The sequence below is a fragment of the Streptomyces sp. NPDC088910 genome (assembly GCF_044749865.1).
Lineage (GTDB): Bacteria > Actinomycetota > Actinomycetes > Streptomycetales > Streptomycetaceae > Actinacidiphila.
This window is the reverse complement of the sequence record NZ_JBIVIV010000014.1, coordinates 55,068-112,738: the sequence shown is the minus strand read 5'-3', so window position 1 is coordinate 112,738 and position 57,671 is coordinate 55,068. Positions and strand designations below refer to the sequence as shown.

Genomic DNA, 57,671 nt, shown 5'->3' with positions numbered 1-57,671 from the left:
CGTCGTCCTGGCCCGTACCGAAGAGGGGCGCGAGCGCCTGGTGCGGCACATGAGCGAGGGCAACAAGGCGAAGACGTCGACCGCGCCGCTGGTGGCGATCCTGGCCGCGGACAACGAGTTCCACGAGGAGCTGCCCACCCTGCTCCCGGTCTTCCCGCAGGCCAAGGACGTGATCTTCGCCGAGCGCCCGGTCCGCGAGCAGTCCGCCGCGCTGAACGCCGCGCTCCAGGTCGGCTACTTCATCATCGGCGTCCGCGCCGCCGGTCTGGCCGCCGGCCCGATGACCGGCTTCGACGCCGACGGAATCAACAAGGAGTTCTTCGCGGACGGCGAGCACTCGGTGCTGGCCGTGGTCAACATAGGCAAGCCGGGCGAGGCCGCCTGGTACGACCGCAACCCGCGCCTGTCGTACGAGCAGGTCGTGACGACCGTCTGATCCGTACGACGGACCGACGTATGTCCGTATGACCGGGCACCTGGTCACACGTACGTCCGTACGACCGGCTACCGGTGGGACGTATGTCCGTACGACCGGCTACCGATTACTGGCCGCCGCGCTCCTTCAGCGCGGCGGCCATCGTCGTCAGCTCCGCGTCCTTGCCGGTGCCCAGCACCACCGTGGTGACGCCCTGCTCCTTACGGACCAGCGCGTTGTACTTCGGCCCCGCGTAGCGCTCCCAGACCAGGCCGCCCGCGGTGACCGTACGGCCGCCGTCGCGGTGCGCGCCGAAGGTGACGTCCTTGATGTACGGCTCGGCCGCGGCGTTGCTCTGCTCGACGGCGACGTACTGGTCCTCGGGGTCGACGAAGCCGATGTGCCAGGTCACCGCCTGCGGGTCGGCCGCGCTGTAGGTGACCGAGGTGGCCCGCCAGGTCGCGGGCAGCCCCTCGGGCCCCGCCACCTTGTACGGCGCGTCGCGCCGCGCCTGGCCGAGCTCCACCGAGAAGGTGACCGGCTTGGTCGGGTCGGCCTTCGAGTCGTGCGGGATGAACACGTAGATGAGGGCGGCGACGGCGCCGATCACCGCCATCGACAGCACCAGGTCCCGCACGGTCTTGTTGCCACGTTTGTCTGCTGCCACCCGACCATCGTCCCCCATGCCGGGAACGGCCCCGGACGCCGGGGTCCGCACCCTCCACGGGTCCCGGCCCGCACCGGGCCCCAGGCGCTCATGTGACGTGCACCCTGCTCATATTCGCGCCGAACCGATAGGGTCGGAACACCCTCATATTCCGGCCGTCCTCGTACAGAAAGGTGCGCGTGATGACCGAACAGCATTTGCCGCCCCAGCTCGAAGTGAGCCCGGAGGCCCCCGACCGCAACCTGGCACTCGAACTCGTACGCGTCACCGAGGCCGCCGCGATGGCGGCCGGACGCTGGGTCGGCAGGGGCGACAAGAACGGGGCCGACGGCGCCGCGGTGAACGCGATGCGCACCCTCGTCCACACCGTCTCGATGAACGGCGTCGTCGTCATCGGCGAGGGCGAGAAGGACGAGGCGCCGATGCTCTACAACGGCGAGCGGATCGGTGACGGCACCGGGCCCGAGTGCGATGTCGCCGTCGACCCGGTGGACGGCACCACGCTGACCGCCAAGGGCATGCCGAACGCAGTGGCGGTGCTCGCCGTCGCCGACCGCGGCACCATGTTCGACCCCTCGGCCGTCTTCTACATGGACAAGCTGGTGGTCGGCCCCGAGGCCGCCGAGTACGTCGACATCACCGCGCCGCCCGCGGTCAATGTGCGCCGGGTCGCCAAGGCCAAGGGCAGCGCGCCCGAGGACGTCACCGTCGTGGTGCTCGACCGGCCGCGGCACGACGGCATCGTGAAGGAGATCCGCGAGACCGGCGCCCGGATCAAGTTCATCGCCGACGGCGACGTGGCGGGCGCGATCATGGCGGTGCGCGAGGGCACCGGCGTGGACATGCTGCTGGGCATCGGGGGCACGCCCGAGGGCATCATCGCGGCCTGCGCGATCACCTGCCTCGGCGGCACGATCCAGGGCAGGCTGTGGCCCAAGGACGACGCCGAGCGGCGCCGGGCGCTGGACGCCGGGCACGACCTGGACCGGATTCTGCACACCAAGGACCTGGTCAGCGGCGAGAACGTCTTCTTCGTCGCCACCGGGATCACCGACGGCGAACTGCTGCGCGGGGTGCGGTACCGCGCGGAGACCGCCACCACCTCGTCGCTGGTGATGCGCTCCAAGTCCGGCACGATCCGGCAGATCGACTCCACGCACCGGCTGTCCAAGCTGCGGGCGTACAGCGCGATCGACTTCGACCGGGCGCGCTGAGGCCCGCTCCCCGTCTTCGGTACGTCCTTCGGTATGTCGGCTGCCGCCTGCCGCGGCGCACTCGGGCCCCGTATTCCCGGATGCGGCGCGGCGGGCGGCGCCCGGCCGACGAAACTCCTGAGCCGCTGAGCCGTACGGTCAGCCCGCGGCGGCGATCTGCGGGTCGGGGCGCTGGAGTTCGACCTCGCGACGGCGGCGGCGGGCCAGCACCACGCGGCGCTCGGCGGCGGTCATGCCGCCCCACACCCCGTACGGTTCCGGTTGGAGCAGGGCGTGTTCGCGGCATTCGAGCATCACCGGGCAGCGCGCGCACACGCGTTTGGCCGCCTCTTCCCGGGACAGACGAGCGGCAGTGGGCTCCTTCGACGGGGCGAAGAACAGCCCCGCCTCGTCACTGCGGCAGGCGGCCTCCGAGTGCCAGGGCCCGCCCAGATCCCGCGGATGACCGGGCGGGTAGGCGGTGTCCGTGACGGGCTCGATCGGTTGAAGCACGGGATACTCCTGACGACGGCTCGGCGATTGCCACCCTGGCGCGTCACCGACCACTCCCCCGGCGGGCGCGGATCTCAACGGCGGCAGTGCGGCGGCGTGCTCGAACCCCTACCCGCTGTACGCGACTTCATGCGCACCGTGTTCGCCCGGCGCGAGAGCCCCGCAAGCCTGTGACCTGCGGATGGCGGAAACACGCACGATGCTTGGCGCACTTACGCACCATCAATCACAGCCGTTACGGAGTCGGGGGGCGTGAAACCGCCGCTGCCCGCTCACCCGTGCGCGAGGCCGCCTCACCCCGGCGCCGGAGGCTCCCCCGACCGGTCCCGCGCCTCAGCTCTCGAGGTTCTTCTTCGTCCAGTCCTTGACCTTCTTGCCGCGCTTGGCCTTCGCCTCGACGCCGCCCCAGAAGGCGAAGCCGTCGATGCGGACCACCGGCGCGTCGGCGTCCGGCGCCTCGAACGCCTTGACGTCGGAGCCGCCCATGATGCCGACGACCCCGCCGCCGCGCAGCGTCACGTTCTCCGGCAGCTTGACGCTGATGCCGCCCATGATCGCGGTGCAGTGGATGACCAGTTCGGGCGAGGTGAAGGTGGCCTCGGTGAGGTCGATCTCGACGCCGCCCATGATCGCGACCGCGGTGATCCGGTGGCCGACGCGCCAGCGGCCCTTGCGCTCGGCCCCGCCGAGGATGCCGACCAGGTTCGGGTTCTCGCCGCTGGGGTCGGGGGCGTAGTGGTAACCGCCGCGCGCCGCGGGGGCGGGCGCCGGGGCGCTGGTCCTGCCCACCGGCAGATCCCTTACCAGCGGCTCCAGTTCGCCCATCGTCTTGGCCGCGTAGACCTGGTCGAGCCGCTCGGAGTGCTCCGACGAGTCCAGACGGCCCTCGGCCAGGGCCTCGCGCAGGATGTCGGCGATCCGGTCCCGGTCCGCGTCCGACGCCCGCAGGTCCGCTTCCGCGGTGGGCTTGCCCGTACGCACCGGCTGGGGCTGCTCTTGCGCGCGTTTCTGGAGCTGCGATTCGTCCACGTCCCTACGGTACACAGACGCGATAGATCGCGACTACCCCGAAGTACCCCCTAGGGGTCCGGCCCGCCCGGCCGTTCGGGGGCGTTCTAGAATCGGGAGGCCGCAGCGCCGCCGCCGAGTGAGGAATGCCCCATGCCTGAGTTCGCCTACACGGATCTGCTTCCCCTCGGCGAGGACCCCACCACGTACCGCCTGCTCACCGCCGAGGGTGTCAGCACCTTCGAGGCGGACGGGCGTACGTTCCTCACGGTCGATCCGGAGGCGCTGCGGCTGCTCGCGGCCGAGGCGATGCACGACATCTCCCACTACCTGCGCCCGACCCACCTCGCGCAGCTCCGCCGCATCCTGGACGACCCGCAGGCGAGCCCCAACGACAAATTCGTCGCGCTCGACCTGCTGAAGAACGCGAACATCGCGGCGGCCGGCGTGCTCCCGATGTGCCAGGACACCGGTACGGCGATCGTCATGGGCAAGCGCGGCCAGCAGGTCCTCACCGCGGGCGGCGACGAGGAGGCGCTGTCGCGCGGGATCTACGACGCGTACACCAAGCTCAATCTGCGCTACTCGCAGATGGCCCCGCTGACGATGTGGGACGAGAAGAACACCGGCTCCAACCTGCCCGCGCAGATCGAGCTGTACGCGACGGACGGCGGCGCGTACAAGTTCCTCTTCATGGCCAAGGGCGGTGGCAGCGCCAACAAGTCCTTCCTCTACCAGGAGACGAAGGCGGTGCTGAACGAGGCGTCGATGATGAAGTTCCTTGAGGAGAAGATCCGTTCGCTGGGTACGGCGGCCTGTCCGCCGTACCACCTGGCGATCGTGGTGGGCGGGACCAGCGCCGAATTCGCCCTGAAGACGGCCAAGTACGCGTCCGCGCACTACCTGGACGAGCTGCCCGCCGAGGGCTCGGCGGCCGGACACGGCTTCCGGGACAAGGAGTTGGAGCAGAAGGTCTTCGAGCTGACGCAGAGGATCGGGATCGGGGCGCAGTTCGGCGGGAAGTACTTCTGCCACGACGTGCGGGTGGTGCGGCTGCCGCGGCACGGCGCGTCGTGCCCGGTCGCCATCGCGGTGTCCTGCTCGGCGGACCGGCAGGCGCTGGCGAAGATCACCGCCGAGGGCGTCTTCCTGGAGCAGTTGGAGACGGACCCGGCGCGTTTCCTGCCGGAGACCACCGACGAGCACCTGGACGACGACGTCGTCCGCGTCGACCTCAACCGGCCGATGGACGAGATCCGCGCCGAGCTGACCAAGTACCCCGTGAAGACCCGGCTTTCGCTGTCCGGGCCGCTGGTCGTGGCCCGCGACATCGCGCACGCCAAGATCAAGGAGCGGCTGGACGCGGGCGAGGAGATGCCGCGGTACCTGCGCGACCACGCCGTCTACTACGCGGGCCCGGCCAAGACGCCCGAGGGGTACGCCTCGGGCTCCTTCGGGCCGACCACCGCGGGCCGGATGGACGCCTACGTCGAGCAGTTCCAGGCCGCGGGCGGCTCCTTCGTGATGCTCGCCAAGGGCAACCGCAGCAAGCAGGTCACCGACGCGTGCGCCGCCCACGGCGGCTTCTACCTCGGCTCCATCGGCGGCCCCGCCGCCCGCCTCGCCCAGGACTGCATCAAGCGGGTCGACGTCCTCGAATACGCCGAACTCGGCATGGAAGCCGTCTGGAAGATCGAGGTCGAGGACTTCCCCGCCTTCGTCGTCGTCGACGACAAGGGCAACGACTTCTTCCAAGACCCTTCCCCCTCCCCCACCTTCACCACCATCCCCCGCCGCCAAGGCGCCTGACCCCTGCGGGAAGCTCGCCGCCTACGGCTCTGCCGCCCCGCCGGGGGGCCGCGCCGCGGGGGGGCGGTAGCCGCGGGCGCGCACGGCACGGGCACGAGCGGGTACCGCCCTGCGGGGCGGTGGCTTGCACGGGTGCGCGCTGTCGCCGCCGCGGGGGGCGGGCGTGCGCCACTGGAAAGCCGCGGCGGCGGCAGGCGCGGACGCGCACGGCACAGGCACGGGCGGGTATCGCCCTGCGGGGCGGTGGCGGCACGAGAGCCGCGACGGCACCAGCGCGGCACGGGTGCGTGCAGACCCGCGGGGCGGCAACGACCGCATGCTCGCGCACGGTAGTGGGCACGCGCTTGCCCTGCGGGGTGGGGCCGCAACTCCGCAGACTCGGGAGCGGCGACGGCGACATACGCGGGCGCGAGCGCGCACTGCACGCGGGCTGGGCGATGGTGCCCGCAGGAGCAGCGGCAGACGCGGACGCGGCAGCAGGTAGCGCGGGCAGCGCGCAAGGCGAGTCGAAGCAGGGCCCGGCGGCAACGGGCCATAAGTCGGTGCACCTGATGCGGCGGGGCGTGGCAGCGCCCGCGTTACGGGGCCGGCCCGGCGGCTGATCGCCGACGCCCGTCACCCGGCATGCGTCGCGACGCGGCGCTGAACCGGGCGAAGGCCCCGCCGGAGGGGGCGCGGCACCGCGCCGGAGCCCTGCCGGTTACCCAACGGCCGGGGGTGACACCCCAGCGTCCACGCCGCAGGCCCGGCGGGGCGACCGCCGCGTATGCCAGCGCACGGCGCCGGGGCGGCGGGGCGGGCCGAAAACCGCGTGGGGTGGGGGCCGCTGATTACGCCAGCACGCAGTGCCCGGGCGGCGGGGCCGGCCGAGAACCGCACGGCGGCGGGGCACCACCCGCCCGTGCCCAAGGGGCGACCCAGCGGGGGGACCGCTGACTACGCCAGCGCGTGGCGCCGGGGGTTGGTATAGGCCAAGGGCAGGGGGTGGACCTTCACGAAATCCGCAAGAAGTGGAGGGCTTGCAGGCCAGGGTGGTCGGGGGGTGGCGGAATGCCCGGCTCGCGCAGCGGGGCCGATTCATCAACCGTTGACATGTCCTTAGCGGGAGCGGAACATTCCGTACCTGGGAGAGCGCTCTCCCAACTGACGGCCCGTCATGACGCCTGCCGCCACGTCGTGCCGTCAGCCCCCCATGCGCACCATCAAGCAGGAGGTCTCCATGGCACGGAGGACCAGAAGGATCCCGGGGCTGCTCATAGCCCTGTCACTCGCCGCTACCGGCCTCGGTATCGGCGGGGTCGCGATGACGACCGGAAACGCTTCCGCCAGCACACCGGCCGCCGCGGACCACGCGGCCGACCACGCCGGGATGCCCGGCATGGCGATGCCGCTGACCGGCAACGGACTGGCGTCCGGCGACGACCCGGACGGCGACGGTTACATCATGGCGAACCCGCCGGTCACCGGCGTGACACCGTCGACGTACGAGCCGCCGCACGCGTACTTCCACGAGTTCCAGGCCCAGTGTGCCCCCACGCACACGGCGCCGGACGACCCGATCGTCTTCCCCGGCCAGCCGGGGGCTTCGCACGACCACACCTTCATGGGCAACACCAGCACGAACGGCAACTCCACGACGGCCTCGCTGGAGACCGGTAACACGGTGTGTCTGGCGCCCGGCGACAAGTCGGCGTACTGGATGCCGAGTCTGTTCAAGGGCACCCAGAAGATCCTGCCGGTCGGCACGCAGACGATCTACTACAAGTCGTCTGTGAACGACTACACCAGCGTCCGCCCCTTCCCCAAGGGCCTGCGCTTCGTGGTCGGCAGCCCGAGCCAGACGCAGGACGAGTTCCAGCACCTCAAGGGCACCGTCGAGGGCTGGGAGTGCGGGACCAGTTACCACAACTGGAACATCCCGGTGAGCTGCCCCAACACGCCTGACACGCAGCTCAACATCCGTCTCCAGGCCCCGAGTTGCTGGGACGGCATCCACCTGGACGTGCCGGACCACAAGAGTCACATGGCCTACCCGGTCGCCGGCGGCGCCAACCAGAACGTCTGCCCGGCCGACCACCCGGTCGCCCTGCCGATGATCGAGTTCAAGATGGCCTGGCCGGTGAACGGCGACATGTCGCAGGTCCACCTCTCCAGCGGCCAGGGCTTCTCCTTCCACTACGACTTCTTCAACGACTGGGACGCCCCGACCCTCAACGCCCTGGTCACCCACTGCATCAACGGTGGACTCCAGTGCGACGCCCGCGGTTACGACCAGTCGCAGCCCCAGAAGGGCGCGGCTCTGAACCAGAACTACCAACTGCCGTAAGCCCGGACACCGCGCTCTCCCACGCGGGCCGGGCTTTACGCGACCCCGTGGGAGAGCGCTCTCCGGAAACCTGTCCCCCCAACACACAGGTGATCTATGAACAGCCCCGCACTTCCCCCCTCTCAACCCCCCACAAGCAGCACAGGCAGCACGACCGGCACACCCGGCTCACCGGTGACATCCGTCTTCTCCCGGCGCGCGGCCCTCGGCGCGCTGGCGGCCCTCGCGGCCACCCCGGTACTGGCGGGCCGCGCCTCGGCGGCCACCGCGGCCACCGCGTCCGGCGCGAACGGTACGAAGGCCGGTTCGACGGCCGGTACGAAGGCCGGTCCGCGCGCCGCCGCCGCGGACCCCGACTTCGGCCCCAACGTCCTGGTCTTCGACCCCTCGATGCCGATCGCCGACATCCAGGCGAAGGTCTCGGACGTCTTCCGCCGCCAGGAGTCCAACCAGTTCGGCACCGACCGCTTCGCGCTCTTCTTCAAGCCGGGCACGTACGAAGGACTCGACGTCAACGTCGGCTTCTACACCCACGTCGCCGGGCTCGGCCTGTCCCCCGACGACGTCGACATCCACGGCCTGGTGCACGTCGAGGCCGACTGGATGCAGGGCAACGCCACCCAGAACTTCTGGCGCAGCGCCGAGAATCTGTCGGTCACCCCGACCGGCGGCTCCAACCGCTGGGCGGTCTCGCAGGCCGCCCCGCTGCGCCGCGTGCACATCCGCGGCGAGGTCCCGCTGTGGAACGGCTACGACGGCTGGTCCAGCGGCGGCTTCATGGCCGACTGCAAGGTGGACGGCCGGGTCGTGTCCGGCTCCCAGCAGCAGTGGCTGACCCGGAACAGCGCGCTCGGCGAATGGGCCGGTTCCGTATGGAACATGGTCTTCGTCGGCGTGGACGGCGCGCCGCCGCAGAACTTCCCCGACCCCTCCCACACGGTGGTCGACAGCGCCCCGGTGATCCGGGAGAAGCCCTTCTTGTACGTGGACGGGTCCGGCGCGTACCAGGTGTTCGTGCCCGCGCTGCACAGCAACGCCCGCGGGGTGACCTGGAACGGCGGCGCGCAGGGCGAGTCGATCCCGCTGACCGACTTCTACGTCACGAAGCCGGGCGACTCGGCGGCCACGATCAACTCCGCGCTGGCGCAGGGCAAGCACCTGCTGGTCACGCCGGGCGTGTACGCCCTCGACCAGACCGTGGAGGTGACGCGGGCGGGCACGGTCGTGCTGGGCCTGGGCATCGCCACGCTGCTGCCGGACAACGGCATCACCGCGCTGTCCGTCGCCGACGTCGACGGTGTGAAGATCTCCGGGCTGCTGATCGACGCGGGCGCCACGAATTCCGCGGTGCTGGTCCGCGTCGGACCGCGGGGCGCCGGCGGCGGCCACGCGGGCGACCCGACGCTCCTCCAGGACGTGTTCGTGCGCATCGGCGGCGCGCAGGCCGGCAAGGCCACCGTCAGCGTCGAGATCAACAGCTCCGACGTGATCGGCGACAATTTGTGGCTGTGGCGGGCCGACCACGGCAGCGGTGTCGGCTGGGACGTCAACACCAGCGACACCGGCCTGGTCGTCAACGGCGCGCGCGTCACGATGTACGGCCTGTTCGTGGAGCACCACCAGAAGACCGAGGTGCTCTGGAACGGCGACGCCGGACGGACGTACTTCTTCCAGAACGAGATGCCGTACGACCCGCCCAACCAGGCGGCCTGGATGGACGGTTCGCGGCACGGCTACGCCGCCTACCAGGTGGCGGACTCGGTCTCCTCGCACGAGGCGTGGGGGCTGGGCAGCTACTGCCTGTTCCTCGCGGACCCGAGCGTCGTCGCCGACAGCGCCCTGCTGGTGCCGAACACGTCCGGGGTGCGGCTGCACGACATGGTCACCGTCTCGCTCGGCAACGACGGGACGATCAGCCATGTCGTCAACGAGACCGGTGACCCGGTGAACAACACCAACTCCGGTATCTCCTACCTGGTGAGCTACCCGTGACCCCCTCGGAGGACGAGATGCGCGCACATGTGATCAGGAGGACGGCCAGGCGCGGCCTGGCGCCCCTCGCGGTGGCGGCACTGGTCGCGGCGGGTCTCGCCGTCGTGCAGGCCCCGGCCGCGCAGGCGGCGGGCAGCGTGGTCAAGGTGACCGGCTCGCAGGGCAATTGGCAGCTCACCGTGGACGGCGCCCCGTACACCGTGAAGGGTCTGACGTGGGGTCCGCAGCCCTCGCAGGCGGCGGCGGACCTGCCGGACGTGGCACGGATGGGCGTCAACACGATCCGTACGTGGGGTACGGACGCGAGCAGCGCGCCGCTGTTCGACGCGGCGGCGGCCAACGGCATCAAGGTGATCGCCGGTTTCTGGCTCCAGCCGGGCGGCGGTCCCGGCTCGGGCGGCTGTGTCGACTACCTGACGGACACCACGTACAAGAACAACATGCTCGCGGAGTTCCCGAAGTGGGTGAACACCTACAAGGACAACCCGGGCGTGCTGATGTGGGACGTCGGCAACGAGTCGGTGCTGGGGCTCCAGAACTGCTACAGCGGTGACCAGTTGGAGCAGGAGCGCAACGCGTACACCTCCTTCGTCAACGACCTGTCGAAGGCGGTGCACGCGGCGGACCCGAACCACCCGGTGACGTCGACCGACGCGTGGACCGGCGCGTGGCCGTACTACAAGCGCAACACCCCGGACCTGGACCTGCTGGCGGTCAACTCCTACAAGGACGTCTGCAACGTCAAGTCGGCGTGGGAGAGCGGCGGTTACGACAAGCCGTACATCATCACCGAGGGCGGCCCGGCCGGTTCGTGGGAGGTGCCGAACGACGCGAACGGTGTGGCGGACGAGCCCACCGACCAGCAGAAGGCGGACGGTTACACCAACGCGTGGAACTGCGTGGCCGGCCACCCCGGTGTGGCGCTGGGCGCCACGCTCTTCCACTACGGCAACGAGGACGACTTCGGCGGCATCTGGTTCAACCTGGTGCCCGACGGCCTGAAGCGGCCCTCGTACTACGCGGTCAAGCGCGCGTACGGCGGGAACACCTCGGGTGACAACCAGCCGCCGCTGGTGACCGACATGACCGTGGACAACGCCACTTCGGGCGTGCCCGCGGGCGGCACGGTGACGATCACCACCTCGACCTCCGACCCGGAGAACGATCCGATCACGTACCAGGTGCTGTTCAGCAGCATCTACATCGACAACAACGGCTCGCTCACTCCGGCCGCGACCACGCAGAACGGCGGCACGCTGACGGCGAAGGCGCCGGAGAAGGTCGGCGTGTACGAGGCGTACGTCCGCGCCACCGACAACCACGGCAACGTCAGCTACGGCTCCAAGTCGGTGCGGATCGTGCCGCCGAAGCCGAACGGTACGAATGTCGCGCTCAACAAGCCCGCGACGGCCTCCACGTACCAGACCGACCCGACCGGCGGCTGCCCGTGCACCCCGTCGAACGCGGTGGACGGCAACGCCGGGACCCGCTGGGCGAGCGACTGGAGCGACCCGCAGTGGATCCAGGTCGACCTGGGCGCCACCACCGCCTTCCACCACGTCCAGCTCTCCTGGGAGTCGGCGTACGCCAAGGCGTACGACATCCAGACCTCCGACGACGGGCAGAACTGGACGACGGTGAAGTCCGTGACCGACGGCAACGGTGACATCGACGACCTCGACGTCTCCGGCACCGGTCGCTATGTGCGCCTGACGGGCACGCAGCGCGGCACGGCCTACGGGTACTCGCTCTACGAATTCGGCGTCTACAACTAAGCGGAGAGGAGGTGCGCTCATGTCGGACACCGTTACCGGTACGGGTTCGGACTCCCGCATCGACCGGGCCCAGCCGTACGCGCTCAGCCTGTTCCGTATCGTCGTCGGGCTCCTGTTCACCTGCCACGGTGTGGCGTCGCTCTTCGGCGTGCTCGGCACGGCCGAGCTGTCGGCGGGCCGGTGGCCGGGGTGGTACGCGGCGCTGATCCAGCTCGTCGGCGGTGTGCTGGTGCTGTTCGGGCTGGCGACCCGGCCGGCCGCGCTGATCGGCTCGGGGTCGATGGCGTTCGCGTACTTCGACGTCCATCAGCACCGGGGGCTGCTGCCGATCGAGAACGGCGGTGAGGCGGCGGTCTTCTTCTGCTGGACGCTGCTGCTGATCGTCTTCTCGGGGCCGGGCGCCCTGGCGCTGGACCGGCTGCTCGCGGACCGCAGGTCGGCCGCGCGGGCGGCGCTCGACGCGCAGGAGGCGCAGGACGGGGGGAACGGCCGGCTGGCCATGCCCGCCTGAGGCTCCGCGCGGATCTCACGCGGCCTCGCCCGGCTCCACGCGGCCTCGCCCGGCTCCACGCGGGCTCGCGCGGCTGCGCGCGGATTCGGCCGATCTCACCACGGGGAGACAGTGCCCGGGAACACCCTGGTGTTCCCGGGCACTGTTATAGGCATGAGCGAATACCGGATCGAGCACGACTCGATGGGCGAGGTACGGGTGCCCGCCGAGGCGAAGTGGCGGGCGCAGACGCAGCGCGCGGTGGAGAACTTCCCGATCTCGGGGCAGCGGATCGAGCGGGCGCACATCGCGGCGCTGGCCCGGATCAAGGCCGCCGCCGCGAAGGTCAACGCGGAGCTGGGCGTCCTGGACAAGGACACCGCCGAGGCGATCCAGGAGGCCGCGGCCGAGGTCGCCGAGGGCCGCTGGGACGAGCACTTCCCGGTGGACGTCTTCCAGACCGGTTCCGGCACCTCGTCCAACATGAACGCCAACGAGGTGATCGCCACCCTGGCCACCGAGCGCCTGGGCCGCGACGTCCACCCCAACGACCACGTCAACGCCTCGCAGTCGTCCAACGACGTCTTCCCGTCCTCCATCCACATCGCGGCGACGGCGGCGGTGACCGGCGACCTGATTCCGGCGCTCACCCGTCTGGCGGAGTCCCTGGAGGCGAAGGCGGCGGAGTTCGCGACCGTCGTGAAGGCGGGTCGCACGCACCTGATGGACGCCACGCCGGTCACGCTGGGCCAGGAGTTCGGCGGCTACGCGGCGCAGGTGCGGTACGGGATCGAGCGGCTGCGGTCCTCGCTGCCGCGGCTGGCGGAGCTGCCGCTGGGCGGCACGGCGGTGGGCACCGGCATCAACACCCCGGCGGGCTTCCCGGCCGCGGTGATCGCGGAGGTGGCGCGCGCGACCGGACTGCCGCTGACCGAGGCCCGCGACCACTTCGAGGCGCAGGGCGCCAGGGACGGCATCGTGGAGACCTCGGGGCAGCTGCGGACGATCGCGGTCGGCCTCACCAAGATCGCCAACGACCTGCGGTGGATGTCCTCGGGGCCGCGTACAGGGCTGTCCGAGATCGCGCTGCCCGACCTTCAGCCCGGCTCGTCGATCATGCCGGGCAAGGTCAATCCGGTCATCCCGGAGGCGGTGCTGATGGTGGCGGCGCAGGTGACGGGCAATGACACGGCCATCTCGGTGGCGGGCGCGGCGGGCAACTTCGAGCTGAACGTGATGCTGCCGGTGATCGCCCGCAACGTCCTGGAGTCGGTCCGGCTGCTCGCCAACGTCACGCGGCTGCTGGCGGACCGCACGGTGGACGGGATCACGGCGAATGTCGAGCGGGCCCGCGAGTACGCCGAGTCCTCGCCTTCGGTCGTCACTCCGCTGAACCGTTACATCGGGTACGAGGAGGCCGCGAAGGTCGCGAAGAAGGCGCTGGCGCAGCGGAAGACGATCCGCGAGGTGGTGATCGAGTCCGGTTACGTCGAACGCGGTCTGCTGTCCGAAACGCAGCTCGACGAGGCGCTGGACGTTCTGCGTATGACGCATCCGTAACAGTGCTTCCGTAAACTCTGTTCATGACAGCCGAAGCCGATCTCTCGACCCGCACCGGGGAGCGCCACTTCTGGACGCCCGGCGCGCAGGTGCTGTGGCGTTACCGGGGGAACGGCACGGACGCGGTGCACATCTGCCGTCCGGTGACCGTGGTGCGCGACGACGCGGAGCTGCTCGCGGTGTGGATGGCGCCCGGTACGGCGTGCGTGAAGCCGGTGCTGGCGGACGGGACGCCGGTGCACCGGGAGCCGCTGGCGAGCCGGTACGTGAAGCCGCGGGTGGCGCGGGTCGAGCCGTGGTGGGGCGCCGGGGTGCTGAAGCTGGCGCGGCCGGGCGAGCCGTGGTCGGTGTGGCTGTTCTGGGAGCCCGGGTGGCGGTTCAAATGCTGGTATGTGAACCTTGAGGAACCTCGTCGGCGCTGGTCGGGAGGGGTGGACTCGGAGGATCACTTCCTCGACATCTCGGTCCACCCGGACCGCTCCTGGCGCTGGCTGGACGAGGACGAGTTCGCGCAGGCGCAGGCGGACGGGCTGATGCCGGCGGAGCTGGCGGCGCGTGTGCGGCGGGCCGGTGAGCGCGCGGCGGGGGTGGTCAGGGCCTGGGGTCCGCCGTTCCGTGACGGCTGGGAGGACTGGCGGCCCGACCCGGCGTGGCCGGTGCCCGCGCTGCCGCCGGACTGGGACCGGCCGCCGTCGTAGAAGCGGCGGGCCGGGCCGGGGGTACGGCCGCGGTGCGTACGGTAGGGGGCGTAAGCGGGCGTAAGCCGTGGGGGGGCGGGAGTGAACCTCCGAGCCCCTTGTTGCGTCCCTGACCCCCAACCGTAGGATCGTGCTCCGGAACACTGCGCAATTGCCGATCGCGGCCTAGAGTTTGACGCTACGTCACAGCGACGCGAACACAGCCATTCGTACAGCCATTCAGCAGCAGCCATCCAGCAGCAGTCAGGGAGGCCCGGAACGGTGGGAACCGGCGGCTACGAGCACATGGGGATCCCCCCTGCCGACGATCACGAGGATCAGGGCAGGGACCGTACCGGCCAGGCCGAGGCGTTCGACGCGATCGGCGACCGGTACGACGAAGCGTTCCCGCACAAGGACGGGCAGGTCAGGGCCGGTGAATGGCTCGTCGAGACCCTGCCCGCCGGTGCCCGTGTGCTGGACCTCGGCTGCGGTACGGGACTGCCGACCGCGCGCCAGTTCACCGACGCGGGGCTGCGGGTGACGGGCGTGGACCTGTCCGCCGGAATGCTCGCGCAGGCACGGGTGAACGTGCCCGCGGCCGACTTCGTCCAGGCCGACTTCGCCGACCTCACCGAGGGCGGGCCGCTGGCGCCGGGAAGTTTCGCGGCGGTCGCCGCGTTCTTCTCGCTGCTCATGCTGCCCAAGGACGAGATCCCCGGCACCTTGCGGGCGCTCCACGGCCTGTTGGAGCCCGGCGGCCTGCTCGCCGTGTCGATGGTGGAAGCCGATCTGGACAATGTGCCGATTCCGTTCCTCGGTCACACCATCCGGGTATCCGGTTATCTAAGGGATGAACTGCGCCATGTCGTGGTGGACGCGGGCTTCGAGGTGATCAAGGAGGATTCGTACGCCTACGCACCGGCGAGCACCGACGTGCCGCCGGAGGAGCAGATCTTCCTCTCCTGCCGACGCGCCTGACCAGGCCCGACCCGCCGCGGCCAGCGCGTGGCGCACAGACGGATGGAACGACTCGCGTGACCACGGACCCGCCCCGTACGCCCAGGAACCACGCCGCGACCCCACCGGACCCGCGTGGCGGCTTCGCCGTACCCGAGACGCCTTCGGGGCCGAGTACCGCTGCGGGCCTCGGCTCGGCCACGGGCCACCACGAGCTGCCCCGCGCCGCCCGCGACTTCGAGTCGGCGCGCGGCCTGGCCTCGGCGGCCTCCGCCACACCCCCGCGCCCCGGTGGGGCCCGCCCGCACGACGAGAACGAGCCGGAGGGCAGGCCGGCCGAGCGCCCCGGCGCCGACCACCCGGCGGCCGAGCGCCCCGCCACCGACCGCCCCGGCGCGGACCGGCCCTCGGCCATACCCGGCGGATCCGCCCCCGAGACCCCGCGCGGACCCTCGCGCGCCGTGGAGCCGCACCTGCCGCCGCTGCCGCCCATCCCGACGCACGGCTCCGGCTGGACGGCGCCGCCCGAGGGCGAGTCGCTGGCGTCGTTCGTCAGCACTCCGCCGCGCGGCACACCGCTGGAAGCGGCGGGACACCCCGGCGACGAGGATTCTGTGGGGATGCGCATCCCGATGCCCGTGCAGACCGGTCCCGAGGCCGACCGGCTGCGATACGTGGGCGCCGCGACCCGGCGGATCGCCCGCGGGCTCGACCTCGACGAGATCCTGCTCGGCCTGTGCCGCTCGGCGGTGCCCGCCTTCGCCGACGCGATCCTGGTCTATCTGCGCGACCCGCTGCCGGTCGGCGACGAGCGGCCGTCCGGGCCGCTGCGGCTGCGGCTGCGGCGCGCCGACGGCGGCCTGGAGGAGCCCGCGGACCCGCTGGCGACCGCGACCGCCCCGGTCGGCGCGGCGCCGCTGCTGCCCGCCCTGGAGTCGTCGTACGGCGGCGCCGCCGAGTCCATCGCGGTGCTGCTCGACGGGCCGCTGGCGGAAGTGCTGCGCGGCGTACGGCCGGTCTTCGCCGACTCCCCGCGCGCCGCCGACGCGCTCGCCGAACTCCTCGGCCGCCCCGACCACAGCGATGCGCCGCTGCCGGGCATGCCGACCGGGCGCCGCGCCCTGCTGGCACCGCTGCGCGGCCGTCGCCGGGTGATCGGCGCCGCGGTGCTGCTGCGGCGCGCGGACCGTACGCCCTTCGAGGCGGACGACCTGCTGGTGGCCGCCCAGCTCGCCACGCACACCGCGCTCGGCGTCGACAAGGCCGTGCTGTACGGCCGCGAGGCGTACATCGCGGACGCCCTCCAGCGCGAGATGCTGCCGGACTCGCTGCCGCAGCCGACCGGCGTCCAGCTCGCCAGCAGATACCTTCCGGCGGCCGAGTCCGCGCGCGTCGGCGGCGACTGGTACGACGCGATCCCGCTGCCCGGCAGCCGGGTGGCGCTCGTCGTCGGCGACGTCATGGGCCACTCCATGACCTCCGCGGCGATCATGGGCCAGCTCCGTACCACCGTCCAGACCCTGGCCGGGCTCGACCTGGCGCCCCAGGAAGTCCTCTACCACCTGGACGAACAGGCCCAGCGGCTCGGCCAGGACCGCATGGCGACCTGCGTCTACGCCGTCTACGACCCGATCGCCCACCGGCTGGTGGTCGCCAACGCGGGCCACCCGCCGCCGGTGCTGCTGCACGCCGACGGTCTCGCCGAGGTGCTGCGCGTGCCGCCCGGCGCGCCCATCGGCGTCGGCGGGGTGCCCTTCGAGGCCGTGGAGCTGCCCGCGCCCGCCGGGGCGACCCTGCTGCTCTACACCGACGGCCTGGTCGAGTCCCGCAGCCGTGACGTGTGGGGCGGCATCGAGCTGCTGCGCGAACGGCTGCACGACGCCGCCAGCGTGGTCTCGCCGCCGCCGCTGGAGCCGCTGTGCGACGAGGTGCTGGAGATCCTCGGCCCCGGCGACCGCGACGACGACATCGCCCTGCTCGCCGCGCGCTTCGACGGCATCTCGCCCAGCGACGTCGCCTACTGGTTCCTGGAGCCGCACCCCCAGACGCCCGGCCGCGCCCGCCGCCTGATCCGCCAGGCCCTGCGCCGCTGGGACCTCGAGGACCAGTCCGACGCCGCCGAACTCCTGGTCAGCGAGATCGTCACCAACGCCGTGCGCTACGCCGAGCGCCCCATCACCCTGCGCCTCCTGCGCACCGACGTCCTGCGCTGCGAAGTCGGCGACGACGCGCCTCTTCTGCCGCGCATGCGCCACGCCGCCCCGGAGGAGGAAGGTGGCCGCGGCCTCTACCTCGTCAACCGCATGGCCCAACGCTGGGGCGCCACCCGCTTGGGCGCGGGCAAGGTGGTGTGGTTCGAGCTCCCGATCTAGGGCCGTACGGGGGTGGGGGTGCCGTCTTGGGTGGGGTTGCCGTGGGGGGGTGAACGCCCGCGGCACCCTCTTGCGTCAGCTCAGCGTCACGGCGGACCGTGGGTGGGAGCCGTCTTTCCCATGCTCACCGCGATCCCCTTTTTTTGCCGCCCTCTCGCCTCCGGCGGCTTAGATCCGGTGTCGACGCTCCTCTTCGACGGTCGCTCGTTCCTCGCTCCCTGCTCATCGTCGCTTTCGACACCGGCGCCGCCTTCGGCTCGCTGGCTACCGGCGAACCCCACCGCGCAGCGGTGCCGTAGGGGCGCAGCCCCTCGGGCGAACGCACCCCGCCGACTCGGCCACCAGCGTGACCGAGGGTCACCGCAAGGTGGCTCAGCGTGCCGACAGGCATATTCGGTGGGAAGGTGGGGAGCAGCGAGGTCATACGACTCCCGAGCGTGAGGACACTCTCGATGAGCACCCCGTACACCACCAACAACGCCGGTATCCCGGTCGAGAGCGACGAGCACTCGCTGACCGTGGGGGCCGACGGGCCGATCCTGCTGCAGGATCACTACCTGATCGAGAAGATGGCCCAGTTCAACCGGGAGCGGGTCCCCGAGCGGGTGGTGCACGCCAAGGGCAGCGGGGCGTACGGCCGGTTCGAAGTGACCAACGACGTCAGCCAGTTCACCCGCGCCGACCTGTTCCAGCCGGGCAAGCGCACGCAGATGCTGGCGCGGTTCTCGACGGTCGCGGGTGAGCAGGGCAGCCCGGACACGTGGCGGGACCCGCGCGGCTTCGCGCTGAAGTTCTACACCGAGCACGGCAATTACGACCTGGTCGGCAACAACACCCCGGTGTTCTTCGTGCGCGACACGATCAAGTTCCAGGACTTCATCAGGTCGCAGAAGCGCCGCCCGGACAACGGGCTGCGCGACAACGACATGCAGTGGGACTTCTGGACGCTCTCGCCGGAGTCCGCGCACCAGGTGACGTGGCTGATGGGCGACCGCGGCATCCCCAAGTCGTACCGGCACATGAACGGCTACGGCTCGCACACGTACATGTGGGTCAACGGCGGCGGCACGAAGTTCTGGGTGAAGTACCACTTCAAGACCGACCAGGGCATCGACTTCCTCACCCAGGCGGACGCCGACACCCTCGCGGGCCAGAACGCCGACTACCACCGGCAGGACCTGTGGGAGTCCATCGACCGCGGCGACCACCCGTCGTGGACGCTGTATGTGCAGGTCATGCCGTTCGAGGACGCGGCGGACTACCGCTTCAACCCGTTCGACCTGACGAAGGTGTGGCCGCACGGCGACTACCCGCTGATCGAGGTCGGCCGGATGACGCTGGACCACAACCCCGAGGACTACTTCGTCCACATCGAGCAGGCGGCGTTCGAGCCCTCGAACATGGTGCCGGGCATCGGCCCGTCCCCGGACAAGATGCTGCTCGGCCGCCTGTTCTCGTACCCGGACACGCACCGGTACCGGATCGGCCCCAACTACGCCCAGCTCCCGCCGAACCGCCCGCACTCGCCGGTCAACTCCTATGCCAAGGACGGCCCGATGCGGTACGAGCCGTCGAACGCGGGGGCGCCGTACGCGCCCAACTCGTACGGCGGACCGGCCGCTTCGCCGCAGGCGTACGGGGAGGTCACCGGCTGGCGGGCGGCGGGCGAGATGGTGCGCGAGGCGTACGCGCTGCACGCGGAGGACGACGACTTCGGGCAGGCGGGCACGATGGTGCGCGAGGTGCTGGACGACGCGGCGCGCGCCCGGCTGGTGTCGAACGTGGCGGGCCACCTCAGCGACGGGGTGAGCGCGCCGGTGCTGGAGCGGGCGCTGACGTACTGGCGCAATGTCGACCAGTCGCTCGGCGACCGGATCACCGGTGAGGTCAAGACCGGCTGACGCCCACCGAAGCGCAGCCCCGAGGCACGTGATCATGTCCCGTGCCCCGGGGCTGCATCGTGTCCGGGGGCGGGTCAGGTGCGGGTTCGAGGCTTTGCCAAGGTTTGGGTTTCCCGAAAATGTGATATCTCTTTGATAGACACTTTTTCGGAGGAACGGGGACCCGCCATGTCGGACCAGAAACCACAGCTCGCCGTCGACGCACCGGACATGCCCGCGCCGCGGGTGCAGGAGCGACGGGCGGTGGGCATGCCCGGTCTGCCCTTTCTGCTGCTCGCGCTGGTGGTGGTGGCCGGTGGTGTGGCGCTGATCGTCGCGGGCGCGGTGCACGCCAAGGACCACCCCGGCGCCCTCGCGACCACGCTGATCGTCGCGGGCGCGGTGGTCGTCCTCTGCGCGTTCATCACCCTGTTCGGCCTCACCCAGGTCGCACCGGGCTCGGCGCGGGTGTGCCAGCTCTTCGGGCGCTACCAGGGCACCATCCGGCAGGACGGCCTGCGCTGGGTGAACCCCTTCACCAGCCGCCGCAAGATCTCCACCCGGCTGCGCAACCACGAGACCTCGACGCTGAAGGTCAACGACGCGTACGGCAACCCGATCGAACTGGCCGCGGTCGTGGTCTGGCAGGTCAGGGACACCGCGCAGGCGACCTTCGAGGTCGACAACTACGTCCAGTTCGTGAGCATCCAGACCGACACCGCCGTCCGGCACATCGCGACCAACTACCCGTACGACGCCCACGACGGCCAGTCGATCTCGCTGCGCGGCAACTCCGAGGACATCACCGAGCGGCTGTCCGCCGAGATCGCCGCCCGCGTCGAGTCGGCCGGTGTGAAGATCATCGAATCCCGCTTCACACACCTCGCCTACGCGCCCGAGATCGCCTCCGCGATGCTTCAGCGGCAGCAGGCCGGGGCCATCGTGGCCGCCCGGCAGACGATCGTGGACGGCGCGGTCGGCATGGTCGAGTCGGCGCTGTCCCGGATCGCCGAGCAGGGGATCGTCGAACTGGACGAGGAGCGCAAGGCGTCCATGGTCAGCAATCTGCTGGTCGTGCTCTGCGGTGACCGCGCCGCGCAGCCGGTCCTGAACACGGGCACCCTCTACCAGTGACCTCCTCCGCGCCCGACGACGGGCCCGACGGGGCGGGCGGCGGGGAGACCGCCGCCCGCCCCGTACGCAAGCAGGTGCTGCTGCGGCTCGACCCCGCCGTTCACGACGCCCTCGCGTCCTGGGCGGCGGCGGAGCTGCGCAGCACCAACGCGCAGATCGAGTTCCTGCTGCGCCGCGCCCTCGCCGAGGCGGGCCGCCTGCCCAGCGCGACCCGCCCCCTCCCCCGCCGCGGCCGGCCCCCGAAGCCGTCGGCCGGTACGTAGGCCCCGCCCGCCACCGGCCTCCTCCCGACACCACCGCACGGCGGCGGAAGGCAGCGCTCCGGTGCGTATACATGGTGTGTATACCCGTGGTGTACAGTGCTCCGCATGTCAATTGGGCACACCCTGCTCGGACTCCTGGAGTCCGGCCCGCGCCACGGCTACGACCTCAAGCGCGCATTCGACGAACGGTTCGGACACGACCGCCCGCTGGCCTATGGGCAGGTCTACTCGACGATGGCCAGGCTGCTGAAGAACGGCCTGGTCGAGGTGGACGGCATAGAGCCGGGCGGCGGCCCCGAGCGCAAGCGGTACGCGATCACCGAAGCGGGGATCACGGACGTCGAGACGTGGCTGACGCAGCCGGAGAAGCCGGAGCCGTACCTCCAGACCACGCTGTACACGAAGGTCGTGCTGGCGCTGCTGACCGGCCGCCCGGCCGCCGACCTGCTCGACACCCAGCGCGCCGAGCACCTGCGGCTGATGCGCGACCTCACCCGCCGCAAGTCGGCGGGCGACCTGGCGGACCAGCTCATCTGCGACCACGCCCTGTTCCATCTGGAGGCGGATCTGCGGTGGCTGGAGCTGACCGCCGCCCGTCTCGACCAGCTCGCCGCGGAGGTGGCCAAATGAACGCGTCGACCGAGCCCCGACCCGAGCCGCTGCTGGTGGCCGCGGGACTGCGCAAGGCGTACGGCCCGACCCCGGCGCTGGACGGCGCCGACTTCAGCATCAGGCCCGGCGAGGTCGTCGCGGTCATGGGCCCCTCGGGGTCGGGCAAGTCGACCCTGCTGCACTGCCTGGCCGGCATCGTGAAGGCCGACTCCGGCCAGGTGCGCTACCGGGGACGCGACCTGTCGGCCATGTCGGACGGCGAGCGCAGCGCGCTGCGCCGCGCCGACTTCGGCTTCGTCTTCCAGTTCGGCCAGCTCGTACCCGAGCTGACCTGCCTGGAGAACGTGGCGATGCCGATGCGGCTCGGCGGCGCCAAGCGCAGGCCGGCCGAGCAGCAGGCGGCGCAGTGGCTGGAGCGCCTAGAGGTCGCCGACATCGCCGACAAGCGGCCCGGCGAGGTCTCCGGCGGCCAGGGCCAGCGCGTCGCGGTGGCGCGCGCGCTGGTCGGCGGCCCGCGGGTCGTCTTCGCCGACGAGCCGACCGGCGCGCTGGACTCGCTCAACGGCGAGCGGGTGATGCGGCTGCTGACCGACGCCGCGCACGACACCCGCGCCGCCGTCGTCCTGGTCACCCACGAAGCGCGGGTGGCCGCCTACTCCGACCGGGAGATCGTCGTGCGGGACGGGAAGTCGCGCGACATGGAGCGGGTGTCATGAACAGCCGCGAACCTCACGGCGCCGAGGCACCGGACCAGCCGGCCGGCGTGCGGACCTGGGCGCGCGACCTCGCGCTCGGCGCGCGTTTCGCGGCGGGCGGCGGACGCGAGGGCTGGACCCGTACGGTGCTGACCGCCGTCGGCGTCGGGCTCGGCGTGGCGCTGCTGCTGCTCGCCGCCGCCGTACCGGCCATGCTGGACACGCGGGAGCAGAAGCGGGTGGCCCGCGACACCTCCTCCGCCACGTTCATCGCCAAGCCGTCCGACCGCTCGCTCCTGGTGGCCGACGTCAGGACCGTCTACCGGGACTCGCAGATCGGCGGCTCGCTGCTCCAGGCCGAGGGGGCCAAGGCGCCCTCGCCGCCCGGCGTCGCCCATCTGCCGGGCGCCGGGGAGATGGTGGTCTCCCCCGCGCTGCGCAAGCTGCTGAACTCCACGCCGCTGCTGCGCGAGCGCATCCCGTACAAGATCACCGGCACCGTCGGGGAAGCCGGGCTGATGGGCCCGAGCGAGCTGCTGTACTACGCGGGCAGCGATCAGCTCACCGCCCGTGACGAGAACTACGGGCACGGCAACGCCACGCGGGTCACCTCGTACGGCTACCACGCCCCGTCCGAGGCGATGAGCCCGGTGCTGACGCTGCTGCTGGTCGTCATGCTGGTGGTGCTGCTGCTGCCGGTCGCGGTCTTCGTCGGCGCGGCGGTACGGCTGGGCGGCGAGCGGCGGGACCGGCGGCTGGCGGCGATGCGGCTGGTCGGCGCGGACATCCGGATGACCCGCAGAATCGCCGCGGGGGAAGCCCTGTTGGGGTCGCTGTTCGGGCTGGTGCTGGGCGCGGTGTTCTTCTTCACCGGTCGGCAGCTGGCCTCGCACTTCACGATCCACGACATCAGCGCCTTCCCCGCCGACATGACGCCGAACGCGGCGCTCACCACGCTGATCGTGCTGGCGGTCCCGGTGGCGGCCGTCGCCGTGACCCTGGTCAGCCTGCGCGGCACGGCGATCGAACCGCTCGGCGTGGTCCGCCAGGGGCTCGGCCGGCGCCGCACCCTGTGGTGGCGGCTGCTGGTGCCGCTGGTCGGCATCGGCCTGCTGGTCCCGCTGTTCGGTTCGGTCAACGGCAGCGACGCGCATGTCAACGAGTACCAGACCGCGGCGGGCGCGGTGCTGCTGCTGTTCGGTGTCACCACGGTGCTGCCCTGGGTCGTGGAGGCCGTCGTCGGACGGCTGCGCGGCGGGCCGGTCGCCTGGCAACTGGCCACCCGCAGGCTCCAGTTGAACAGCAACGGATCGGCGCGGATGGTCAGCGGCGTCACGGTCGCGGTCGCCGGGGCCATCGCGCTCCAGATGCTCTTCGCGGGCGTCAACGACACCTTCGTGCACTCCACGGGCGCCGACACGTCCCGTATCCAGGCCACCGTCAGCGCGCCGACCGCCGACGCGCGGCAGGCGGTCGACTACACCGCGAAGGTCCGGGCGACGCCCGGCGTGGCGCGGGCGTACGGCTTCATCGACACGCGGGCCACGCAGCCGGACGCCAGCAAGCTCGGCCCCGACGCCGAGACCGCCTACATCCCGCTGCTGGTCGCCGACTGCGACACGCTGCGGCAGATGGCGGACATCGGCTCCTGCGGGGCGGGCAGCGTCTACATCGTGCCCAACAACGAGCAGTGGGGCGCGTCGTCCAACGCGGACCTGGCCAAGTACGCCAAGCCCGGCAAGCGCCTCGACCTCAACACCGGCGCCCTGCCGTACACCGGCGCTCCGCGGCTGTGGACGGTCCCGTCCGACGCCCGTTCGGTCACGGCGCGGACCGACCCGCGCGGTCAGACCAACTGGGGCGTCCTGCTGACCCCCGAGGCCGTCGACCAGTCGAAGCTGGCCGATCCCACGGCCGTCGTCATGGTCAACCTCGACGCGGGCAAGCGGGACGCGGTGGAGTACCTGCGCAACACCGGGGCCGCGCTCGGCCCGACGGTCACCGTCTCGGCCGTGAGCGACAGCACCACGCAGACGCAGTACGGCCAGTTGCGGCGCGGCCTGTTCGTGGGCGCGGCCATCACCATGGCGCTGATCGGCGCCAGCCTGCTGGTCACGATGCTGGAGCAGCTCCGCGACCGCAAGAAGCTGCTCGCCGTCCTGGTCGCCTTCGGCACCCGGCGCACCGCCCTGGCCTGGTCGGTGCTGTGGCAGACGGCCATTCCGATGGCGCTCGGCCTGGTCCTCGCCTGTGTCGGGGGGCTCGGGCTCGGCGCCGCGCTCCTGGCGATGGTCGGCCGTACGTTCCACGTCGACTGGGCGATCGTCGCCCAGATGTCGGCGATCGGCGCGTCCGTCGTCCTGGCCGTCACCCTCCTCAGCCTGCCGCCGCTGTGGCGGCTGATGCGGCCGGACGGTCTGCGGACCGAATAGGCCGAAGGGCGAAGGGCGAAGGCCGAAGGGCGAACGACGCGACCGCCCCCGCGTCCGGAGGGGGGACGCGGGGGCGGTCGGAGGCGGGGGCGCGGGGGGGCGCGGGTTAGGCGGACGCGCCCTCGTGAGTGTGGTCGTCCTCGTGGGAGGGGTCCCGGTCGTCCGGGCCGGGACCGTTCGGGCCGGGGCCCTCAGGACCGGAACCCTCAGGGCCGGGGCCCTCAGGACCGGAACCCTCAGGACCGGGGCCCTCGGGGCCGGGGCCGTCCGGTGTCGGGCCGCCCGAGGCCGGGGCCTCCGGGTCCGCCGGGGGCTGACGGGTGGTGACCGGGGCGATCTCGTAGGCCGTCGCGCCGTGCGGACCGGCTGCGGCCGCCGCCCGCTCCTTGGTGTGGGCCCTGAGGTAGCCGACCACCGTGTTGCCGACCGCGACCAGTGGCACGGCGACGACGGCGCCGCCGATGCCCGCGATCATCGAACCGGCGGCGACGGACAGGACGACGGCCAGCGGGTGGACGCGGACGGCGCGGCCGAGGATGAAGGGCTGGAGGATGTGCCCCTCGATCTGCTGGACGGCGAGCACGACGACCAGCACCATCAGCGCGGTGAACGGCCCCTGGGTGACCAGGGCCACGACGACCGCGATGAAGCCGGAGGCGACGGCGCCGACCAGCGGCACGAAGGACGACAGGAAGATGACCACGGCCAGCGGCACGGCCATCGGCACGCCGAGGAAGAAGATGCCGACGCCGATGAAGATGGCGTCGATGAGGGCGACTATCACCGTGCCGCGCACGTACAGGGTGAGGGTGCGCCAGGCGCGCGGACCGGCGCCGGCCAGCCCGTCCCTGGCCGCGTCGGGGAACAGCTTGAGGAACCAGTTCCAGATGTTCGGCCCGTCGTAGAGCAGGAACAGCGTGCTGAACATCGCCAGCAGTATGCCGGTGAGCAGTTCGACGATGACGGTGACGCCCTGGAGCCCGGCGTCGGTCAGCGCCTTGGTGTTGGAGCCGATCGCTTCCTGGAGGTTCTTGGCGACCTGGTTGATCTGGTCGTCGGTGACGTGGAAGGGGCTGTTGAGCAGCCACTTCTTCACCTCGTTGACGCCGTCCTGGAGGCTGGTCGACAGATTGCTGATGTTGTCCATCACCTGCCAGACCACGAACCAGCCGACCAGGCCCATGATGACGAAGCCGCCGACGAAGACCATGGCCGTCGCCACCCCGCGCGGCACACCGCGCCGCTTGAGGCGGGCGACGAACGGCTGGAGCAGCGCGGTGATCAGCAGGCCGGCGGTGAAGGCCAGCACCACGAGCTGTACGGCGCCGATCACCCGCATCAGCACCCAGACGGTGCCCGCGAGCACCAGCAGCCGCCAGCCGACCTCGGCGCCGACGCGCATGCTCCACGGCACGGCCGACACCGGATCGGGCTGCGGCGCGCGCGGCGCGGGCACGACGACGACGGGCGGGGGCGCGACGGCCCCGCCTCCCGCACCGGCGGCCTTCGCCGTACGCTTTCCGCCGCCCGGTTCGGAGGCCGCGTCGGGCGTGTCGGCCTCCCGGTCCGTACCGGCGGAGGGGTCGGTGGCGGGAGCGGCGTCCGAGGAGTCGCGGCGCGGGTCCTCGATCGCGGCGCCGACGCCGCGGCTCGCGTTCACCGCCGCCTGGCGTTCGTCGATCCGTCCGGCGATATTGGCCAGCCCGGAGGCCAGTACGGCGCTCCAGTGGCGCTTGTCCGGCATTGCTCTCCCCTGACCCCGTCGACCATCTGTGGAACTGCTGAGAATGACGATGTTATTCGCGAGGAGGGTTGCCTCCCACATCCTCCCCGCGCCTACCCCGTTCCGGGACACGCACAAGCCCCCGGCCCTGAGGGCTCGGGGGCTTGCGGAGAGATACCGCGCACTGCCGCCTGACGGCTGGGCGCCGTCGGCTCAGTAGTAGTTGTGACTCTGCCAGAACGACCAGGCGCCGCAGGGGCTGCCGTACCGGCTGTTCATGTAGTTGAGGCCCCACTTTATCTGCGTGGCCGGATTGGTCCGCCAGTCCGAGGCGACCGAGGCCATCTTCGAACCGGGGTTGGACTGAACCAGGCCGTACGCCCCGGAGGAGGGGTTGGTCGCCGTGTAGTTCCAGCCGCTCTCGCGGGAGACGATGTTGGAGAAGCACGCGAACTGGTCGCCGCCGACGATGGTCTGCGCCATCGCCTTGACCTGCGCCACCGTGTACGAGGCCGTGACGGGGAACGTGGCACGTGAGTCGCCACCGCCCCGGCTGGCGGCCTCTTCGAGCTTGCGCTGCTTCTCCTTGGCAGCCGCCTCGTCCGCCGCCTTCTTCTTGGCGGCGGCGTCCTTGGCCGCCTGGACGCGGGCGGTCTGCTCAGCGGACTGCCGGGCCGTGGCATCGGCGGCGTCCGACTGCGCCTGCACCTGCTCGGTCAGCGAAGCCTGCTGAATCTGCTGCCCAGCGGGAATGTCCGCAAGGAGGGTCGTCGTGCCGGCTGCTTCGACAGGCTCGGAAGAGCCCTGGTCGGCGCCCGACGCGACGCCTACGACGGCGCCCACAGTGGTGACCGCAGTGGCCGAAGCCACCGCGAGTCCCCGGACCGAGATCCGGCTCACACGGTTTCCTTCCAGCATCGCCCGATGGGTGACCTCACGGACGAAATCGTGCCCCTGGCACGGTCCCCTTCCTGCCGGTCCGCCAATACGGGCCGGTCGGTCACGGGGGCACTGGCCCGGTGCGAACTCCCGGAGGAGTCCCGCGTGGTGCTCGGGCGGCTCATGGCGGTCGATGTGGATTTGTGTGGAGCTGCTGTTCCCACACCCCTGAGGGTGTAGGAGTGCCATAAGCGGGGCCTGACAGCCTCACACCCTGCCGTACGCGGACGCCGCGCGGCAATTTCCGGTTGAGTGGCAAAGCTCACACGCTGCGGAGGAGGGTAAATCCGAGCGGCGGACCCCGTAAAACGCTAGGCTGCTGCGCCCTTCACGCCGGGCGCAGCAGCCTCAACTCACGCTATCACTCAGTAAATCCGGACACTTCAGGCCCCCCGCCATTCGGGGGCCGTGCCCCGGTCAGGCCCCGCCGTCCTCCAGCATCTCGGTGACGAGAGCGGCGATCGGCGACCGCTCGGAGCGGTTGAGGGTGATGTGGGCGAACAGCGGATGGCCCTTCAGCTTCTCCACCACCGCCACGACACCGTCGTAACGGCCCACCCGGAGGTTGTCGCGCTGCGCCACGTCGTGGGTGAGGACCACCCGCGATCCGGCGCCGATCCGCGACAGGACGGTCAGCAGGACGTTCCGCTCCAGCGACTGGGCCTCGTCGACGATCACGAAGGCGTCGTGCAGCGAACGGCCCCTGATGTGGGTCAGCGGCAGCACTTCCAGCATGCCGCGCGCCACGACCTCCTCGATGACCTCCTTGGACGTCACGGCCGACAGCGTGTCGAAGACGGCCTGAGCCCAGGGGCTCATCTTCTCCGCCTCGCTGCCGGGCAGATAGCCCAGCTCCTGGCCACCGACCGCGTACAGCGGCCGGAAGACCATCACCTTGCGGTGCTGACGGCGCTCCAGGACGGCTTCGAGGCCCGCGCACAGGGCCAGCGCGGACTTGCCGGTACCCGCGCGCCCGCCCATCGACACGATGCCGACGTCGGGGTCGAGCAGCAGATCGAGCGCGATCCGCTGTTCCGCGCTGCGGCCGTGGATGCCGAACGCCTCGCGGTCGCCGCGCACCAGCCGCACCCGGCCGTCCTCGGTGACCCGGCCCAGCGCCTTGCCGCGCTCTGACTGGAGCACCAGTCCGGTGTGCACCGGCAGCTCGGCCGCTTCGGGCAGCGCGATGGACTCCTCCGCGAAGAGGGTGTCCACCTCGTCCGCCCCGACCAGCAGTTCCTCCATTCCCGTCCAGCCCGAGGTGATCGCCAGCTCGGCCCGGTACTCCTCGGCCAGCAGGCCGACGGAGGACGCCTTCACCCGCAGCGGCAGATCCTTGGAGACGACGGTGACGTCGTACCCCTCGGCCTGCAGATTGCGGGCGACCGCCAGAATGCGCGAGTCGTTGTCACCGAGCCGGAATCCGGCGGGGAGCACCCCGGGATCCGAGTGGTTGAGCTCGACACGCAGCGTGCCACCGACGTCACCGATCGGAATCGGTGCGTCCAGACGGCCGTAGCGGATCCGGAACTCATCCAGCAGCCGCAACGCCTGGCGGGCGAAGTAGCCGAGTTCCGGGTGGTGGCGCTTGGCTTCCAACTCCGTCACCACGACGACCGGCAGCACAACCTCGTGCTCGTCGAAGCGGGCGATGGCATTGGGGTCTGCGAGCAGCACGCTGGTGTCGAGTACGTACGTGCGCCGGTCGTTGTCACGGCGATTCTTGCTGGTCACCACGTGTGGACGAACCCCCTCGGGAGAGGTCGAACTGCGGTACCGGCAACCATGGGCCGGATGCCGGTCTCCCAGTGATATGCCCTGGAAAACCGTTGCCCATGCGAATGCATATGACAGTCATCCGACGGTCATCGCCCGGTCACCGACCGCTCACCGGCCATTACGCGGGAGAAACCGGCCTCCGCACGCCGTCGTCGAGCCCTCCCGGCACCGGATTCAGGCCGCCCCCACGCCCCCCGTACGGCCCACACCGCGCCCCGCGCGGCAGGGGCTCCACGGGGTCTTCCGTACCGGCGCGCCGGTACGGAAGTCGTCAGGTGCCGTAGCGCCGGTGCCTGGCCGCGTAGTCGCGCAGCGCCCGCAGGAAGTCCACCTTGCGGAAGGCGGGCCAGAAGACCTCGCAGAAGTAGTACTCCGAGTGGGCGCTCTGCCAGAGCATGAAGCCGGACAGCCGCTGCTCCCCCGAGGTGCGGATCACCAGATCCGGGTCGGGCTGGCCGCGCGTGTAGAGGTGCTCCGAGATGTGCTCGACGTCCAGGATCTCGGCCAGGTCCTCGATGGTGGTGCCGCGCCCCGCGTGCTCGTGCAGCAGCGACCGTACGGCGTCGGCGATCTCCTGCCGGCCGCCGTAGCCCACCGCCACGTTCACCAGCAGGCCGCCGAGCGCGTGCGTCTCCTGCTCGGCCTCCTTGAGCACCGACTGGGTGTGCGCGGGCAGCAGGTCCATGGTGCCCACGTGGTGCACGCGCCAGCGGCCGGTCGCGGCCAGTTCACGCACCGCGTCCTCGATGATGCCCAGCAGCGGCACCAACTGGTCGGCGGGGCGGTCCAGATTGTCGGTGGACAGCAGCCACAGCGTGACCACCTCGACACCGGTCTCCTCGCACCAGCCGAGCATTTCGGAGATCTTGTCGGCCCCGGCCCTGTGCCCCTGTTCGGGGCTGCCGCCGGACGCCTTGGCCCAGCGCCGGTTGCCGTCCAGGATCACGCCGATGTGCTTGGGGCCCTGCGCCACGTCCAGCCGGCGTTCCACCCTGCGGGAGTACAGCCCGTACACCAGGTCGCGCAGATTCATCGCACACCAGCCCCTCCTGGGCCTGTCGCCCGGCGGCCACACTACTGCGCACAAGGGCTCGCGGACGAACCGGGGAGGCGGGGCCGACACCCCCGCGTGATAAGCAGAGACCGTGAATATTCGTTCCCTCTACCGCGCCTCCGACGAGCGCTACGACTCGATGGAGTACCGCAGGACCGGCCGCAGCGGCCTCAAGCTCCCCGCCGTCTCCCTGGGTCTGTGGCACAACTTCGGCGACGACCGCACCCTGGACTCCCAGCGCGCCATCCTGCGCCGCGCGTTCGACCTCGGCGTCACGCACTTCGACCTCGCCAACAACTACGGGCCGCCGTACGGCGCCGCCGAGGCCAACTTCGGCACCCTCTTCGCCCAGGACTTCCGGCCCTACCGCGACGAACTGGTCATCTCCACCAAGGCGGGCTACGACATGTGGCCCGGACCGTACGGGGAATGGGGCTCGCGCAAGTACCTGCTGTCCTCCCTCGACCAGTCCCTGTCCCGCATGGGCCTCGACTACGTCGACATCTTCTACTCCCACCGCTTCGACCCCGACACGCCCCTCGAAGAGACGATGGGCGCGCTGGCGACCGCCGTCCAGCAGGGCAAGGCGCTCTACGTCGGCATCTCCTCGTACGGTCCCGACCGTACGCGCGAGGCCGCGCGCATCCTGCGCGAGCTGGGGGTGCCCGCCCTGATCCACCAGCCCTCGTACTCCATGATCAACCGGTGGATCGAGGACGAGGGTCTGCTGGACGTCCTGGAGGAGGAGGGCATGGGCTGCATCGGCTTCGTGCCGCTCGCCCAGGGGCTGCTGACCGACCGTTACCTCGGCGGCATCCCCGAGGGGTCGCGGGCCGCCCAGGGCAAGTCCCTCAACCCCGGCCTCGTCAACGACGAGACCATCGGCCGGCTGCGCGCCCTCAACGACATCGCCGCCGCGCGCGGCCAGTCGCTCGCCCAGCTCGCCCTGTCCTGGGTCCTGCGCGACCCCCGCGTCACCTCCGCCCTCATCGGCGCCTCCTCCGTCGCCCAGCTCGAGGCCAACGTCGCCGCCGTCGGCGCCGCCCCCCTCACCGCCGAGGAGCTCTCCTCCATCGACGCGCACGCGGTGGAGCCGGAGGGGGTCAACCTCTGGTCGGTCAGCAGCGAGGCCTAGCCTGCGGCTCGCTTCCGTTTAAAGGGGGTGCCCCCTTTCGCCCCTCACCGGGCGGAGGGGGGCACCCCCCTTTCTTTCGGGGCTCGGGCCCCGGGCCTGCGGCTGCGCCGGGCGGTACGCCGCGTTTTTCAGGGGCGCGGGGAACTGCGCGACCGGCCACGGCGATGGCTGCGCGTCACCACCGGGCCCGGAGGGGCAGTTCGGTGGTCTCCCGACCACCGGGCCGGTGGGGGCTGAGCGCGCAGTTCCCCGCGCCCCCGGGGGGGCATCGTCTTGCGGAGGGCGGGCGGACAGGGGGCGGGGGCCTGAGGGGGGCTCAGGGGGTGAGCAGGAGGGCGGTGAGGGTGCCGAGGAGCATGAAGGGCCCGAACGGCAGTGGGGTCTTGCGGGTGGCGCGCCGAGTGGCGATGAGGGCGAGGCCGATGAGGGCACCGAGGGCGAAGCCGAGAAACGTGCCGGTGAAGACGGTGGGCCAGCCGTACCAGCCGAGGGCGAGGCCGAGAGTGGGGGCGAGTTTGACGTCGCCGAAGCCCATGCCGGCGGGGTTGACGAGGAAGAGGAGCAGGTAGACGAAGCCGACGGCGAGGGCGCCGAACAGGGCGCGCGGCCAGGAGCCCCGGTGATCGGGGAACAGGGCGGCGAGACCGAGCAGCGCGGCGGTGCCGAAGAAGGCGGGGAAGGTGAGGACGTCCGGGAGCCGGAAGACCTTGAGGTCGACGCGGCCGAGGACGAGGCCGAGCGGCACCAGCAGGAGCCAGACGACGAGTTCGGGGTGGGCGCCCACCCTGGCGGCCAGTCCGGCGCAGGCGAGCGCGCACGCGAGGGCGAGGACGACGGCGGGCCCGTAGGAGCCGTAGGAGCCGCGCTCGGCGCAGCGCGGGCAGCGCGCCGGTCCGAGCCAGCCGCGTATGCCCTCGGGCAGCGGGTGACCCTCGGGGCAGTGCGCCGCCCACGGCTCACCTGAGGGGACGGCCAACCGGTAGGCGGCGCGCGGCAGCGACAGGCCGCTGACGATTCCCCACACGGCGGCGGCCACGATCGGATAGACATGCACCGGGCCGACCGTACACGGCCGCCGCGGACCCGTAACGGGGCCCGTACCGCGTCACCTGCCGTCTGATCGAGCACCCCGGGGAGTGGCCATGCGCCGACGTTGGCGAGACGGTGACGGCACGCTGCGGACGCCCGACGCCGAAGTGCCGCTGCGGGTCGCCGCGTCGTACCGGGCGCGGACCCGCGGGCTGCTCGGCCTGGACGGGATCGAGGGCGCCCTGCTGCTGACCCCGGCCTCCAGCGTGCACACCGTACGGATGCGGTTTCCGATCGACGTCGCCTATCTGGACCGCCGGCTGCGCGTCCTGGCCGTGCGTACGATGCCGCCCGGCCGCGTCGGCCGCCCCCGGCTGCTGGCCCGGCACGTCCTGGAGGCGGAGGCGGGCGCACTGGCGCGGTGGGGGGTGCGCAAGGGGGTCCGGCTGGAGGCGGACGTGGGAGGCGGGCCGGACAGGCCCTAGCGGTTCGGGTCGGTGGCGAATTCGATGCTGTCGATGATCCGGCGCAGCAGCATCGGGTCGGCCGCGCCGTCGGCCGTCCAGGCGCGGACGGTGACCGGGTGGCCCTCGTAGTCGTGCAGGCGGACCTCGACGCGGGCGGCGGGGCGGCCGTCGGGGGCGGCCTGGGCGTAGCTGAGGACCTGGCCGGGCTGGCCGTCGAAGTCCAGCGACTCCTTGCGGGCGGTGGCGAGGGCGGTGGCCGTCGCCTTGTCGGGGGGACCGCCGGCGCCCGGATTGGCGCTGACGGCGACCTCGGCGTCCGTACGGCCGTCAGGGCCGCGCAGCACCGCCCCGCCGCGCACGTCCTGCCAGGTCTTGGGGACCGCGACCGCCAGCGGGTCGGCCCGCAGATAGCGCCAGCCGTCCGGGGCTCCGGCGCCGACCGAGCAGGCGGAGAGGGTGGCCAGGACCAGGCAGGTCAGGGCGGCGCCGGTGAGCGAATACCGGCGGCTTTTCGCCGTTTTGTTCCGCATGCGGGCAATCTACGATGCGGCGGCCCGCATCTCCTTGATAGGCATGCGGAATGCCCGCGACCTCTTCCGCCCGGTCCACCCACGAGATCGGCCGCCTCCGCGACCTGCCCACCGACGACTCGCTGTGCCGCTGGGCGGCGCAGGACCTGAGCGCGGGCCGGGCCTTCGTCCGCGGCGCGGCGGTCGCAGTGGCGGCGCCGAATCTGTCGCTGCTCGACCGGCTCGCGGGCCGTTCACGGCACCGCCGCGCTGATCGTCGACGACTCCAACGCCCTGGCGCTGCGGCTCTACCGCGGCCTGGGGCTGGCCTATCGGCCGCTGCGGGCGGCGGGGGTGGAGACGGGCTGAGGGTGGCGTTCGCGGGGGCCCTGCGGGGGCGGCCTATGGGGGCCGCGCGCGTGCGGTGCCAGGTGCGGTGCGGGCGCGGGAAAAGAAAAACGGGCCGGTTCGCAGGAGGGGGAGAGCGAACCGGCCCGAGGGGGGGAGTTACACCGTACCGCGTCAGAGCGACCGCTCAGCACGTTACGCGGCAGGTGGCGTGAAAGTGATCTCGACGCGGCGATTCTGACTCCGTCCGGTTTCGGACGAATTGTCGGCAATCGGGTAGTCCTCGCCGTACCCACGGACCTGAAACGTGTGGGACGGGTCACCGGCGCTGCCCATTTCCGTTGCCAGGACTTGGTAAACGGCGTCGGCGCGTTGCTTCGAGAGCACCATGCCGTGCTCGGAGCTGCCGAGATTGTCCGTGAACCCGAACACCCGGATGGGTGACGTCACATGGCGTGCGGTGATGTCGTCCGCGATGGCCTGGATCCGCGAGGTCGCCGTGGGCGACAGCACGGCGCTGTCCTTCTTGAACAGCACCTCCGACTGGAGCGCGTAGGTGACCGTCGAGTTCGACGTCTCCTGCCGCTGCTCCGGCTGGCTCGCCTTCGTCGACGACTCGTCCGTCACGGACACGATGTCCAGCACCTTCGCCGGCGCCAGCGTCGAGCCCTCCGGCAGCCTGAGTCCTGGCGACGTCGGGTCGATCCGCACGGGGGCCGTCGGCGTGCTGTCACCGGCCGTGGGCGGCGGATTCGTGTCGGCCACGGCCGCGGTCCCCCCGGCCACCGTCCCGGCGGCCAGCACCAGCACGATCACCACACCCGCGGACAGGGCGGCCCGCTGCCCTCCGGCGCGGGATGCCGCCCCGGGCGGCGACGCGTTGCGCTTCATCGTCCTCACCCCTCCGAGATCGTGATCTTCGCGGGCGGCATCGTCGGCAGCTCGAACGACACTTGGGTGGTGGCTTCCGGCGGGGCGGGGAACTGGGCGAAGAAGGGGCGGGATTCCTTGGGCTGGATGCTGACGAGACCCATCGTGCACAGGCAGCGGCCGTCGGTGTCCCGCAGCACGTAGTAGCGCTTCTTGCCCGCCTCGTCGACAAGGACGGCGCCGGCCACGGAAGCGCCGGAGTGGGACAGCGCGGTCTCCGACCCCACCCACAGGTTGGCGGTGAACCCGGAAGTGCCGTTGTTGGTGACGACACCCTCCACGGTCACGAATCCACCGGAGTCCCGGGTCGCCGAGTTGATGGTCACCACCATGTCCTTCTCGCCCTTGATCTGGGCCAGAACCTCGGTGGGAGTCGCGGAAGGCGTTTCATCGCCGCCTCCGCTGCTGCCGCTTGTCTTCGGCGCGCCGGCCGACGTGGACGGCTTGTCACCGCCCTTGTCGCCACCGCCGCCTCCGCCACCGCATCCGGCCAGCGTGATGGCGGCACCGGCGGCGAACGCCACCGCAATCGTCGCCCTGCGCCCGTATCGCATCGTTCCCCGTTCCCTCATCGCTCGGCCGCCGTCACTTGCTCAAGTGGACGGTGTAGAAGGTCGACAGGTCCAGCACGAAGCCGCCCGCCGTCGGATCGACCGTCACATGGTCGCCGTTGCAGATGAATCCGATCGCGTTGCCGTCCTTGTCGCCAAGTCCGCAGCGCGGTTCGACCACCGCGGTGGCGGTGGCCTTGGCGTGCTTGGTCTCGGTGCCGTCGATCACGGAGGTGCCCACCGTGCCCAACGTCGTGACCGAGACGGTGTATCCCTGGAGCCCCGACGCCCGGCCGCAGCCGTCCGGGGCGTCCACGGCGGCGTTGTTCTCTCCGGCGTAGGCAGAAGCGGCGGCACACGCCTCCGCGTCGTGCTGACCCAAATTCCGCAGAAGCAGACCGAGTTGGACCAGGTCACCGGACCGCAGTGCGCTCAGGAAGGCGTCGTGAGCCGCGTCGCGATCCGCACGGGCGGCGGCGAGAGCCGCCGAATCCGCCGCTGTCTGTGCGGAGTTGCGGACGACAGCGGCCTGACCCACCGCGAAGAACGCGAAGCCGAGGAAGAACAGCGCGGCCATGGCGACGATGTAGATCCCCAGCGTCTGACCACGGTCGTCACCGAGGACGCCTACTTGCCGTTTCCACCGACGATCTTGTCGATCATGCCGGTGATCCCGTTCTTGACGGCGTTTCCGATGTCCGTCGTCCCCGCCAGCACTCCGATGATCACCGCGATCACCACCGCGATCCCGAGATACTCGAACGACGTCTGCCCCCTGTCGGCCGACCCGTCCGCCGACCGGTCGGCGATCCGGGCCGCGAGTCTGTCCGTGCGGTCGCGCAGCCAGATCTCGGTGTCCGTGTAGCGCCGGACTACCCACCTGTTCATCATCGTTCGCCCCATTCTTCGTCACCTGACGGATGCGTGCGACGGCCGCGTTCCACCTGTCGGGGTAGGTGTCCACGGCGCACCGCCTCTCGCTGGTCGTGTTGCCGTCCGCAGCGGATCGGTTCTGATTGCAGGTGCAAATATGGTTGCGAATGCAAAGGTACACCCGAACCTCGGACATCCGCAGCCCGTTCTGCGCCAATTGGCGCTTACAGCATGCCGGTTGATCACACTGTGTGGCCAGCGGATCACGGTAATCGCCAGGTCATCAACCGCTCATCTCCGGTCATCGGCCGCCATCTCCGCTCATCGTCACCGGTCACGCGCCCGCCGCGTCCGGCGGCGACGACCGTCATCCGCCCGGTCGTCCGCGCCGGCACCCGCCCCATCACCCGCCCCGCCGTACGAACCGACACCCGCCTCGCCGTACGAACCACCACCCGCCCCGTCATCCGCCGCTGCCGAAGGTGTCGCCGAACTGGATGTGGGAGCCCATGATCGTGCCGGTGATCAGCAGGATCATGGTCGCCGGGACGAGGATGGTGGTGATGACGCCGGTGGCGCGCGGGACCATGCGGGCGGCGCGGCGGCGGGCGTTCTGGGCCTCGGTGCGGCGCATGTCGTTGGCGATCTGGAGGAGGGTGCGGGCGATCGGGGCGCCCAGTTCCTCGCCCTGCTGGAGGGCGGTGACGAACTGGCCGACCTGGTCGCTGCGGTTGCGCCTGCGGAGCTGGTCGAAGGCGTCACGGCGGCTGACGCCGACGTCCATCTGACGCAGGGCGACCCGGACCTCGTCCGACCAGGGGCCCTGGTACACGGCGTTGACGCGCTCCAGGGCCTGGCGGAAGCCGAGGCCCGCGCTGACGACGACGGCGAGGACGTCGAGGAAGTCGGGGAGGGTGCGTTCGATGTCGTCGCGGCGGCGGCGGACGGCCAGCCAGATGCCGAGGTCGGCCCACCACCAGGCGTACGCGGCGAGCAACAGGGCCAGGATCCAGTGACCTTGGACGAGCAGCAGCAGGGCCGCGAAGCCGCCGAGGCCGCCGTAGACGGCGCGGCGGGCGGCGTAGCGCTCGACGGTGAGGCCGTGCGGGTGGCCCGCGTGGTCGATCCGGGCGCGCATTTTGGCGATCCGGGCCGGGCCCATCATCCGCATCACCATCGGCGCCCAGCGGATGCCGATCCGGTCGATGGCGTTGCCGGTACGGGTCGTCCGGGTCCTGCCGACTTCCAGGGCGAGGGCCAGGTCGTCGGGGAGCTTCACGTCGGCGCGCAGGAGTGCGACGGCGTGGACGACGCCGACGACGCCCGCGGCGACGACCGCCGCCAGGACGAGGCCGATCAGGAGCATCGGGAATTCCCTCCGGTCACCGGCCGGTTGCCGCGTGAGGTGTGCACGGTCGCGGTCATACGTCGATCCTCGACATCCGGCGGATCAGCGCGAAGCCGACCACGTACAGGCCCAGCGCGACCAGGACGCAGATCCGGCCGACGGTGGAGCCGGTCATGGCGCTGAGCGAGCCCGGCATGATCTGGTTGAGGAGCAGCAGGGAGCCGATGCCGATGACCGGGACCGCGTAGGCGGTGACGGTGACCTGGGACATCTGGGTGCGGATCTCGCGCCGGGTCTCCTTGCGCTCCTCCAGGGTGACCGTGAGGTTGCGCAGCGACTCGACGACGGAGCCGCCCGCGCGGCTGGAGAGCACCAGCGTGGAGACCAGCACGACCAACTCGCGGCTGGGCAGCCGCTGTTGCAGCTCGGCCAGCGCGTCCTCGATGGAGTGGCCCACCGCCATCGCGTCCGCGACCTGCTTCAGCTCCTCGCCCGCGGGCGCGTCCAGCTCCTCCGCCGCCATGGAGACGGCGGTGCGCAGGGCGAGCCCGGCCTGGGTGGCGTTGGCCAGGACGCGTGCGAGCTCGGGGAGTTGGGCGATGAAGCGCTCGGTACGGACGCGGCGGCGCCACTCCAGGAAGCTGTACGCGGACCAGCCCGCGATGAGTGCGGCGATCGGCCCGAAGAAGGGGGCGAGGACCGCCGCGGCGAGCACCCACGCGACGAGGACGACGCCGATCGCGGCCGCGGTGAACTGACCTGGCGTCAAGTTCGTTCCCGTGGCGGCCAGTCGGGCCGCGAGGCGCTGGCCCCAGGCGTAGCGGCGTACGCGGCGGTCGAGTCCGGCGAAGGCCGATTCGCGGGGGCCGCCGCCGAAGTCGCCGGCGAGCCGGTCGACGAGCGCGGCCCGGTCGGCCCTGCCGCCGCGCCAGGCGTGGCCGCCCCACACGGCCAGTGCGAGGGCGAGCACGCTGACGCCGAGGACGAGCAGCGGGTACGGTCCCGAGGCGAATCCGGGGCCCGCGGCCAGGTGCGGGAGACCGCTGCCGGGCGGGGCCGCGACCGCCGTCAACTCTTGCGGAACGGCGGTCACTTCGCCTCCCTGCTGTCGAGTTCGAGTTCGCTCGCGCCGATGCCGAAGGCGGCGGGTACGTGTTCGCCGGACAGGTAGAGCCGCTCGGCGATCTCGCGCGGGACGGGCCGGTGTTCGTACCAGCCGCGGACGATGCGGTCGACGCCGAGAGGTTCCGCGCGGAAGCGGGTCGCGGAGGTGAGCCGGAAGACGTCACGGCCGCGGGAGGACAGGACGGCGATCTCGCCGATCCTGCGGGTGCCGTCGATGTGGCGGTTGAGCTGGACGAGGACGTCCACGGCGCTGTTGATCTGGTCGCGCAGCGCCTCGAAGGGGATCTTGACCTCGCTCATCGACGCGAGCGTCTGGAGCCTGAGCACCGCGTCCTCGGCGGAGTTGGCGTGCACGGTGGCCAGTGAGCCGTCGTGTCCTGTGGACATCGCCTGGAGCATGTCGAGGGTCTCGCCGCCGCGGACCTCACCGACGATGATCCGGTCGGGGCGCATCCGCAGCGAGTTGCGTACGAGGTCGCGAATCGTGATCCGGCCCTCGCCCTCGACGTTGGGCGGGCGCGACTCCAGCCGGATCACATGCTCCTGCTGGAGCTGGAGTTCGGCCGCGTCCTCGACCGTGATGATCCGCTCGCCGTCGGGGATCAGCCCGGACAACGCGTTGAGCAGCGTGGTCTTGCCCGAGCCCGTACCGCCGCTGACGATGATGTTGCACTTCGCGCGCACGAACGACGAGAGCAGCAACAGCATGTGCTCGTCCAGCGTCCCGAGGCCGATCAGCTCCTGGAGCGTGTACGCGCGCGGGAAGCGGCGGATGGTGAGCGTGGGTCCGGTCAGTGACAGCGGCGGGATGATGACGTTGACGCGCTCGCCCGACGGCAGCCGGGCGTCGACCATCGGATTCGACTCGTCCACACGGCGGTTGACGGTCGAGACGATCCGCTCGATGGTCTGGAGGAGCTGTTCCGCCGACGAGAAGCGGGCGGCGACGGCCTCGACCCGGCCGCCGCGCTCGACGTAGATCTTGTCGGGGCCGTTGACCATGATCTCGGTGACGGTGGGGTCTTCGAGCAGCGGTTCCAGGATGCCGAGGCCGAGCGCCTCGTCCACCACGCGGCGGATCAGCGCGGCGCGTTCCGCCGTGGACAGCACTGGGCCCTCGCGGCTGATGATGTGGCCGAGCACCCGTTCCAGCCGGGCCCTGCGCTCGCCCGGCGCGAGCGCCGACATCTCCGCGAGGTCGATCTCCTGGAGCAGTTTCGCGCGGTAGACGGCCACCATGTGGCCTTCCTGCGTCTGCGGGGTCGCCTCTTCGACGGCGAGGCGGGCACGGAGGCTCATCGTGTCGTGTCCTCCTTCGGCATGGTGGCGGAGCGCTTCACGGGGTCGAAGAAGCTGACGCCCGGCAGGACGGACGGGACCTTCACCGTGGCCTGCGCGGTCACGGTCGTCGCGTCGGACGTCGTGAACCGGATCGTCGCGGTCAGCCAGTCGCTCACCGCCGCCTGGCCGGCCTGCTGGCCGGCCGCCTCTCCCCCGTTCGGGCCCGCCTGCGCGGCGGTCCTGGCCGCCGTACGGGCCGCCGTGCCGGCCTGTTCGCCGCAGTACGCGACGAGGCCGAGTTGGATGCCCGCGAGGGCGATCAGGAGCAGGAACGGGAGCATTCCGAGGTATTCGAGCGATGCCACTCCCCGGTCCCGGGCGGGCCCGCGGTGCCTCTCGGGGGCGCCGCCCCCGAACCCGCGCCGGGAGGGCCCCGAAGGGGCGCGGGGAACCGCGCGCTCGGCGGAGGTACGGGCTGCGGGAGCCCGGCGGCGGGAGCGCTTCATCGCTTGGCCGTTTCGTCCAGCGTCTTCGCGTGGCCCGAGATGGGGACGAAGTCGCCGATGCCGGGGATGAGGAGGGGCATTTTGAGGGTGACGGTCGCCGAGACGGTGCCGTCCGCGCGGCTGACCGAGGTGTCGCCTGGCCCCCACGCGCTGGGAAGGTCGCTGCTCGCGGCGGCGGAGGCGTCGGAACCCACCGCCGCGGCCCGGGCCGCCTGATCGGCGGCGTTGCCCGCGAGCGTGAAGGTGTAACCGGCCAGCACCGCCTGCCAGATGAGCAGCAGGGTGATGAGGATGATCGGCGTCATGCCGAGGGTTTCGAGGGTGACCTGGCCCCGGTCGCCGCGTTCGGACCGCTCGCGGCGCTGCTTCTTCCCGCGTGCGGCGGGCAGCGCCGCGCCGCTGACCAGGCCCAACTCCCCTGCCAGTGCCCAGATTCCGGCCTTGACGGTGGAGCGGGCGTCGAGGTCCTGGAGGCGGCCGGCGTCGATGACGGCCTGGAGTTCGCGGAATCCGGCGGGGATGACGGAGGTCGCCATGCGGGTGCCGGTGATGCGGCCGATCAGCGACGGCTGGATCTCGGTGCCGCGGGTGTGGCGGTTGACGACGGCGGTGGTGTCCTGGGGCTTGCGGATCTGGAGCCGGTCCCACATGCGGACCATGCGCTTGGCGGCGCGCACGGCGATGACGTCGGGCGTGAGCACGAGGACGGCGGCGTCGGCGACCTCGACGGCGACGGCGTTGGCGCTGGTCATCTGGGTGCCGCAGTCCACGACGACGACTTCGTAGCGCTGCCGGAGTGCGGCGAGGACGAGGCGGGCCGAGCGGTCGGTGACGTCCTCGCCGCGTTCGCCGTCGGCGGGGGCGAGCAGCAGGGCGGGGCCGGACTCGTGGACGTACATGGCGTCGTGCAGGACCCGGGAGGAGACGTCCGCGATGTCGGCGAGGTCGGCGATGGAGCGGCGGAACTGGACGTCGAGGTAGGAGGCGATGTCGCCGCCCTGGAGGTCGAGGTCGACCAGGGCGGTGGAGCGGCCCGACGCGTGGGCGGCGAGGGCGAGTTGGACGGCGGTGACGGTGGTGCCGACGCCGCCCTTGGCCCCGGCGACGGCGATGAGGGTACCGCCCGCGACGGCGGGCAGGGCGCGCTGCGGGCCGAGGTGTCTGCGGACGCCGGCCGACCAGGTGGCGGCGGCTTCGACGCGGGCGCCCAACTCGTCGTAGGAGAGCGGGAATCCGACGACGCCTCGGGCGCCGGAGTCCATGGCGGCGGCGAGCACGGCAGGGCTGGGGTCGGCGGTGAGCAGGACGACGCCGATGGCGGGGAAGCGCAGGGCGACATCGCGGATGAGGTCGAGTGCGGGCATCGGTCCGATGCCCTCCTGCACGATGACGACCTCGGGCAGTTCGTCGATCCCGGCCTCGGCGGCGCGCGTGAGGGTTTCGAGCAGCGCCGTGGAGTCGCCGAGCGCGGGTGCCGGTTCCGCGCCGGGCAGTTGGCCGAGCAGGCCGAGCAGGGCGCGCGCGGCGTCGGGGTCGGCGGTTCCGGCGAGGATGCGTACGGTCACGGCTTGCCTCCGGTGCCGCTGTCGCCGCCAAGGGTGTACGTGCGGTCGGTCTGCGAGGGTGCGGAGCTGTCACCTGGGGCGACCAGCGCGAGGCGTACGTGTTCCGCGAACGACTCGGCGTAGGCGACGCGTTGGGCGTCACCGGCGTTGAGCGCGAAGGTGATCGGCACGCCTTCGGTGGACAGCCGCTGGGCGTTCTCGCTCTTGTCGAAGGCCTTGATCTCGCCGACGTCGATGACCTGCGCGCCGGACACGATGATCTTCGAGACGTCGGGATCGGTGTCCTTGCGGCCCTGGAAGGTGGCGAAGATGTTGACCCGGGCGCCGGGGGTGATCTTGCCCGCCACGCCGGTCTCGGCGTCGATCATGATGGCGATCTCCATCTGTCCGGCCTGGAGTTCGGGCCGGGCGGCGACCATGTCGGACTGGAGCAGCGAGCCTTTGCGCAGCGGCACGGCGGCGATCTTGCCCTGGAGCTGGCCGAGATCGCGTACGGCGGTGTCCGGCAGCCAGCGCTTCGGTATCCGGATCCGGTGCACCTGGGACGCGGTCAGCGCCTGGTACGCCGGTACGTCGGCGCTGAGTTCGTACGCGGTGACCTTCGGTCCGACCTGTGACCGCGCGTCGCTGACGACGGCGAGCACTCCCGCGAAGGCGGCCACCGCGCAGATCACGGAGATCACGAGGAGGACGACACCACGACGCTGACGTGAGTTCATGTGCGGGCGGACCTATCGCTTGTGGGGTTCGAGTTGGGGGCGGCGCGGTGTCTCGACCTCGCGCCCCGGCCGGGCGGCGGCGTGCTTCGCCGGAGCCGTACGATCCCCCAGCCGTGTGGCGCAGAACAAGCACTGGTCACCGATGACTTCGAGCCCGCACCAGGTGCAGGTGTCGCGCCGTACCGAGGTGACGAGTTGGTAGAGCATGCCCACATCGGCGATGTAGGCGGTGAATTCGACCAGCCGGGACGTACCCCACCAGCGTGGGGAGTCGGTCGGCAGCGGCACTTCGCGCAGGTGCTGGGCGCGCCAGCCGCTGGCGAGCGGTCCGGTGACCCAGGCGGGGTCGACGCCCTTGCCCGCGACGGCGAGCTGTGTCTGGTAGCCGGGCCCCGGCGGGACGGTGCCCGGTTCGGCCTCGGCCAGGTACGGCTCGGGGTGCGCGAGGACGGCGAAGTGCCGTCCCGGCACGAGGGACTTGACGTGGGCGCCGACGCCGACCGGGACGCGGTCGAGCTTGGCGACGGAGCCGAGCAGCGCGCCGGAGTGCAGGTAGTACGTGAGCAGCCGGGCGGCGCCCGCGAGGACGCCGGGGCCGAGGTCGGTGCCGGAGAGCTGGCGCAGTTGCTCGGCGAGCAGGGCGATGGCCAGCGGGGGCAGCGGGCTGGGGACGATCGCTATCCGGTCGGCTTCGAGGGCGGACCGCACGGTGTGCATCCGGCGCCTGGCGGGGTCGGCCGGTTCGGCCGGTGCCAGGGCGATGAGGTGCCCGTACGTGTCGAGCGCGGTCGTGGTGCGCGTCAACTGCTCTTCCAGCGAGAGCGAGAGATCGTCAGAGGTGACGGTGATGACGCTCGGCATGCGGAACCTCCCCTCCTGCGCCCGGTGGTGGCCGGTACCTGGCGATTCGCGGTCGTCAGCTTATCGATGTGTAGCGGCTTGGGTGCGGAAAGTTGCGGATCGGAAGTGGTGAACGACAGGTGTCCGGCGGAGGTCTTGACAACCGAATTGGTCTGGACCAACTTTCTCCCTGTCATCTGTTTTCTGCATGCGCTTCACATTGCTCCGCACGTCGGCACTTCAGGTCACCCGTTCACGTCCGTACGTCATGTCATGCGCCACCGCACTCCCACTACCCCCCAACTCCTTGCCCCCAGGAGGCAGTCGTGGAACGTGCATCGCACGCGAATCAAGCGAGCCATGCCCAGCACAGATCAAAGCTCGTCCGCTCGACGTTCTTCCGCCGAGGTATCGCGGGGCTGAGCGCCGCCGCGGTGATCGGCACCGGTGTCGCGCTCGTCGACATGGGCAGCGCCAGCGCCGCGACCACCAACCTCGCCGCCAACCCCGGCTTCGAGAGCGGCCTTTCCGGCTGGACCTGCACCGCGGGCAGCGGCAGCACCGTCTCCAGCCCGGTGCACTCCGGCTCCGCCGCCCTCAAGGCCACCCCGACCAGCAGCGACACCGGCCAGTGTTCCCAGGTCGTCAGCGTGCAGCCCAACTCCCAGTACACGCTCAGCGGTTGGGTGCAGGGCTCGTACGTCTACCTGGGCGCGACCGGCACCGGCGGCACCGACCCGTCCACCTGGACGCCGTCGGCCTCCTCGTACCAGCAGCTCAGCGTCAGCTTCACCACCGGCGCGAACACCAAGTCCGTGACGATCTACACCCACGGCTGGTACGCGCAGCCCGCGTACTTCGCGGACGACATCTCGCTGTCGGGCCCCGGCGGTACGGGCACGACCCCGCCGACCACCCCGCCGACGACGCCTCCCACGACGCCGCCGACCACTCCCCCCACGACACCTCCCACCACCCCGCCCACGACGCCTCCCACCACGCCGCCGACCAGCCCGCCCACCAGCAGCATCCCCAAGCACGCGGTCACCGGCTACTGGCAGAACTTCAACAACGGCGCCACCGTGCAGACCATCGCGCAGGTGCAGAGCCAGTACGACATCATCGCCGTCGCCTTCGCGGACGCGACGACCACGCCCGGCGCGGTCTCGTTCACCCTCGACCCGGCGCTGAACTACAGCACCGCGCAGTTCAAGGCGGACATCGCCGCCAAGCAGGCCGCGGGCAAGAAGGTGATCATCTCCGTCGGCGGTCAGAACGGCACCATCTCGGTCCGTGACTCCGCCTCGGCCACCAACTTCGCCAACAGCGTCTACACGCTGATGCAGACGTACGGCTTCAACGGCGTCGACATCGACCTCGAGAACGGCATCGACACCACCTACATGCCGCAGGCGCTGCGCGCGCTGAGCGCCAAGGCGGGCTCGTCGCTCATCATCACGATGGCGCCGCAGACCATCGACATGCTCTCGGCGGGCAGTGACTACCTGGCCACCGCGCTGAAGATCAAGGACATCCTGACCGTCGTCAACACCCAGTACTACAACAGCGGTTCGATGAACGGCTGCGACGGCGGCGTCTACAGCCAGGGCACGGTGGACTTCATCACGACCCTGGCCTGCACCGCCATCCAGGCCGGGCTCTCCCCGTCCCAGGTCGGCATCGGCACCCCGGCGTCCACCAGCGCCGCGGGCTCCGGTTACGTCAGCCCGACCGTCGTCAACAACGCGCTCGACTGCCTCGCCAAGGGCACCGGGTGCGGGACCTTCCACCCGTCCACCACCTGGCCCACCATCCGCGGGGCCATGACCTGGTCCACCAACTGGGACGCCTCGGCGGGCAACGCCTGGTCCAACAGCGTCGGGGCCCACGTGCACGGCATGCCGTAACACGGAGTCCGCTCCAAGGGGGCGCCCCCTGTCCCGCACCCGCGGGACAGGGGGCGCCCCCGACGCGTTCCCCGCGCCCCGAAAGCTCTCCTCCCGCGCGGGAGGAGTCGTCACCCCAGGACGGCCAGGGCGTCGATTTCGATCAGCAGGCCGGCGGGGAGGCCGACGTAGATGGTGGTGCGGGCGGCGGGGGGCTCGACGAGGGAGGCGAAGAACTCGTTGTAGATGGCGTTGAGTTCGGCGAAGTGGTCCGTGTCCGTGAGGTAGACGCGGATCATGATGACGTCTTCCCAGGTGGCACCGCCCGCTTCGAGGACGGCCTGGACGTTGGCGAGGGTCTGGAGGGTCTGCTCGCGCAGGCCGGGGCCCGCGGGCGTCGGGGGCTGGCCCTCGACGGCCGGGAGGAAGCCGACCTGGCCGGCCACCTGGAGGAGATTCCCCTTGCGGACGCCGTGCGAGAACTTGGCGGGCGGCGCCGTGTGGGTGGCCGGGACGATCGCGGTCTTCTGGCCGTTGCTCATGCGGAGTTGTCCTTCACTGAATCTCGTGCGGGTACAGACGCGGATACGGGTACGGGTACAGACGCGGATACGGGTACGGATGCGGGCGCGGGCGCGCTTCCCGACAGGTCGCGGCTGACGGCCTCGGCCGTCCGCAGCAACAGCGGGCGCAGGCGCAGCAGTTCGTCGGCGGGGACGACGACATTGGGGGCCGAGAGCGACATGGCGGCGCAGACCCGGCCGTCGGGACCGCGCAGGGGCGCGCCGACGCAGTTGATGGACTCCTCGTGGCCGCCGAGGTCGGTGGCCCAGCCCTGTTCGCGGACGCGGGCCAGTTCGGCCAGGAACGCGGCGGCGTCGGGCGTGGACTTCGCGGTGTAGCGGGGGTACTCCAACTGCTCGGCCACCGAGCGCCGTTCGGGCTCGGGCAGGTCGGCCAGGAGCAGTTTGGCGACGGCGGCGACCGTGATGGCGACCGGGCGGCCGATCCGGGAGTACATCCGTACCGGATAGCGGCTCTCGACCTTGTCGATGTAGACGACCTCGCCCTGCTCGTACACCGCGAGGTGCACGGTGTGGCCGGTGCGTTCGTTGAGCGCGGCGAGGTGGGGGTGGGCGATGCCGCGGATGTCGAGGGTCTCGATGGCCTGCTGGGCGAGGGCGAACAGGCGGGCGCCGAGCCGGTAGCGCTGGTCCTGCTGCCGGTAGACCAGGCCGTGTTCGTGCAGGGTCCGCAGCAGCCGCAGCGCGGTGGACTTGTGGACGTCGAGCCGGGTGGCGACCTGTTCGAGCCCCGCCGGGCCCTCGGCCAGCAGCGGCAGGATGCTCAGCGCGCGGTCGACCGTCTGGCTCACCGCGGTCCCTCCTCCGTCGTCGTGGGCGCACGATCTCCGGACGCCGTCCACCCGGCGCCCAGCCGCAGTCTCCCCCATGCCGCGTCGTCCAGGGCGACCAGCGCGTCGGCGCGGGCGCGGCCGGGCGGCGTGCCGAGGTCGCCCGGCTCGGTCAGCGCGGCGGCGGCCAGCACATGGCCGTGCCTGACGCGGTCGGGTACGGGCAGGCCGCGCAGGGCCGCCGACAGGTACCCGGCGGCGAAGGCGTCGCCCGCGCCGACGTGCGCGACGACGTCGACCGCGAGGGCGGGGACGTGACGGCGTTCGTCGCCGTCGAAGACGGTCGCGCCCGCCTCGCCCTGCTTGACCACCAGCGTCCGCGGCTCGGGCAGCGCGGCCCGTACCGCGGCCGCGTCCGGCAGCCCCCAGGCGGCCTGCGCCTCGTCCTCGCCGACGAAGACGAGGTCGCAGCCGCGGGCGAGGTCGAGCGTGCGCCGGGGGTCGGCGTCGCGCCACAGCGCCGGGCGGTGGTTGACGTCGAAGGAGACCAGGGGGCGTCCCGGCGCGCGGCGGGTGAGGCCGCGCATCAGCTCCGCGCAGGTCGCGGAGAGCGCGGCGGTGATGCCGGTGAGGTGCAGCACCCGGCCGCTCCACGCGTCGGCGCGGGCGACGAGGTCGGGGGCGAGCGCGGAGGCGGCGGAACCGGCCCGGTAGTAGACGACCTCGGCCCGGTCGGCGGGGGCGTCCGTACCGACGGCGCGCTCGCCCGCCGTACGGAAGTACACGCCGGTGGGGCGGTGCGGGTCGCGCTGTACGGCGCTGACGTCGACCCCGGCCGCGGCGATCGTCTCCACCAGGTGGTCGCCGAAGCCGTCGGCGCCGACGCGGCTGATCCAGCGGGCGCGGTGGCCGGTGCGGGCCAGGGTGCAGGCCACATTGGACTCGGCGCCGCCGATCGCGCGGTGGAAGGCGGGCACGTCGGCGAGGCGGCCGGGGCGGGAGGGGACGAAGGTGACCATGGACTCGCCGAGGCAGACGACGTCGAAGTCGGCGGCGCCGGGGGCGGCGCTCGGGCTCGTCGGTACGGTCACGGCGGTCACTCACTTCTGCGGGCCGCGGCGGGAGCGGCGGTGGCCTGGTGGGCAGGAGCACCGTTGACCAGGCACTCGCGGGGATGTTAGACAGCTTGCATCACTGTATGCAACGGCCGTTGCATATGTTGCAACTCGGGAGGTTCGATGACGGCGGACGTGGGCGGACACGGGGGCGGGGCCGGGGCCGGGGCCGGGGTCGGCACGGGAGCCGGTGCCGGTGCCGAGCGGGTGGCGGCGCTGGCGGCCGGGCTGCGCGAGGAGCGCGTCGACCACCGCTTCAAGGGGCTGCCGCCGGACGCCGAGGGGCTGACCGTCGGCGAGCTGGCCGACCAGCGCCGCGGCCTCTTCGACGGCGGCTTCACCACGCCCGTCCTCGTCCTGTCCCAGGCCGCCCTCGCGCACAACCTCGACCTCCTGGAGCGGTACACCGCCCAACACGGCCTGTCCTTCGCCCCGCACGGCAAGACGTCCATGGCCCCGCAGCTCTTCGCCGACCAACTCGCGCGCGGCGCCTGGGGGATCACCGTCGCCGTACCCCACCAGGCGCGCGTGTGCCGGGCGTTCGGGGTGCCGCGGATCTTCATCGCCAACGAGGTCGTCGACCCGGTGGCGCTGCGCTGGATCGGCGGTCAGCTCGACGCCGACCCCGGCCTCACCGTCGTCACGTACGTCGACTCCGTGCGCGGTGTCGAGCTGATGGACGCGGCGCTGCGGGACGCCGGGACGCGGCGGCGGCTGGACGTCGTGGTCGAGCTCGCGGGCGGCGAGGGCGCCAGGACCGGTGTCAGGACCGAGGACGAGTGCGCGGCCGTCGCGGCGGCCGTCGCCGCGACCGGCACGCTGCGGCTGACCGGCGTCGCCGGGTACGAGGGCGAGGTGCCGGACGCCGACCCCGGGCGCGTACGTGCCTGGCTGCGGCGGCTGGTCGCGCTCGCCGGCGCCCTCGACGCCGACGGGCTCTTCGGGGGCGCCGAGCAGATCGTGGTCAGCGCCGGGGGCTCCGCCTGGTTCGACCTCGTCGCGGAGGTCTTCGCGGACGTGCCCGCGATGTCCCGGCCGGTCCTGAAGCTGCTGCGCTCCGGGGCGTACGTCACGCACGACGACGACCACTACCGGCGGCGCACGCCGTTCAACCGGGTCCCGGACGAGGGCGCCCTCGAACCGGCCTTCCGGCTCTGGGCCCAGGTCGTCTCCCGGCCGTCGCCCACCCAGGCGTTCCTCAACGCCGGGAAGCGCGACGCGCCGTACGATCTCGGGCTGCCGTCCGTCCAGACGGTTCGCGGCGCCGACGCCGGTCCGCGTCCGGCGCCGGACGGGCTCACCGTCACCGCCCTGTCCGACCAGCACACCTGGCTGGCCGTGCCCGCCTCCGACCCCCTCGCCGTCGGCGACTGGGTCGCCCTCGGCCTCTCCCACCCCTGCACCACCTTCGACAAGTGGCCCCTCATCCCGGTCACCGCCCCCGACGCCACCGTCCCCGCCTACATCCGCACCTTCTTCTAACCCACCCGCCCCCCCATGTCCTCAATCGCCGGACGGGCTGAAAGGGGTGTGCCGCGGCCCGCGCCGGAAGCGGTGCCCGAACGGGACGACTACCGGGTCCGAACCCTGGGCACGGGCGGCCGGTTGGGCGGGCGCGCCAGAAGCGCCGGACCAGCCCGTCCGGCGGTTGAGGGCCAGGCCCGGCGGTGATGAGTGGCAACCGTGACGACATGAAAGGCCCCGCCATGGATCTCGTGTTCCGCGACGCTCGCGTCATCGACGGAACGGGGGCGGCGTCGTATGTGGCGGACGTGGGGCTGGCGGGGGGCCGGGTCGGGGAGATCCGGCGGAAGGACGGGGGGCGGCGGCTCACGGCGAGACGGGTGGTGGACGCGGAGGGTCTGGCGCTGGCGCCGGGGTTCATCGACATGCATGCGCACAGCGACCTGGCGCTGTTGCGGGACCCGTCGCACGAGGCGAAGGCGGCACAGGGTGTGACGCTGGAAGTCCTCGGCCAGGACGGCCTGTCGTACGCGCCGGTCGACGACCGGACGTTGGCGCAGGTGCGGGCCCAGATCGCGGGGTGGAACGGCGACGGCTCGGACGTGGAGTTCGACTGGCGGAGCGTCGGCGAGTACCTGGACCGGCTGGACCGGGGCATCGCGGTCAACGCCGCGTATCTGGTGCCGCAGGGCACCGTGCGGATGCTGGCGCTGGGCTGGGAGGACCGCCCGGCCACGGCGGCGGAGCTGGCACGGATGAAGGAACTGGTCGCCGACGGCCTGGCCCAGGGCGCGGTGGGCCTGTCGTCGGGGCTGACGTACACACCGGGGATGTACGCGTCGGACGCGGAACTGACCGAGCTGTGCCGGGTGGTGGCGGCGTACGACGGCTACTACTGCCCGCACCACAGGTCGTACGGGGCGGGCGCGCTGCGGGCGTACGAGGAGATGGTGGCGCTCACCGAACAGGCGGGCTGCGCGCTGCACTTGGCGCACGCCACGATGAACTTCCCGGAGAACGAGGGCCGCGCCCCCGAACTGCTGGCGCTGCTGGACGCGGCCCTGGCCGCAGGCGCGGACATCTCGCTGGACAGCTACCCCTACCTCCCCGGCTCCACAACCCTCGTGGCGATGCTGCCCAGTTGGGCCACCGAGGGCGGCCCCGACGCGACGCTGGCCCGGCTGCGCGACGACGCGACGGCGGCGCGCATCCGCCGGGTGATGGAGGTGGACGGCGCGGACGGCAGCCACGGCGTCCCCGTCGACTGGTCGGTGATCGAGGTCGCCGGGGTGCGCGAGCGCTCGCTGGCCGCCCATGTCGGGCGCAGGATCGCGGACTTCGCGACCGCCCGGCGGCTCCTGCTGGAGGACCGGCTCGCCACCACGATCCTCCAGCACGTCGGCCACGAGGAGAACGTCCGGGCCATCATGCGGCACCGCGTGCACACCGGCGGCTCCGACGGCATCCTGCGCGGCGACAAGCCGCACCCGCGCGCGTACGGCACCTTCCCCGAGTATCTGGGCCGCTACGTCAGGGAGTTGGGGGTGCTGCCCCTTGAGGAGTGCGTGGCCCATCTGACCGGCAGGCCCGCCGCCCGGCTGCGGCTGCCCGATCGCGGCCTGGTCCGCGAGGGCTACCGCGCCGACCTGGTCCTGTTCGACCCGGCCACCGTCGCGGCCGGTTCCACGTACGACCGCCCCCGCACCCTGCCCACCGGTATCCCGTACGTCCTGATCGACGGCCGGTTCGTCATCGAGGACGCCCGTCGGACGGACGTGCTGGCGGGACGCTCGGTGCGGCGGACCGGGGCGCGGCGGACCGAGGCGCGGCGAACGGCTGGTCGGCGAACGGCCCGGGGATGAGGCCCCCTGGGGCGAGAGTCCCTGAGGTGAGGGTCTCGGCGATCGCCGGTACGGCGGTCAGGTCGTCGGTGATGACCGCCTCCAACGCCCCGGCGGCGGCCCGGTCGTTGGGCGTGATCCGCCCGGAGTAGAAGATCACCGGACCCGCGTAGCCGCGTGACCTCACACCGCGTACCAGCGCGAAGCCCTTGGCGGGCTCGTCCGCGAAGCCCGCGTGGCAGAGCAGCAGGGCGGGGCGGTGTTCGGCGAAGATCTGGACGAGTTCGGCTTCCGTGTCGGCGGGGAGCACGGCGGAGCTCACCGTCAGCAACTGGGCGATGGCACGGCCTCTGCCCCGCGCGAAGCCCGCCGCCACCGCGAGCGCGAACGTACGCTCCGGCGTCCCGGCCGGGTAGCCGGAACCCTGTTGCGGCGCGTGCCAGGCCGGTGCGTCGGCGCCGTATCCGGCCAGTTCCGGGTCGTCGAGCGCGGGGCTCACCGACTGCGGCCGCTCCAGCGGATCCGGCTCGTACGGCGACCCGTCACCGCGCGGGTAGCCGTAGCCGTACCCCGGCGCGTACCCCTGCACGGGCCCCTGCCCGTACCCCGGCACGGGCCCCGGGTACGGCGGCGTGCCGACCCCCGTATCGCCGTAGTCGACCGACGATCCGCTCGGCCCCGGTGACGCCACCGGGTCCCCGGCCGGTTGCGGCCCGGCCCCGGGCTGCGGCGCGGTCTCCCACGGACCGGCCAGCGGCGGATACGGCGCCGCCTCGCCGTCCTCGGTGCCCTGCCGCAGCCGTCGCAGCACCAGTTCGGACTCGGGCAGCGCCACCAGGTCCTCGACCAGGGAGACGAAGGCGGGGTCGCCCGCCAGGTCGGGGAAGCCGACCGGGAGCTGGGCTTCGAGGTCGGCGAGGACCGTGCCGTGGTCCTCGTGCCCGTGCAGCGGCGGCAGGGAGTGGGCGCGCAGGAAGTCGGCGACCATCGGCCGGTCGGGGTCGGCGAGCGGCGCCGGGGACCACAGGCGGGTGCGGACCCGGCGGTAGGTGCGGAATTCGCGCACCACGTCGGCGTCGTCCCCGGGCCCGGCGGGCGCCGTCATCATGCGGTGGAAGTCGGGATAGAGGTACTGGAGCAGCAGGGTGCGGATGACGGCCTCGGGGCGGATGCCCGCCCAGACCGGGTTGAGGCTCGCCTCCAACAGCAGGCCGTTGAGCAGGCGTTTGACCCGGCGCGGGTTGCGGGCGGCGCGGTAGGCGAGGAGTTCGACCAGGTGCGGGTCCAACAGGTGGTCGATACCGGCCAGTTCGGCGCAGGAGCGGACGTACGCCTGGATCTCCCGGCCGCTGGGCGCGGGGATGCGGTAGCTGGTCTGGAAGATCTTCTCCACGAAGGCGGCCCCGGCGGGCGAGAGATCGGGCAGCAGTCCGCCGGGGCCGATCGCGGCGCGGTCGCAGCCGATGACGAAGGCGAGGCCCGGCACGTCGAGGTAGACCTTCACGGCCTCGCAGACGGCGAGGAAGGTCTGCTCCGAGCAGCGGTCGAGGTCGTCGATGAAGATGACGAGGAGTTTGCCGCCGGGCGCGGAGCCGCGCGTCGCGGTCCACTCGCCGACCATGTCGCGCAGCGCGTCCCGCATGCCGTTGCGGGCGCCCGCGTCGACCGACAGGCGCTTCCACAGCTCGTCGACCATGCCCGCCACGCCGAGCGGCCCGGCGGCGACGACGGTCAGCGCCCGTAACAGGCCCATCAGGGCGCCGCCGGCCCTGATCCGGCGCAGGGCGCGCCGCAGGATGCTGGGGTCGACCTGGTTGAGCACCGATTTGATGAGCCCTTCGAGGGCGTCGCCGCCGGTCGAGGTCCAGGCGTTGTACCAGACGGTGTGCACGTCGGGGAACCGCTGGAGCCGTACGTCGACCAGCCGCATCAGGCTGCTCTTGCCCATCCCCCATCCGGCGTCCACCGCGAGGGTGAAGGGCGTGGCGTCGCGCGAGGCCACCAGCAGTCCGGTGAGCTGCGCCGCCGCCCGGTTGGCGCCGAGCAGGTCGCGCGTCTCGTCGGCCACGGGTTCGTCGTTGAGCAGAGCGAACGCGGGCGGGGTCACCGGCGGGTACGAGGACCCGTACGGGGATGCGTACGGCGTCGCGTAAGGCGTCGCGTACGGCGACATGGGCGGCGGTCCGGCCGCTGGGGAGGACACCGTCCAAGTCTGGCAGCCGCGCCCCCGGGTCCGCCGGTACGTGGCGGAAAACACCGAGCGGTCCGCGTGACGTGGCCGTAAGGTGACCGGCATGCAGGTGATCCAGTCCACGAAGCTCGCCAACGTCTGCTACGACATCCGGGGCCCGGTCCTCGAAGAGGCCATGCGGCTTCAGGCGGCGGGTCACCGCATCCTGGAGCTGAACACCGGGAATCCGGCGCCGTTCGGGTTCGAGTGCCCGCCGGAGATCCTGGAGGACATGCTCAGGTCGCTGGGGACGGCGCACGGGTATGTGAACTCCAAGGGCATCCTCCCGGCGCGCCGCGCGGTGATGCAGCACTACCAGACCAAGGGCATCGACCTGGACGTCGAGGACGTCTACCTCGGCAACGGGGTGTCGGAGCTGATCCAGATGTCGATGCAGGCGCTGCTCGACGACGGTGACGAGGTGCTGGTGCCCGCGCCGGACTACCCGCTGTGGACGGCGTCGGTCTCGCTGTCCGGCGGCACGGCCGTGCACTACCGCTGCGACGAGCAGGCGGAATGGCAGCCGGACCTCGCCGACATCGAGCGGAAGATCACCGACCGCACCAAGGCGATCGTGATCATCAACCCGAACAACCCGACCGGCGCCGTGTACGACGACGAGATGCTGCGCGGCATCGCCGAGATCGCCCGCAGGCACCGGCTGATCGTCTGCGCCGACGAGATCTACGACAAGATCCTGTACGACGACGCGACGCACACCCCCTTCGCCGCCATCGCCCCCGACCTGATGACCCTGACCTTCAACGGTCTGTCGAAGGCGTACCGGGTGGCGGGCTTCCGCAGCGGCTGGCTCGCGGTCTGCGGCCCCAAGGACCACGCGACCAGCTACATCGAGGGCCTGACGATCCTGGCGAACATGCGGCTGTGCGCGAATGTGCCCGCGCAGCACGCCATCGCCACCGCCCTCGGCGGGCGCCAGTCCATCAAGGACCTCGTCCTGCCCGGCGGCCGGCTGACCGAGCAGCGCGACGCGGCGTACGCGGCCCTGACCGCCATCCCCGGCGTCACCTGCGTGAAGCCCAAGGGCGCCCTCTACGCCTTCCCGCGCCTCGACCCCAAGGTGCACAAGATCAAGGACGACCAGCAGATGGTCCTCGACCTCCTGCGGGCCGAGCGCATCCTCGTCGTCCAGGGCACCGGCTTCAACTGGCCCGACCCCGACCACTTCCGCCTCGTCACCCTCCCCGCCAAGGAGGACCTGACGGACGCGGTCACCCGCATCGGCGACTTCCTGGGCGGCTACAGCCAGGTGCCGTAAGAGGTACGGCGTCCGGGAGGGGTACGGCGAAGGAGCGCGGGAGGTCACCGCGAAGGGGCGCGGGCGATCCGCGCCCCCCACGTCAGCCCAGGCGCGCCACCAGGGACTCGTACTCGTCCCACAGCTCGCGCGGGGTGTGGGTGCCGAAGGTTTCGAGGTGGGCGGGGATGAGGGCGGCTTCCTCTTTCCAGACCTCGCGGTCGACGGACAGCAGCAGGTCGAGGTCGTCCTGGGAGATGTCGAGCCCCTCGGTGTCGAGGTCGCCGGGGGCCGGCAGGATGCCGATGGGGGTCTCGACGCCCTTGGCCTCGCCGTTGAGGCGTTCGACGATCCACTTCAGGACCCGGCTGTTCTCGCCGAAGCCCGGCCAGACGAAGCGCCCGGCGGCGTCCTTGCGGAACCAGTTGACGTAGTAGATCTTCGGCAGCTTGGCGGCGTCGTGCGTCTTGCCGAGCGAGACCCAGTGGCCGAAGTAGTCGCCCATGTTGTAGCCGCAGAACGGCAGCATCGCGAAGGGGTCGCGGCGCAGTTCGCCGACCTTGCCCTCGGCGGCGGCGGTCTTCTCGCTGGCGACGTTGGCGCCGAGGAAGACGCCGTGCTGCCAGTCGAAGGACTCGGTGACCAGCGGTACGGCCGAGGCGCGGCGTCCGCCGAAGAGGATCGCGGAGATCGGGACGCCGCGCGGGTCCTCCCACTCGGGCGCGATGATCGGGCACTGCGCGGCGGGGACGGTGAAGCGGGCGTTGGGGTGGGCGGCGGGCGTGCCGGACTGCGGCGTCCAGTCCTGGCCCTTCCAGTCCGTGAGGTGCGCGGGCGGCTCCTCGGTCATGCCCTCCCACCACACGTCGCCGTCGTCGGTGAGGGCGACATTGGTGAAGACGGAGTTGCCGTACATCGTCTTCATCGCGTTGGAGTTGGTGTGCTCTCCGGTGCCGGGCGCCACGCCGAAGAAACCGGCCTCGGGGTTGATGGCGTACAGGCGGCCGTCCTCGCCGAAGCGCATCCAGGCGATGTCGTCGCCGATGGTCTCGACGGTCCAGCCGGGGACGGTGGGCTCCAGCATCGCGAGGTTGGTCTTGCCGCAGGCCGAGGGGAACGCGGCGGCGACGTACTTGACGGCCTCGGGTCCTCCCTTGGGCGGGGTGAGCTTGAGGATCAGCATGTGCTCGGCGAGCCAGCCCTCGTCGCGGGCCATGACGGAGGCGATGCGCAGCGCGTAGCACTTCTTGCCGAGCAGGGCGTTGCCGCCGTAGCCGGAGCCGTAGGACCAGATCTCGCGGCTCTCGGGGAAGTGCGAGATGTACTTGGTGGTGTTGCACGGCCACGGCACGTCGGCCTGGCCCTCTTCGAGCGGGGCGCCCAGGGTGTGCACGGCCTTGACGAAGAAGCCGTCGGTGCCCAGTTCGTCCAGCACGGCCTGACCCATCCGGGTCATGGTGCGCATGGAGACGGCGACGTACGCGGAGTCGGTGATCTCCACGCCGATGGCGGACAGCGGTGAGCCGACCGGGCCCATGCAGAAGGGCACGACGTACATCGTGCGGCCCTTCATCGAGCCGCGGAAGACGCCCTTGTCGCCGGTGAAGATCTCCCGCATCTCGGCGGGGGCCTTCCAGTGGTTGGTCGGGCCCGCGTCCGCCTCGTTCTCCGAGCAGATGAAGGTCCGGTCCTCGACCCGCGCCACGTCCGAGGGGTCGGAGGCCGCGTAGTACGAGTTGGGGCGCAGGGTCGGGTCGAGCTTGGTGAAGGTGCCCTTGGCGACGAGTTCTCCGGCCAGGCGGTGGTACTCCGCCTCCGAGCCGTCGCACCACACGATCTCGTCGGGCTGGGTGAGTTCGGCGATCTCGCCGACCCAGCGGGTCAGTTCCTGATGGTTGGTGGGAGCCGCAATACCGCGCGCCACGATCGCTCCGTCCCGCCGGGTCCGCACAGAACCGGCGTCACAAATTGAGGGTTTGGTTCTCGGCCCCTTGGGGGCTGCGGCCCGGACGCGTTCGTGGAGTGCTCATCCGGTACCGACCGCACTCATATGAGTGTGGGCCCCGTCAAATGATTCTGTCCAGGGCGCCGCGAGTGAGCATCACCACTCCGGGAGTGTCCCGCGCCACCTTTAAATCTACTAACAGGTAACTTACGCGACCGTAGGTAGGATTGACGGCATGGTCCTTGGCAACGACACTTCAGAGGTGTCCCCCATCGTCGACGGCGTCGACTTGCCGATCCCCGTGAAACCCAAGCTCAGAGGGTGGTTGCACGCGGGGATGTTCCCCGCCGTGCTCGTCTCGGGAGTCGTGCTCACCGCCTTCGCCCAGAGCACCAGGGGACGGATCGCCTGCGGCGTCTTCACCGTGACCGCGTGCGCGCTGTTCGGCGTGAGCGCGCTCTACCACCGGGGCAACTGGGGCCCTCGGGGCGAAGCGATTTTGCGACGACTTGACCATGCGAACATCTTCCTGATCATCGCGGGCACGTACACGCCGCTGGCGATCCTGCTGCTGCCGGGCGACACCTCGAAGGCGCTGCTGTGGGTCGTCTGGGCGGGCGCGCTCGCCGGAATCGCCTTCCGCGTCTTCTGGGTCGGCGCCCCGCGCTGGCTCTACACCCCGTGCTACATCGCGCTCGGCTGGGTCGCGGTCTTCTTCCTGCCGGACTTCCTGCGGACCGGCGGCGTGGCCGTCATGGTCTGCGTCATCGTCGGCGGCCTGCTCTACAGCGGCGGCGCCGTCGTCTACGGCTTCAAGCGGCCGAATCCGTCACCGCGTTGGTTCGGCTTCCACGAGGTCTTCCACTCCTTCACGCTGGTCGCCTTCATCGTCCACTACGTCGGCATCTCGCTGGTCGCCTACCAGCACGCGTAAATCCGCCGGGCCGCAGCCGCCCGCCCCCTCACCCACCCGCGCCCGTCCCCACGGGGGCGGGTTTTTTCGTACGCCCGCACGTCGGCGCGCGCCCGCGGGTGAGTGAGGGCGCGTACGCCGGTGCGTACGCGTACGCCGACACCCATCCGC

Annotated in this window: 49 protein-coding genes (1 of these 49 only partly in view); 24 read left to right on the top strand and 25 right to left on the bottom strand. The window is 71.5% G+C overall.

Annotated features, from left to right (window positions below; translation table 11 throughout):
- Positions 1-436, top strand: the 3' portion of a protein-coding gene (locus ACIP4Z_RS28715; protein WP_391049214.1) for a malonic semialdehyde reductase. Its footprint begins 158 nt before the window's first position; the window shows 436 of its 594 coding nt (coding positions 159-594); its start codon lies off the left edge, out of view; it ends in the stop codon at positions 434-436.
- A gap of 106 nt (positions 437-542) precedes the next feature.
- On the opposite strand, the gene ACIP4Z_RS28710 is transcribed toward ACIP4Z_RS28715, so the two are convergent.
- On the bottom strand, positions 543-1,100 hold the full coding sequence (locus ACIP4Z_RS28710) for a DUF4245 domain-containing protein (protein ID WP_401312960.1): 558 nt from the start codon (positions 1,098-1,100) through the stop codon (positions 543-545).
- Positions 1,101-1,264: 164 nt separating this feature from the next.
- On the opposite strand from ACIP4Z_RS28710, the gene glpX reads away from it, so the two are divergent.
- Positions 1,265-2,296: a class II fructose-bisphosphatase gene (glpX, locus tag ACIP4Z_RS28705; protein ID WP_355347954.1), complete on the top strand. Its 1,032-nt coding sequence runs from the start codon at positions 1,265-1,267 to the stop codon at positions 2,294-2,296.
- A 138-nt stretch (positions 2,297-2,434) separates the two neighbouring features.
- On the opposite strand, the gene ACIP4Z_RS28700 is transcribed toward glpX, so the two are convergent.
- Both ACIP4Z_RS28700 and ACIP4Z_RS28695 read right to left on the bottom strand, forming a co-directional pair.
- Positions 2,435-2,788, bottom strand: a complete 354-nt coding sequence (locus ACIP4Z_RS28700) for a WhiB family transcriptional regulator (protein ID WP_188281299.1) — start codon at positions 2,786-2,788, stop codon at positions 2,435-2,437.
- A gap of 333 nt (positions 2,789-3,121) precedes the next feature.
- Positions 3,122-3,817, bottom strand: coding sequence for a DUF1707 domain-containing protein (locus ACIP4Z_RS28695; protein WP_355347952.1), 696 nt, complete (start codon positions 3,815-3,817; stop codon positions 3,122-3,124).
- A 132-nt stretch (positions 3,818-3,949) separates the two neighbouring features.
- Here ACIP4Z_RS28695 and ACIP4Z_RS28690 point away from each other — a divergent pair, with 132 nt between their 5' ends.
- From ACIP4Z_RS28690 to ACIP4Z_RS28620, 15 genes are all read left to right on the top strand, one after another.
- Positions 3,950-5,605: a fumarate hydratase gene (locus ACIP4Z_RS28690; RefSeq protein WP_401312956.1), complete on the top strand. Its 1,656-nt coding sequence runs from the start codon at positions 3,950-3,952 to the stop codon at positions 5,603-5,605.
- A gap of 1,219 nt (positions 5,606-6,824) precedes the next feature.
- Complete coding sequence (locus ACIP4Z_RS28685) at positions 6,825-7,931, top strand: DUF1996 domain-containing protein (protein WP_355347946.1); 1,107 nt, start codon at positions 6,825-6,827, stop codon at positions 7,929-7,931.
- 96 nt (positions 7,932-8,027) lie between these two features.
- Entirely contained in the window at positions 8,028-9,923 is a 1,896-nt protein-coding gene (locus ACIP4Z_RS28680) for an adenylyl cyclase (protein ID WP_401312953.1), read from the top strand.
- Positions 9,924-9,940: 17 nt separating this feature from the next.
- Positions 9,941-11,698, top strand: coding sequence for a discoidin domain-containing protein (locus ACIP4Z_RS28675; RefSeq protein WP_391049204.1), 1,758 nt, complete (start codon positions 9,941-9,943; stop codon positions 11,696-11,698).
- A 19-nt stretch (positions 11,699-11,717) separates the two neighbouring features.
- The gene (locus ACIP4Z_RS28670) at positions 11,718-12,209 is read left to right on the top strand and encodes a DoxX family protein (RefSeq protein WP_355347938.1); all 492 of its coding nucleotides are present in this window, start codon (positions 11,718-11,720) and stop codon (positions 12,207-12,209) included.
- A gap of 153 nt (positions 12,210-12,362) precedes the next feature.
- Positions 12,363-13,748 carry a class II fumarate hydratase gene (locus ACIP4Z_RS28665; RefSeq protein WP_401312949.1) on the top strand — a complete coding sequence of 462 codons (1,386 nt, stop codon included), beginning with the start codon at positions 12,363-12,365 and terminating at the stop codon, positions 13,746-13,748.
- A gap of 23 nt (positions 13,749-13,771) precedes the next feature.
- On the top strand, positions 13,772-14,446 hold the full coding sequence (locus ACIP4Z_RS28660) for a DUF402 domain-containing protein (RefSeq protein ID WP_401312946.1): 675 nt from the start codon (positions 13,772-13,774) through the stop codon (positions 14,444-14,446).
- A 285-nt stretch (positions 14,447-14,731) separates the two neighbouring features.
- The gene (locus ACIP4Z_RS28655; protein ID WP_355348005.1) at positions 14,732-15,406 is read left to right on the top strand and encodes a class I SAM-dependent methyltransferase; all 675 of its coding nucleotides are present in this window, start codon (positions 14,732-14,734) and stop codon (positions 15,404-15,406) included.
- A gap of 194 nt (positions 15,407-15,600) precedes the next feature.
- The gene (locus ACIP4Z_RS28650; protein ID WP_401313135.1) at positions 15,601-17,757 is read left to right on the top strand and encodes a SpoIIE family protein phosphatase; all 2,157 of its coding nucleotides are present in this window, start codon (positions 15,601-15,603) and stop codon (positions 17,755-17,757) included.
- Positions 17,758-18,209: 452 nt separating this feature from the next.
- Complete coding sequence (locus tag ACIP4Z_RS28645) at positions 18,210-19,658, top strand: catalase (RefSeq protein WP_401312943.1); 1,449 nt, start codon at positions 18,210-18,212, stop codon at positions 19,656-19,658.
- Between the two features lie 168 nt (positions 19,659-19,826).
- On the top strand, positions 19,827-20,771 hold the full coding sequence (locus tag ACIP4Z_RS28640) for an SPFH domain-containing protein (protein WP_355347925.1): 945 nt from the start codon (positions 19,827-19,829) through the stop codon (positions 20,769-20,771).
- Complete coding sequence (locus ACIP4Z_RS28635; protein ID WP_355347922.1) at positions 20,768-21,034, top strand: hypothetical protein; 267 nt, start codon at positions 20,768-20,770, stop codon at positions 21,032-21,034. Before ACIP4Z_RS28640 ends, ACIP4Z_RS28635 begins: the two co-directional genes overlap by 4 nt.
- A gap of 105 nt (positions 21,035-21,139) precedes the next feature.
- Complete coding sequence (locus ACIP4Z_RS28630) at positions 21,140-21,664, top strand: PadR family transcriptional regulator (protein ID WP_355347919.1); 525 nt, start codon at positions 21,140-21,142, stop codon at positions 21,662-21,664.
- Positions 21,661-22,362 carry an ATP-binding cassette domain-containing protein gene (locus tag ACIP4Z_RS28625; protein WP_391049189.1) on the top strand — a complete coding sequence of 234 codons (702 nt, stop codon included), beginning with the start codon at positions 21,661-21,663 and terminating at the stop codon, positions 22,360-22,362. Before ACIP4Z_RS28630 ends, ACIP4Z_RS28625 begins: the two co-directional genes overlap by 4 nt.
- Positions 22,359-24,773, top strand: a complete 2,415-nt coding sequence (locus tag ACIP4Z_RS28620; protein WP_401312938.1) for an FtsX-like permease family protein — start codon at positions 22,359-22,361, stop codon at positions 24,771-24,773. The genes ACIP4Z_RS28625 and ACIP4Z_RS28620 overlap by 4 nt, the downstream gene beginning before the upstream one ends.
- Positions 24,774-24,879: 106 nt before the next feature.
- Here ACIP4Z_RS28620 and ACIP4Z_RS28615 read toward each other — a convergent pair whose 3' ends face one another.
- From ACIP4Z_RS28615 to ACIP4Z_RS28600, 4 genes are all read right to left on the bottom strand, one after another.
- The gene (locus ACIP4Z_RS28615; RefSeq protein ID WP_401312935.1) at positions 24,880-26,517 is read right to left on the bottom strand and encodes an AI-2E family transporter; all 1,638 of its coding nucleotides are present in this window, start codon (positions 26,515-26,517) and stop codon (positions 24,880-24,882) included.
- A 192-nt stretch (positions 26,518-26,709) separates the two neighbouring features.
- On the bottom strand, positions 26,710-27,414 hold the full coding sequence (locus ACIP4Z_RS28610; protein ID WP_355347907.1) for a transglycosylase SLT domain-containing protein: 705 nt from the start codon (positions 27,412-27,414) through the stop codon (positions 26,710-26,712).
- Between the two features lie 438 nt (positions 27,415-27,852).
- A complete protein-coding gene (locus tag ACIP4Z_RS28605) occupies positions 27,853-29,172 on the bottom strand; it encodes a PhoH family protein (protein WP_355347904.1) in 1,320 nt (439 codons plus the stop codon).
- A gap of 313 nt (positions 29,173-29,485) precedes the next feature.
- Positions 29,486-30,247 (bottom strand): isoprenyl transferase, encoded by a 762-nt coding sequence (locus ACIP4Z_RS28600; RefSeq protein ID WP_355347900.1) that lies wholly within the window; start codon positions 30,245-30,247, stop codon positions 29,486-29,488.
- A 112-nt stretch (positions 30,248-30,359) separates the two neighbouring features.
- Here ACIP4Z_RS28600 and mgrA point away from each other — a divergent pair, with 112 nt between their 5' ends.
- The gene (gene mgrA, locus ACIP4Z_RS28595) at positions 30,360-31,403 is read left to right on the top strand and encodes an L-glyceraldehyde 3-phosphate reductase (RefSeq protein ID WP_355347898.1); all 1,044 of its coding nucleotides are present in this window, start codon (positions 30,360-30,362) and stop codon (positions 31,401-31,403) included.
- Between the two features lie 316 nt (positions 31,404-31,719).
- Here mgrA and ACIP4Z_RS28590 read toward each other — a convergent pair whose 3' ends face one another.
- On the bottom strand, positions 31,720-32,457 hold the full coding sequence (locus ACIP4Z_RS28590) for a prepilin peptidase (RefSeq protein WP_401312930.1): 738 nt from the start codon (positions 32,455-32,457) through the stop codon (positions 31,720-31,722).
- Between the two features lie 88 nt (positions 32,458-32,545).
- Between ACIP4Z_RS28590 and ACIP4Z_RS28585 the strand changes: the two genes are divergently transcribed.
- Positions 32,546-32,917, top strand: a complete 372-nt coding sequence (locus ACIP4Z_RS28585) for a DUF192 domain-containing protein (protein ID WP_401312928.1) — start codon at positions 32,546-32,548, stop codon at positions 32,915-32,917.
- Here ACIP4Z_RS28585 and ACIP4Z_RS28580 read toward each other — a convergent pair.
- From ACIP4Z_RS28580 to ACIP4Z_RS28525, 12 genes are all read right to left on the bottom strand, one after another.
- Positions 32,914-33,429 carry a hypothetical protein gene (locus tag ACIP4Z_RS28580; protein WP_401312926.1) on the bottom strand — a complete coding sequence of 172 codons (516 nt, stop codon included), beginning with the start codon at positions 33,427-33,429 and terminating at the stop codon, positions 32,914-32,916. The genes ACIP4Z_RS28585 and ACIP4Z_RS28580 overlap by 4 nt on opposite strands.
- A gap of 522 nt (positions 33,430-33,951) precedes the next feature.
- Positions 33,952-34,575, bottom strand: a complete 624-nt coding sequence (locus tag ACIP4Z_RS28575; RefSeq protein ID WP_401312923.1) for an OmpA family protein — start codon at positions 34,573-34,575, stop codon at positions 33,952-33,954.
- Between the two features lie 77 nt (positions 34,576-34,652).
- Positions 34,653-35,240 carry a hypothetical protein gene (locus tag ACIP4Z_RS28570; protein ID WP_401312920.1) on the bottom strand — a complete coding sequence of 196 codons (588 nt, stop codon included), beginning with the start codon at positions 35,238-35,240 and terminating at the stop codon, positions 34,653-34,655.
- 31 nt (positions 35,241-35,271) lie between these two features.
- Positions 35,272-35,835 (bottom strand): pilus assembly protein TadG-related protein, encoded by a 564-nt coding sequence (locus ACIP4Z_RS28565; protein WP_401313131.1) that lies wholly within the window; start codon positions 35,833-35,835, stop codon positions 35,272-35,274.
- Between the two features lie 29 nt (positions 35,836-35,864).
- Positions 35,865-36,125, bottom strand: a complete 261-nt coding sequence (locus ACIP4Z_RS28560) for a hypothetical protein (RefSeq protein ID WP_401312917.1) — start codon at positions 36,123-36,125, stop codon at positions 35,865-35,867.
- A gap of 448 nt (positions 36,126-36,573) precedes the next feature.
- On the bottom strand, positions 36,574-37,476 hold the full coding sequence (locus ACIP4Z_RS28555) for a DUF5936 domain-containing protein (protein WP_401312914.1): 903 nt from the start codon (positions 37,474-37,476) through the stop codon (positions 36,574-36,576).
- Positions 37,477-37,531: 55 nt separating this feature from the next.
- Positions 37,532-38,488, bottom strand: coding sequence for a type II secretion system F family protein (locus ACIP4Z_RS28550; RefSeq protein WP_401313128.1), 957 nt, complete (start codon positions 38,486-38,488; stop codon positions 37,532-37,534).
- Between the two features lie 59 nt (positions 38,489-38,547).
- A complete protein-coding gene (locus tag ACIP4Z_RS28545; protein ID WP_401312911.1) occupies positions 38,548-39,882 on the bottom strand; it encodes a CpaF family protein in 1,335 nt (444 codons plus the stop codon).
- The gene (locus tag ACIP4Z_RS28540; RefSeq protein ID WP_391049161.1) at positions 39,879-40,229 is read right to left on the bottom strand and encodes a TadE/TadG family type IV pilus assembly protein; all 351 of its coding nucleotides are present in this window, start codon (positions 40,227-40,229) and stop codon (positions 39,879-39,881) included. Before ACIP4Z_RS28540 ends, ACIP4Z_RS28545 begins: the two co-directional genes overlap by 4 nt.
- A gap of 137 nt (positions 40,230-40,366) precedes the next feature.
- On the bottom strand, positions 40,367-41,935 hold the full coding sequence (locus ACIP4Z_RS28535) for a CpaE family protein (protein ID WP_401312908.1): 1,569 nt from the start codon (positions 41,933-41,935) through the stop codon (positions 40,367-40,369).
- Positions 41,932-42,654 (bottom strand): Flp pilus assembly protein CpaB, encoded by a 723-nt coding sequence (cpaB, locus tag ACIP4Z_RS28530; RefSeq protein WP_401312905.1) that lies wholly within the window; start codon positions 42,652-42,654, stop codon positions 41,932-41,934. The genes ACIP4Z_RS28535 and cpaB overlap by 4 nt, the downstream gene beginning before the upstream one ends.
- A gap of 12 nt (positions 42,655-42,666) precedes the next feature.
- Positions 42,667-43,515 (bottom strand): hypothetical protein, encoded by an 849-nt coding sequence (locus tag ACIP4Z_RS28525; RefSeq protein ID WP_391049158.1) that lies wholly within the window; start codon positions 43,513-43,515, stop codon positions 42,667-42,669.
- 389 nt (positions 43,516-43,904) lie between these two features.
- Here ACIP4Z_RS28525 and ACIP4Z_RS28520 point away from each other — a divergent pair, with 389 nt between their 5' ends.
- Positions 43,905-45,401 carry a glycosyl hydrolase family 18 protein gene (locus tag ACIP4Z_RS28520; protein WP_391049374.1) on the top strand — a complete coding sequence of 499 codons (1,497 nt, stop codon included), beginning with the start codon at positions 43,905-43,907 and terminating at the stop codon, positions 45,399-45,401.
- A gap of 110 nt (positions 45,402-45,511) precedes the next feature.
- Here the strand turns inward: ACIP4Z_RS28520 and ACIP4Z_RS28515 are convergent, their stop codons facing one another.
- From ACIP4Z_RS28515 to ACIP4Z_RS28505, 3 genes are read right to left on the bottom strand one after another with little or no spacing between them, the layout of a single operon-like run.
- Positions 45,512-45,922, bottom strand: coding sequence for a RidA family protein (locus tag ACIP4Z_RS28515; RefSeq protein ID WP_355347857.1), 411 nt, complete (start codon positions 45,920-45,922; stop codon positions 45,512-45,514).
- Positions 45,919-46,755, bottom strand: a complete 837-nt coding sequence (locus ACIP4Z_RS28510; protein WP_401312900.1) for an IclR family transcriptional regulator — start codon at positions 46,753-46,755, stop codon at positions 45,919-45,921. Before ACIP4Z_RS28510 ends, ACIP4Z_RS28515 begins: the two co-directional genes overlap by 4 nt.
- Entirely contained in the window at positions 46,752-47,825 is a 1,074-nt protein-coding gene (locus ACIP4Z_RS28505) for a sugar kinase (protein WP_401312897.1), read from the bottom strand. The genes ACIP4Z_RS28510 and ACIP4Z_RS28505 overlap by 4 nt, the downstream gene beginning before the upstream one ends.
- Before the next feature lie 147 nt (positions 47,826-47,972).
- Between ACIP4Z_RS28505 and ACIP4Z_RS28500 the strand changes: the two genes are divergently transcribed.
- Both ACIP4Z_RS28500 and ACIP4Z_RS28495 read left to right on the top strand, forming a co-directional pair.
- The gene (locus ACIP4Z_RS28500; RefSeq protein ID WP_401312895.1) at positions 47,973-49,331 is read left to right on the top strand and encodes an alanine racemase; all 1,359 of its coding nucleotides are present in this window, start codon (positions 47,973-47,975) and stop codon (positions 49,329-49,331) included.
- 224 nt (positions 49,332-49,555) lie between these two features.
- Positions 49,556-51,175: an amidohydrolase family protein gene (locus ACIP4Z_RS28495; protein ID WP_401312893.1), complete on the top strand. Its 1,620-nt coding sequence runs from the start codon at positions 49,556-49,558 to the stop codon at positions 51,173-51,175.
- Here ACIP4Z_RS28495 and ACIP4Z_RS28490 read toward each other — a convergent pair.
- Complete coding sequence (locus ACIP4Z_RS28490) at positions 51,063-53,357, bottom strand: P-loop NTPase fold protein (RefSeq protein WP_401312890.1); 2,295 nt, start codon at positions 53,355-53,357, stop codon at positions 51,063-51,065. The two genes, ACIP4Z_RS28495 and ACIP4Z_RS28490, sit on opposite strands and share 113 nt — an antisense overlap.
- Before the next feature lie 91 nt (positions 53,358-53,448).
- Between ACIP4Z_RS28490 and ACIP4Z_RS28485 the strand changes: the two genes are divergently transcribed.
- Complete coding sequence (locus ACIP4Z_RS28485) at positions 53,449-54,663, top strand: aminotransferase class I/II-fold pyridoxal phosphate-dependent enzyme (RefSeq protein ID WP_391127123.1); 1,215 nt, start codon at positions 53,449-53,451, stop codon at positions 54,661-54,663.
- A gap of 82 nt (positions 54,664-54,745) precedes the next feature.
- Here ACIP4Z_RS28485 and ACIP4Z_RS28480 read toward each other — a convergent pair whose 3' ends face one another.
- A complete protein-coding gene (locus ACIP4Z_RS28480; RefSeq protein WP_355347836.1) occupies positions 54,746-56,566 on the bottom strand; it encodes a phosphoenolpyruvate carboxykinase (GTP) in 1,821 nt (606 codons plus the stop codon).
- A gap of 256 nt (positions 56,567-56,822) precedes the next feature.
- On the opposite strand from ACIP4Z_RS28480, the gene ACIP4Z_RS28475 reads away from it, so the two are divergent.
- Positions 56,823-57,521: a hemolysin III family protein gene (locus ACIP4Z_RS28475; protein WP_355347833.1), complete on the top strand. Its 699-nt coding sequence runs from the start codon at positions 56,823-56,825 to the stop codon at positions 57,519-57,521.
- The last annotated feature ends 150 nt before the right edge of the window (positions 57,522-57,671 follow it).

Coding starts and splice junctions, on each gene's coding strand:
- ACIP4Z_RS28710 (WP_401312960.1), bottom strand. CDS start 1,100: ATGGGGGACGATGGTCGGGTGGCAGCAGACAAACGTGGCAACAAGACC.
- glpX (WP_355347954.1), top strand. CDS start 1,265: ATGACCGAACAGCATTTGCCGCCCCAGCTCGAAGTGAGCCCGGAGGCC.
- ACIP4Z_RS28690 (WP_401312956.1), top strand. CDS start 3,950: ATGCCTGAGTTCGCCTACACGGATCTGCTTCCCCTCGGCGAGGACCCC.
- ACIP4Z_RS28685 (WP_355347946.1), top strand. CDS start 6,825: ATGGCACGGAGGACCAGAAGGATCCCGGGGCTGCTCATAGCCCTGTCA.
- ACIP4Z_RS28680 (WP_401312953.1), top strand. CDS start 8,028: ATGAACAGCCCCGCACTTCCCCCCTCTCAACCCCCCACAAGCAGCACA.
- ACIP4Z_RS28675 (WP_391049204.1), top strand. CDS start 9,941: ATGCGCGCACATGTGATCAGGAGGACGGCCAGGCGCGGCCTGGCGCCC.
- ACIP4Z_RS28670 (WP_355347938.1), top strand. CDS start 11,718: ATGTCGGACACCGTTACCGGTACGGGTTCGGACTCCCGCATCGACCGG.
- ACIP4Z_RS28665 (WP_401312949.1), top strand. CDS start 12,363: ATGAGCGAATACCGGATCGAGCACGACTCGATGGGCGAGGTACGGGTG.
- ACIP4Z_RS28660 (WP_401312946.1), top strand. CDS start 13,772: ATGACAGCCGAAGCCGATCTCTCGACCCGCACCGGGGAGCGCCACTTC.
- ACIP4Z_RS28655 (WP_355348005.1), top strand. CDS start 14,732: ATGGGGATCCCCCCTGCCGACGATCACGAGGATCAGGGCAGGGACCGT.
- ACIP4Z_RS28645 (WP_401312943.1), top strand. CDS start 18,210: ATGAGCACCCCGTACACCACCAACAACGCCGGTATCCCGGTCGAGAGC.
- ACIP4Z_RS28640 (WP_355347925.1), top strand. CDS start 19,827: ATGTCGGACCAGAAACCACAGCTCGCCGTCGACGCACCGGACATGCCC.
- ACIP4Z_RS28630 (WP_355347919.1), top strand. CDS start 21,140: ATGTCAATTGGGCACACCCTGCTCGGACTCCTGGAGTCCGGCCCGCGC.
- ACIP4Z_RS28625 (WP_391049189.1), top strand. CDS start 21,661: ATGAACGCGTCGACCGAGCCCCGACCCGAGCCGCTGCTGGTGGCCGCG.
- ACIP4Z_RS28620 (WP_401312938.1), top strand. CDS start 22,359: ATGAACAGCCGCGAACCTCACGGCGCCGAGGCACCGGACCAGCCGGCC.
- ACIP4Z_RS28615 (WP_401312935.1), bottom strand. CDS start 26,517: ATGCCGGACAAGCGCCACTGGAGCGCCGTACTGGCCTCCGGGCTGGCC.
- ACIP4Z_RS28610 (WP_355347907.1), bottom strand. CDS start 27,414: ATGCTGGAAGGAAACCGTGTGAGCCGGATCTCGGTCCGGGGACTCGCG.
- ACIP4Z_RS28600 (WP_355347900.1), bottom strand. CDS start 30,247: ATGAATCTGCGCGACCTGGTGTACGGGCTGTACTCCCGCAGGGTGGAA.
- ACIP4Z_RS28585 (WP_401312928.1), top strand. CDS start 32,546: ATGCGCCGACGTTGGCGAGACGGTGACGGCACGCTGCGGACGCCCGAC.
- ACIP4Z_RS28580 (WP_401312926.1), bottom strand. CDS start 33,429: ATGCGGAACAAAACGGCGAAAAGCCGCCGGTATTCGCTCACCGGCGCC.
- ACIP4Z_RS28570 (WP_401312920.1), bottom strand. CDS start 35,240: ATGCGATACGGGCGCAGGGCGACGATTGCGGTGGCGTTCGCCGCCGGT.
- ACIP4Z_RS28560 (WP_401312917.1), bottom strand. CDS start 36,125: ATGAACAGGTGGGTAGTCCGGCGCTACACGGACACCGAGATCTGGCTG.
- ACIP4Z_RS28555 (WP_401312914.1), bottom strand. CDS start 37,476: ATGCTCCTGATCGGCCTCGTCCTGGCGGCGGTCGTCGCCGCGGGCGTC.
- ACIP4Z_RS28545 (WP_401312911.1), bottom strand. CDS start 39,882: ATGAGCCTCCGTGCCCGCCTCGCCGTCGAAGAGGCGACCCCGCAGACG.
- cpaB (WP_401312905.1), bottom strand. CDS start 42,654: ATGAACTCACGTCAGCGTCGTGGTGTCGTCCTCCTCGTGATCTCCGTG.
- ACIP4Z_RS28525 (WP_391049158.1), bottom strand. CDS start 43,515: ATGCCGAGCGTCATCACCGTCACCTCTGACGATCTCTCGCTCTCGCTG.
- ACIP4Z_RS28515 (WP_355347857.1), bottom strand. CDS start 45,922: ATGAGCAACGGCCAGAAGACCGCGATCGTCCCGGCCACCCACACGGCG.
- ACIP4Z_RS28500 (WP_401312895.1), top strand. CDS start 47,973: ATGACGGCGGACGTGGGCGGACACGGGGGCGGGGCCGGGGCCGGGGCC.
- ACIP4Z_RS28495 (WP_401312893.1), top strand. CDS start 49,556: ATGGATCTCGTGTTCCGCGACGCTCGCGTCATCGACGGAACGGGGGCG.
- ACIP4Z_RS28485 (WP_391127123.1), top strand. CDS start 53,449: ATGCAGGTGATCCAGTCCACGAAGCTCGCCAACGTCTGCTACGACATC.
- ACIP4Z_RS28475 (WP_355347833.1), top strand. CDS start 56,823: ATGGTCCTTGGCAACGACACTTCAGAGGTGTCCCCCATCGTCGACGGC.